Annotated in this window: 41 protein-coding genes and 1 pseudogene; 25 read left to right on the top strand and 17 right to left on the bottom strand. The window is 70.2% G+C overall.

Annotated elements, in window-relative coordinates; translation table 11 throughout:
• Positions 1 to 373 precede the first annotated feature (373 nt).
• Positions 374 to 3,079, bottom strand: a complete 2,706-nt coding sequence (gene aceE, locus AB0I18_RS33375; RefSeq protein WP_363109392.1) for a pyruvate dehydrogenase (acetyl-transferring), homodimeric type — start codon at positions 3,077 to 3,079, stop codon at positions 374 to 376.
• Positions 3,080 to 3,372: 293 nt separating this feature from the next.
• The gene (locus AB0I18_RS33370; RefSeq protein WP_363109391.1) at positions 3,373 to 4,011 is read right to left on the bottom strand and encodes a GntR family transcriptional regulator; all 639 of its coding nucleotides are present in this window, start codon (positions 4,009 to 4,011) and stop codon (positions 3,373 to 3,375) included.
• A gap of 281 nt (positions 4,012 to 4,292) precedes the next feature.
• Here AB0I18_RS33370 and AB0I18_RS33365 point away from each other — a divergent pair, with 281 nt between their 5' ends.
• Positions 4,293 to 4,970 (top strand): hypothetical protein, encoded by a 678-nt coding sequence (locus AB0I18_RS33365; RefSeq protein WP_363109390.1) that lies wholly within the window; start codon positions 4,293 to 4,295, stop codon positions 4,968 to 4,970.
• 96 nt (positions 4,971 to 5,066) lie between these two features.
• On the opposite strand, the gene sucB is transcribed toward AB0I18_RS33365, so the two are convergent.
• The 3 genes from sucB to AB0I18_RS33350 form a co-directional block, all read right to left on the bottom strand.
• Complete coding sequence (sucB, locus tag AB0I18_RS33360; RefSeq protein ID WP_363109389.1) at positions 5,067 to 6,839, bottom strand: 2-oxoglutarate dehydrogenase, E2 component, dihydrolipoamide succinyltransferase; 1,773 nt, start codon at positions 6,837 to 6,839, stop codon at positions 5,067 to 5,069.
• A 70-nt stretch (positions 6,840 to 6,909) separates the two neighbouring features.
• Complete coding sequence (lpdA, locus tag AB0I18_RS33355) at positions 6,910 to 8,298, bottom strand: dihydrolipoyl dehydrogenase (protein ID WP_363109388.1); 1,389 nt, start codon at positions 8,296 to 8,298, stop codon at positions 6,910 to 6,912.
• A gap of 281 nt (positions 8,299 to 8,579) precedes the next feature.
• Positions 8,580 to 10,121: a leucyl aminopeptidase gene (locus AB0I18_RS33350; protein ID WP_363109387.1), complete on the bottom strand. Its 1,542-nt coding sequence runs from the start codon at positions 10,119 to 10,121 to the stop codon at positions 8,580 to 8,582.
• A 231-nt stretch (positions 10,122 to 10,352) separates the two neighbouring features.
• On the opposite strand from AB0I18_RS33350, the gene AB0I18_RS33345 reads away from it, so the two are divergent.
• The 4 genes from AB0I18_RS33345 (at position 10,353) to AB0I18_RS33330 (ending at position 16,247) form a co-directional block, all read left to right on the top strand.
• Positions 10,353 to 12,386, top strand: coding sequence for a hypothetical protein (locus AB0I18_RS33345; RefSeq protein ID WP_363109386.1), 2,034 nt, complete (start codon positions 10,353 to 10,355; stop codon positions 12,384 to 12,386).
• A gap of 155 nt (positions 12,387 to 12,541) precedes the next feature.
• A complete protein-coding gene (gene pelF, locus AB0I18_RS33340) occupies positions 12,542 to 14,062 on the top strand; it encodes a GT4 family glycosyltransferase PelF (RefSeq protein WP_363109385.1) in 1,521 nt (506 codons plus the stop codon).
• A complete protein-coding gene (locus AB0I18_RS33335) occupies positions 14,059 to 15,612 on the top strand; it encodes a hypothetical protein (RefSeq protein WP_363109384.1) in 1,554 nt (517 codons plus the stop codon). Before pelF ends, AB0I18_RS33335 begins: the two co-directional genes overlap by 4 nt.
• Positions 15,609 to 16,247, top strand: a complete 639-nt coding sequence (locus AB0I18_RS33330) for a spherulation-specific family 4 protein (protein ID WP_363109383.1) — start codon at positions 15,609 to 15,611, stop codon at positions 16,245 to 16,247. Before AB0I18_RS33335 ends, AB0I18_RS33330 begins: the two co-directional genes overlap by 4 nt.
• A 68-nt stretch (positions 16,248 to 16,315) precedes the next feature.
• Here the strand turns inward: AB0I18_RS33330 and AB0I18_RS33325 are convergent, their stop codons facing one another.
• Positions 16,316 to 17,158, bottom strand: coding sequence for an adenosylcobinamide-GDP ribazoletransferase (locus AB0I18_RS33325; RefSeq protein WP_363109382.1), 843 nt, complete (start codon positions 17,156 to 17,158; stop codon positions 16,316 to 16,318).
• 70 nt (positions 17,159 to 17,228) lie between these two features.
• Between AB0I18_RS33325 and AB0I18_RS33320 the strand changes: the two genes are divergently transcribed.
• Positions 17,229 to 18,002: a hypothetical protein gene (locus AB0I18_RS33320; RefSeq protein WP_363109381.1), complete on the top strand. Its 774-nt coding sequence runs from the start codon at positions 17,229 to 17,231 to the stop codon at positions 18,000 to 18,002.
• On the opposite strand, the gene AB0I18_RS33315 is transcribed toward AB0I18_RS33320, so the two are convergent.
• From AB0I18_RS33315 to cobT, 3 genes and pseudogenes are all read right to left on the bottom strand, one after another.
• Positions 17,933 to 18,667, bottom strand: a complete 735-nt coding sequence (locus AB0I18_RS33315; RefSeq protein WP_363109380.1) for a hypothetical protein — start codon at positions 18,665 to 18,667, stop codon at positions 17,933 to 17,935. The two genes, AB0I18_RS33320 and AB0I18_RS33315, sit on opposite strands and share 70 nt — an antisense overlap.
• Before the next feature lie 28 nt (positions 18,668 to 18,695).
• Positions 18,696 to 20,462 carry a phosphatidylglycerol lysyltransferase domain-containing protein gene (locus tag AB0I18_RS33310; RefSeq protein WP_363109379.1) on the bottom strand — a complete coding sequence of 589 codons (1,767 nt, stop codon included), beginning with the start codon at positions 20,460 to 20,462 and terminating at the stop codon, positions 18,696 to 18,698.
• A gap of 517 nt (positions 20,463 to 20,979) precedes the next feature.
• Positions 20,980 to 22,017: pseudogene (gene cobT / locus AB0I18_RS33305) on the bottom strand (nicotinate-nucleotide--dimethylbenzimidazole phosphoribosyltransferase); the annotation flags it as partial.
• Between the two features lie 253 nt (positions 22,018 to 22,270).
• Between cobT and AB0I18_RS33300 the strand changes: the two are divergent.
• A complete protein-coding gene (locus tag AB0I18_RS33300; RefSeq protein ID WP_363109378.1) occupies positions 22,271 to 23,395 on the top strand; it encodes a class I SAM-dependent methyltransferase in 1,125 nt (374 codons plus the stop codon).
• On the opposite strand, the gene AB0I18_RS33295 is transcribed toward AB0I18_RS33300, so the two are convergent.
• Complete coding sequence (locus AB0I18_RS33295) at positions 23,392 to 24,591, bottom strand: bifunctional adenosylcobinamide kinase/adenosylcobinamide-phosphate guanylyltransferase (protein WP_363109377.1); 1,200 nt, start codon at positions 24,589 to 24,591, stop codon at positions 23,392 to 23,394. The two genes, AB0I18_RS33300 and AB0I18_RS33295, sit on opposite strands and share 4 nt — an antisense overlap.
• 392 nt (positions 24,592 to 24,983) lie before the next feature.
• On the opposite strand from AB0I18_RS33295, the gene AB0I18_RS33290 reads away from it, so the two are divergent.
• The gene (locus AB0I18_RS33290; RefSeq protein WP_363109376.1) at positions 24,984 to 25,196 is read left to right on the top strand and encodes a hypothetical protein; all 213 of its coding nucleotides are present in this window, start codon (positions 24,984 to 24,986) and stop codon (positions 25,194 to 25,196) included.
• Positions 25,197 to 25,317: 121 nt separating this feature from the next.
• On the opposite strand, the gene AB0I18_RS33285 is transcribed toward AB0I18_RS33290, so the two are convergent.
• Together AB0I18_RS33285 and AB0I18_RS33280 are read right to left on the bottom strand one after the other, a co-directional pair.
• Positions 25,318 to 26,019, bottom strand: a complete 702-nt coding sequence (locus tag AB0I18_RS33285) for a methyltransferase domain-containing protein (RefSeq protein WP_363109375.1) — start codon at positions 26,017 to 26,019, stop codon at positions 25,318 to 25,320.
• 83 nt (positions 26,020 to 26,102) lie between these two features.
• Positions 26,103 to 26,729 carry a DUF3043 domain-containing protein gene (locus tag AB0I18_RS33280; RefSeq protein ID WP_363109374.1) on the bottom strand — a complete coding sequence of 209 codons (627 nt, stop codon included), beginning with the start codon at positions 26,727 to 26,729 and terminating at the stop codon, positions 26,103 to 26,105.
• A gap of 278 nt (positions 26,730 to 27,007) precedes the next feature.
• Here AB0I18_RS33280 and AB0I18_RS33275 point away from each other — a divergent pair, with 278 nt between their 5' ends.
• From AB0I18_RS33275 to AB0I18_RS33250, 6 genes are all read left to right on the top strand, one after another.
• Entirely contained in the window at positions 27,008 to 27,802 is a 795-nt protein-coding gene (locus tag AB0I18_RS33275) for a PspA/IM30 family protein (protein WP_363109373.1), read from the top strand.
• 34 nt (positions 27,803 to 27,836) lie between these two features.
• Positions 27,837 to 28,115, top strand: coding sequence for a hypothetical protein (locus tag AB0I18_RS33270; protein ID WP_363109372.1), 279 nt, complete (start codon positions 27,837 to 27,839; stop codon positions 28,113 to 28,115).
• A 225-nt stretch (positions 28,116 to 28,340) separates the two neighbouring features.
• Complete coding sequence (locus AB0I18_RS33265) at positions 28,341 to 29,669, top strand: sensor histidine kinase (RefSeq protein WP_363109371.1); 1,329 nt, start codon at positions 28,341 to 28,343, stop codon at positions 29,667 to 29,669.
• A complete protein-coding gene (locus AB0I18_RS33260) occupies positions 29,666 to 30,346 on the top strand; it encodes a response regulator transcription factor (protein WP_363109370.1) in 681 nt (226 codons plus the stop codon). Before AB0I18_RS33265 ends, AB0I18_RS33260 begins: the two co-directional genes overlap by 4 nt.
• Positions 30,347 to 30,512: 166 nt before the next feature.
• Complete coding sequence (locus AB0I18_RS33255) at positions 30,513 to 33,635, top strand: efflux RND transporter permease subunit (RefSeq protein WP_363109369.1); 3,123 nt, start codon at positions 30,513 to 30,515, stop codon at positions 33,633 to 33,635.
• Between the two features lie 157 nt (positions 33,636 to 33,792).
• On the top strand, positions 33,793 to 35,982 hold the full coding sequence (locus AB0I18_RS33250) for a PQQ-binding-like beta-propeller repeat protein (protein ID WP_363109368.1): 2,190 nt from the start codon (positions 33,793 to 33,795) through the stop codon (positions 35,980 to 35,982).
• A 19-nt stretch (positions 35,983 to 36,001) separates the two neighbouring features.
• Here the strand turns inward: AB0I18_RS33250 and nadA are convergent, their stop codons facing one another.
• The gene (nadA, locus tag AB0I18_RS33245) at positions 36,002 to 37,186 is read right to left on the bottom strand and encodes a quinolinate synthase NadA (RefSeq protein ID WP_363109367.1); all 1,185 of its coding nucleotides are present in this window, start codon (positions 37,184 to 37,186) and stop codon (positions 36,002 to 36,004) included.
• Between the two features lie 310 nt (positions 37,187 to 37,496).
• Here nadA and AB0I18_RS33240 point away from each other — a divergent pair, with 310 nt between their 5' ends.
• On the top strand, positions 37,497 to 37,853 hold the full coding sequence (locus AB0I18_RS33240; RefSeq protein ID WP_033325602.1) for an iron-sulfur cluster assembly accessory protein: 357 nt from the start codon (positions 37,497 to 37,499) through the stop codon (positions 37,851 to 37,853).
• Positions 37,854 to 37,977: 124 nt separating this feature from the next.
• Here AB0I18_RS33240 and AB0I18_RS33235 read toward each other — a convergent pair whose 3' ends face one another.
• Positions 37,978 to 39,522 carry a hypothetical protein gene (locus tag AB0I18_RS33235; protein ID WP_363109366.1) on the bottom strand — a complete coding sequence of 515 codons (1,545 nt, stop codon included), beginning with the start codon at positions 39,520 to 39,522 and terminating at the stop codon, positions 37,978 to 37,980.
• Positions 39,523 to 39,781: 259 nt separating this feature from the next.
• Complete coding sequence (locus AB0I18_RS33230; protein WP_363109365.1) at positions 39,782 to 39,991, bottom strand: hypothetical protein; 210 nt, start codon at positions 39,989 to 39,991, stop codon at positions 39,782 to 39,784.
• 133 nt (positions 39,992 to 40,124) lie between these two features.
• Here AB0I18_RS33230 and AB0I18_RS33225 point away from each other — a divergent pair, with 133 nt between their 5' ends.
• Complete coding sequence (locus tag AB0I18_RS33225) at positions 40,125 to 41,099, top strand: carbohydrate kinase family protein (protein WP_363109364.1); 975 nt, start codon at positions 40,125 to 40,127, stop codon at positions 41,097 to 41,099.
• 89 nt (positions 41,100 to 41,188) lie between these two features.
• Here the strand turns inward: AB0I18_RS33225 and AB0I18_RS33220 are convergent, their stop codons facing one another.
• Entirely contained in the window at positions 41,189 to 42,577 is a 1,389-nt protein-coding gene (locus AB0I18_RS33220; RefSeq protein WP_363109363.1) for an aminotransferase class V-fold PLP-dependent enzyme, read from the bottom strand.
• A gap of 503 nt (positions 42,578 to 43,080) precedes the next feature.
• On the opposite strand from AB0I18_RS33220, the gene coxB reads away from it, so the two are divergent.
• The 4 genes from coxB (at position 43,081) to AB0I18_RS33200 (ending at position 47,537) form a co-directional block, all read left to right on the top strand.
• The gene (gene coxB, locus AB0I18_RS33215) at positions 43,081 to 44,001 is read left to right on the top strand and encodes a cytochrome c oxidase subunit II (RefSeq protein ID WP_363109393.1); all 921 of its coding nucleotides are present in this window, start codon (positions 43,081 to 43,083) and stop codon (positions 43,999 to 44,001) included.
• Positions 43,998 to 45,734: a cytochrome c oxidase subunit I gene (ctaD, locus tag AB0I18_RS33210; RefSeq protein WP_363109362.1), complete on the top strand. Its 1,737-nt coding sequence runs from the start codon at positions 43,998 to 44,000 to the stop codon at positions 45,732 to 45,734. Before coxB ends, ctaD begins: the two co-directional genes overlap by 4 nt.
• Complete coding sequence (locus AB0I18_RS33205) at positions 45,731 to 46,129, top strand: cytochrome c oxidase subunit 4 (protein ID WP_363109361.1); 399 nt, start codon at positions 45,731 to 45,733, stop codon at positions 46,127 to 46,129. Before ctaD ends, AB0I18_RS33205 begins: the two co-directional genes overlap by 4 nt.
• A gap of 130 nt (positions 46,130 to 46,259) precedes the next feature.
• Positions 46,260 to 47,537, top strand: a complete 1,278-nt coding sequence (locus tag AB0I18_RS33200; RefSeq protein ID WP_363109360.1) for an Ig-like domain-containing protein — start codon at positions 46,260 to 46,262, stop codon at positions 47,535 to 47,537.
• A gap of 91 nt (positions 47,538 to 47,628) precedes the next feature.
• Here the strand turns inward: AB0I18_RS33200 and AB0I18_RS33195 are convergent, their stop codons facing one another.
• Positions 47,629 to 48,030 (bottom strand): hypothetical protein, encoded by a 402-nt coding sequence (locus AB0I18_RS33195; protein ID WP_363109359.1) that lies wholly within the window; start codon positions 48,028 to 48,030, stop codon positions 47,629 to 47,631.
• Between the two features lie 188 nt (positions 48,031 to 48,218).
• Here AB0I18_RS33195 and AB0I18_RS33190 point away from each other — a divergent pair, with 188 nt between their 5' ends.
• The 5 genes from AB0I18_RS33190 (at position 48,219) to trpD (ending at position 53,662) form a co-directional block, all read left to right on the top strand.
• On the top strand, positions 48,219 to 48,839 hold the full coding sequence (locus AB0I18_RS33190) for a heme-copper oxidase subunit III (protein ID WP_363109358.1): 621 nt from the start codon (positions 48,219 to 48,221) through the stop codon (positions 48,837 to 48,839).
• A 66-nt stretch (positions 48,840 to 48,905) separates the two neighbouring features.
• Complete coding sequence (locus AB0I18_RS33185) at positions 48,906 to 49,715, top strand: c-type cytochrome (protein ID WP_363109356.1); 810 nt, start codon at positions 48,906 to 48,908, stop codon at positions 49,713 to 49,715.
• Positions 49,712 to 50,770: a Rieske 2Fe-2S domain-containing protein gene (locus AB0I18_RS33180; protein ID WP_363109355.1), complete on the top strand. Its 1,059-nt coding sequence runs from the start codon at positions 49,712 to 49,714 to the stop codon at positions 50,768 to 50,770. The genes AB0I18_RS33185 and AB0I18_RS33180 overlap by 4 nt, the downstream gene beginning before the upstream one ends.
• The gene (locus AB0I18_RS33175; RefSeq protein ID WP_363109354.1) at positions 50,767 to 52,428 is read left to right on the top strand and encodes a ubiquinol-cytochrome c reductase cytochrome b subunit; all 1,662 of its coding nucleotides are present in this window, start codon (positions 50,767 to 50,769) and stop codon (positions 52,426 to 52,428) included. Before AB0I18_RS33180 ends, AB0I18_RS33175 begins: the two co-directional genes overlap by 4 nt.
• A 169-nt stretch (positions 52,429 to 52,597) precedes the next feature.
• The gene (gene trpD, locus AB0I18_RS33170; protein ID WP_363109353.1) at positions 52,598 to 53,662 is read left to right on the top strand and encodes an anthranilate phosphoribosyltransferase; all 1,065 of its coding nucleotides are present in this window, start codon (positions 52,598 to 52,600) and stop codon (positions 53,660 to 53,662) included.
• Positions 53,663 to 53,744: the final 82 nt, after the last annotated feature.

Genomic DNA, 53,744 nt, shown 5'->3' with positions numbered 1-53,744 from the left:
TGCGGGTTCGGTGGGGGCTGGTCGCGCAGTTCCTCGCGCCCCTGGGGTGGTGGGTGGTGGGGTCGGTGCCGCGACGGGGTATCCGATCGCCGCTCTGGGATATCCAGCCTCAGGCATGTTGCCGCGGCGATCGGACACCCCGACACGACCCCTCACGCAGGAAGGCCGACTGCGAGCGAGTGGGGGCTGCGCCCCTTCAGGGGCGCGGGGAACTGCGCGACAAGCCCCCACCGGCCCGCGGTGCACGAACAACCGGACGGGGGGCCTGGGGGCGGAGCCGCCAGTTTCGGGAAGGGGTGGGGTGGGGGAAAGGGAAATGCCCGAAGGGACGCGTCGGCCGGAAGGCGACGGGTCCCTTCGGGGGGAGCGGGGGTCAGAGACCGTACCGTTCCCGGGCTTCCTTGACCGCCGAGGCCGGGACCTCACCGCGCCGGGCAAGCTGGGCGAGGGCGGCGACGACGATGGACTGCGCGTCCACACCGAAGTGACGGCGAGCCGCCTCACGGGTGTCGGAAAGACCGAACCCGTCCGCACCGAGCGAGGAGTAGTCCTGCTCGACCCACTGCGCGATCTGGTCCGGAACCTGCCGCATGTAGTCGGAGACGGCGAGGACCGGCCCCTCGGCCCCGTGCAGGGCCTGACGGATGTACGGGACACCGTCCTCGCCGCGCAGCAGCGCCGCGTCGGCCTCCAGCGCGTCACGACGCAGCTCGGTCCAGGACGTGGCGGACCAGATGTCGGCGGCCACACCCCACTCCTCGGCGAGCAGCTTCTGCGCGTCGAGGACCCAGTGGATCGCCGTGCCGGAGCCGAGCAGCTGGATGCGCGCGGCGTTGGCGGCGTTGACGTTGAGCCCCGCGGACTCCGCCGTGTTGAAGCGGTAGAGGCCCTTGACGATGCCCTCGTCGATGCCGGGCCCGGCCGGTTTGGCGGGCTGCGGGATCGGCTCGTTGTAGACGGTGAGGTAGTAGAAGACGTTCTGGTCCTCGCCGGGCGCCGCCTCGCCGTACATGCGGCGCAGGCCGTCCTTCACGATCGCCGCGACCTCGTACGCGAACGCCGGGTCGTAGCTGAGGGCCGCGGGGTTCGTCGCCGCGATGACCGGCGAGTGGCCGTCCGCGTGCTGGAGACCCTCGCCCGTCAGCGTCGTACGGCCCGCCGTGGCGCCGATCAGGAAGCCGCGGCCGAGCTGGTCGCCGAGCTGCCACATCTGGTCGGCCGTGCGCTGCCAGCCGAACATCGAGTAGAAGATGTAGAAGGGGATCATCGGTTCGCCGTGCGTGCTGTACGCGGTGGACGCGGCGATGAAGTCCGCCATGGAACCGGCCTCGGTGATCCCCTCGTTGAGGATCTGGCCGTCCTTGGCCTCCTTGTAGTACATCAGCTGGTCACGGTCGACCGGCTCGTACGTCTGGCCCTTGGGCGAGTAGATGCCGAGGGAGGGGAAGAGCGATTCCATGCCGAAGGTGCGTGCCTCGTCGGGCACGATCGGCACCCAGCGCCTGCCGGACGTCTTGTCGCGGACCAGGTCCTTGACCAGGCGTACGAAGGCCATGGTCGTGGCCACGTTCTGGGAGCCCGAGCCCTTGTCGAAGGCCGCGAACGTCTTGTCCGCCGCGGCCGGCAGGGGCGCCAGTGCGTGGGTGCGGCGGGCCGGGGCCGGGCCGCCCAGGGCCGCGCGGCGCTCCTGGAGGTAGCGGACCTCGGGGGCGTCGGCGCCCGGGTGGCCGTAAGGGGCCATGCCGTCCACGAACCGGCTGTCGGAGATGGGGAGTTCGAGCAGGTCACGCATCTGCTTGAACTCGTCCGTCGACAGCTTCTTCATCTGGTGGTTGGCGTTCTTGGACGCGAAGCCCTGGCCGAGCGTGAAGCCCTTGACCGTCTGGGCCAGGATCACCGTGGGCGCGCCCTTGTGCTCGACCGCCGCCTTGTAGGCCGCGTACACCTTGCGCGCCTCGTGGCCGCCGCGGGAGAGGTGGAAGCACTCCAGGATCTTGTCGTCGGACAGCAGCTTGGCCATCTCGACGAGCGCCGGGTCCGCGCCGAAGAAGTCCTGGCGGATGTAGGCGGCGTCGCGGGTCTGGTAGGTCTGCACCTGCGCGTCCGGTACCTCGCGCAGGCGGCGGACCAGGGCGCCGGTGGTGTCCAGCTGGAACAGCTCGTCCCAGGCCGAGCCCCAGAGGCTCTTGATGACGTTCCAGCCCGCGCCGCGGAACTGGGCCTCCAGCTCCTGCACGATCTTGAAGTTCGCGCGGACCGGGCCGTCGAGGCGCTGCAGGTTGCAGTTGATGACGAAGGTCAGGTTGTCGAGCTGCTCGCGCGAGGCCAGTGCGAGTGCCGCCGTCGACTCGGGCTCGTCCATCTCGCCGTCGCCGAGGAACGCCCACACGTGGGACTGCGAGACGTCCTTGATGCCGCGGCTGGTGAGGTAGCGGTTGAAGCGCGCCTGGTAGATGGCGGAGAGCGGGCCGAGGCCCATCGAGACGGTGGGGAACTCCCAGAGCCACGGGAGGCGGCGGGGGTGGGGGTAGGACGGGAGGCCGTTGCCGCCCGCCTCCTGGCGGAAGTTGTCCAGGTGCGCCTCGGTCAGGCGGCCGTCCAGGAAGGCGCGGGCGTAGATGCCGGGGGAGGCGTGGCCCTGGATGTAGAGCTGGTCGCCGGAACCGTCGGCTTCCTTGCCCTTGAAGAAGTGGTTGAAGCCCGTCTCGTAGAGCCAGGCCGCGGAGGCGAAGGTGGCGATGTGGCCGCCGACGCCGTGTTTGCTGCCCCGGCTCACCATCGCGGCCGCGTTCCAGCGGTTCCACGCGGTGATCCGCCGCTCCATCTCCTCGTCGCCGTCCACGGTGGGCTCGGCGGCGGTCGGGATGGTGTTGACGTAGTCGGTCTCAAGCAGCTTGGGCAGCGCGAGGCCGTTGCCCTCGGCGCGTTCCAGGGTGCGGCGCATCAGGTACGCGGCACGGTGCGGCCCGGCCGCCTTGGTGACGGCGTCCAGGGAGGCCTGCCATTCGGCGGTCTCCTCCGGGTCGCGGTCCGGGAGCTGGTCGAGCTCGCTCGGCTGGATTGCGGTGGGGTCGGTCATTGCGCCGCCTTCCGGATGCGGAGGGGGGTTCCCTCATCGGTAAGGGGTTCTCGGGGGTTGCCCTTGGTCTTTGGCAGGACAGGGCGGCGGGCTCTGGTGAAAGCCCGACGAGACTGTAACTCCCTGATCGATGATCGATCAAAGGGTTGAAGGGCAAAACCTCTTGATTACGAGAAAATAGGCACGCGGTGCCTTGGGGGTAGGCACCCGGTGCCTCGTTTTCGCAGGTCGGAGCGCGTCTGAGGGGGTACGTCTGAGCGGGGTACCGCTCCGGTGTCGAGCACCGGGCGGAGCTACTCCGGCTCGCTGCCGGTCCGCGGCGCGCACCCCAGGACATGCGCCTTCACCAGCTCCGCGATCAGCGGGTCCCGGCGCCGGAACGCCTCAACCAGCGCCTCGTGCTCCTCCGCGTACGACTGCTGGACCGTGCCCAGCCAGCGGATCGACAGCGCCGTGAAGACCTCGATGCCCAGGCCCTCCCAGGTGTGCAGCAGTACGGAGTTGCCCGCGGCGCGCACCAGCTCGCGGTGGAAGGCCACCGTGTGGCGGACCTGGCCGGTGCCGTCGGCCTTGCGGTCGGCCTCGTACAGGGCGGCGACGTGCGGCTCCAGGGACGAGCAGTCGGCGGCGAGCCGGTCGGCCGCCAGCTCGGCCGCGATGGCCTCCAGGCCGGCCCGTACGGGGTAGCTCTCCTCCAGGTCGGCCGCGGTCAGGTTCCGTACGCGTACGCCCTTGTTGGGGGCCGACTCGATCAGGCGCAGGGACTCCAGCTCGCGCAGGGCCTCCCGGACGGGCGTCTGGCTGACCTCCAGCTCGGTGGCGATCCGCCGCTCCACGATCCGCTCGCCCGGCTTCCAGCGCCCGCTGACGATCCCCTCCACGATGTGCTCGCGGATCTGCTCGCGCAGCGAGTGGACGACGGGCGCGGTCATGAAGGGCTCCTTAGGCGGGGGCACTCGCGCATCGAGGGCGTTGACGTTCTAGACAATAAGGCCGGGCCCGGCGCGGGGAGAGTCGGGCGGGGGCGCTTTCGCGCAGGTGAGACGAGACTTACACGCTGTCAGAGCACCTCTTTGTGTCAAGCCTCGTACCGGGAGCGGTCCGGCGCTGTCACAGGGATGTCACCCCGGGAACGCGGGAGCGTGCCCACGGTGTGCCCCGGGTGGCAGGGGCGGCCGAAACGAGGTCCCCCTCGGAACCACCAGGGGGAATCATGGCCGGCAGGGGATGGACCGGAGGTGTGCGGGCCGCGGTCGCGGCGGCCGCGACCGTGACGGTCGTCGGCATCGCGGGGTGCGAACCGACGGACACCGGGGCGGTCGGGCAGCCTTCGGCTCCGGCGACTGACGTCGGCCGGGCGGGGCCGGGCAGTGACGTGCCGGGCCCCGGCGGTGCCTGCGTCTTCGTCAAGCCGGACGGTGCGCAGAAGTTCGGCCACGTCGGCTGGGGCTTCCGCGTCACGGGCACCGACCGCTGGGTGTACGGCGCGGTGGAGAACCCGAGCGGCCGGATCTACACCCCGCCGGGCGGCGACATCGGCGCCTGGCACGCGGAGGGCACGTACGCGCGGATGCTCGGCGACATGTCCCGGGACGCCAACTATCCGGGGTCCTCGGAGGACCCGTACAGCCGCTACCGCTGCATCGGAGGGCGGACCGGTGACGTGACGGCCGCCCGCGCCATGATCGACAAGGTGGAGCGGCGGGGCTTCCTGGTGGGCATCGATCCGCGGACGGGTGAGTTCGGCTCGCGGGACTGCCTGGACGCGACGTACGACGTGCTCAAGGCGTACAAGGCGCGGCGCCTGACGCCCGCGTACCAGACGGAGATCCCGAACGTGTGGGTCGCCTCGCTGGTGCTGTGGACGGACAAGACGCTCAAGCCGCAGTGAGAGCCTGTTCCTGAGCGGGGCACGACGCACGGCGCCCCCGCCCGGAGCATTCCGGACGGGGGCGCCACACGCTTTACGTACGAGACCTCGCGGAGGTCAGAGGCCGAGCTCGACCTCGAACTCGCCCGCCTCCAGGATCGCCTTGACCGCCGTCAGGTAGCGGGCGGCGTCGGCGCCGTCCACCAGACGGTGGTCGTAGGAGAGCGTCAGGTACGTCATGTCGCGGACGCCGATGACGCTGCCCTCTTCCGTCTCGATGACGGCCGGACGCTTGACCGTGGCGCCGATGCCCAGGATCGCGACCTGGTTCGGCGGCACGATGATCGTGTCGAAGAGCGCGCCGCGCGAGCCGGTGTTGCTGATGGTGAAGGTCGCGCCGGACAGCTCGTCCGGAGTGATCTTGTTCGCCCGGACCTTGCCCGCGAGCTCGGCGGTGGCCTTGGCGATGCCGGCGATGTTCAGGTCGCCCGCGTGCTTGATGACCGGGGTCATCAGGCCCTTCTCGGAGTCCACCGCGATACCGATGTTCTCGGTGTCGAAGTAGGTGATCGTGCCCTCGTCCACGTTGATCCTGGCGTTGACGGGCGCGTGCGCCTTCAGCGCCTGGGCCGCCGCCTTCACGTAGAACGGCATGGGGGAGAGCTTGACGCCCTCGCGGGCGGCGAAGGAGTCCTTCGCCTTCGCGCGGAGCCTCATCAGGCGGGTGACGTCGACCTCGACGACCGAGGACAGCTGGGCCTGCTCGTGCAGGGCCTTCACCATGTTGTCGCCGATGACCTTGCGGATGCGAGGCATCTTGACGGTCTGGCCGCGGAGCGGAGAGGCCTCCAGGGTCGGAGCCTTCTTGGCGGCCGGGGCTGCGGCGGCGGCCGGCGCCGGAGCGGCGGCAGCGGCCTTCGCGGCCTCGGCGGCGGCGATGACGTCCTGCTTGCGGATACGGCCGCCGACGCCGGTGCCCTTGACGGTGGCCAGGTCGACGCCGTTCTCGGCGGCGAGCTTGCGCACCAGCGGGGTCACGTACGCGCCGTCGTCGGTGGGCTGAGCGGCGGCGGGAGCCGGAGCCGCCGGAGCCGGGGTGACCGGAGCAGGCGCGGCAGGCGCAGCCTGAGCGGCCGGGGCCGCGGGGGCCGGTGCCGGTGCGGCGGGAGCCGCGGGGGCGGCCGGAGCCGGAGCAGCGGCGGCGGGCGCCGGAGCCGGGGCGGCGGGCGCCGGAGCCGGGGCGGCGGGCGCCGGTGCGGCGGCCGGAGCCGCGCCCGGGGCGCCGATGACGGCCAGCCTGGCGCCGACCTCGGCCGTCTCGTCCTCGCCGACCACGATCTCCAGCAGCACACCGGCGGTGGGCGACGGGATCTCGGTGTCGACCTTGTCCGTGGAGACCTCGAGCAGCGGCTCGTCCTCCGCGACCTCCTCGCCGACCGCCTTGAGCCAGCGGGTGACGGTGCCCTCGGTGACCGACTCGCCCAGTGCGGGCAGCACGACGTCGGTACCGGAGGCGCCACCGGCCGGAGCGGCGGGGGCGGGAGCGGGCTCGGCGGCGGGCGCCGGAGCCGCGGGGGCCTCGGCGGCCGGGGCCGGAGTGGGCTCCGGGGCAGGCTCGGCGGCCGGAGCCGGGGCGGCAGCGGGCGCGCCCGAGCCGTCGTCGATGACGGCCAGCTCGGCGCCGACCTCAACGGTCTCGTCCTCGGCGACCTTGATGGACGCCAGGATGCCGGCGGCAGGGGAGGGGATCTCGGTGTCGACCTTGTCGGTCGACACCTCGAGCAGCGGCTCGTCGGCCTCGACGCGCTCGCCCTCGGCCTTCAGCCAGCGAGTGACAGTGCCCTCGGTGACGCTCTCGCCGAGCGCTGGAAGGGTTACGGAAACCGCCATGGTTTCGGTTGCTCCTTACGAATTGCGGAAGTCTGTGTCGTCGCGGCGATCTGTTTCGACCGAGGGTCGGTCAGTCGTGCGAGTGGAGCGGCTTGCCGGCCAGGGCCAGGTGGGCCTCGCCCATCGCCTCGTTCTGGGTCGGGTGGGCGTGGATGAGCTGTGCGACCTCGGCGGGCAGCGCCTCCCAGTTGTAGATCAACTGGGCCTCGCCGACCTGCTCACCCATGCGGTCGCCGACCATGTGGACGCCGACCACCGCACCGTCCTTGACCTGGACGAGCTTGATCTCGCCCGCGGTCTTGAGGATCTTGCTCTTGCCGTTGCCCGCGAGGTTGTACTTCAGAGCGACGACCTTGTCCGCGCCGTAGATCTCCTTGGCCTTGGCCTCGGTGATACCCACGGAGGCGACCTCGGGGTGGCAGTACGTCACCCGCGGCACGCCGTCGTAGTCGATCGGAACGGTCTTCAGACCGGCCAGACGCTCCGCCACCAGGATGCCCTCGGCGAAGCCGACGTGCGCGAGCTGGAGCGTCGGGACCAGGTCACCGACGGCCGAAATGGTCGGTACGTTCGTGCGCATGTACTCGTCGACGACGACGTAGCCGCGGTCCGTCGCGACGCCCTGCTCCTCGTAGCCGAGACCGGCGGAGACCGGGCCGCGGCCGATCGCGACCAGGAGGATCTCGGCCTCGAAGGTCTTGCCGTCGGCGAGGGTCACGCGGACCCCGTCCTGCGTGTACTCGGCCTTCTCGAAGAAGGTGCCGAGGTTGAACTTGATGCCGCGCTTGCGGAAAGCGCGCTCAAGAAGCTTGGAGCTGTTCTCGTCCTCGACCGGGACGAGGTGCTTGAGGCCCTCGATCACCGTCACGTCGGTGCCGAAGGACTTCCACGCGGAGGCGAACTCGACGCCGATGACACCGCCGCCCAGCACGATCGCGGACTGCGGGACACGGTCCAGCGTCAGCGCGTGGTCCGAGGAGATGATGCGGTTGCCGTCGATGTCCAGGCCCGGCAGCGACTTCGGCACGGAGCCGGTCGCGAGGAGCACGTGGCGGCCCTGGACGCGCTGGCCGTTGACGTCCACGGAGGTCGGGGACGACAGGCGGCCCGCACCCTCGATGTACGTCACCTTGCGCGAGGCGATCAGGCCCTGCAGGCCCTTGTAGAGGCCGCTGATCACGTCGTCCTTGTACTTGTGGACGGCGTTGATGTCGATGCCCTGGAACGTCGTCAGGACGCCGAACTGGTCGGCCTCGCGTGCCTGGTCGGCGATCTCGCCCGCGTGCAGCAGGGCCTTCGTCGGAATGCAGCCGTTGTGCAGGCAGGTGCCGCCCAGCTTGTTCTTCTCGATCAGGGCGACGTCCAGGCCAAGCTGCGCTCCGCGCAGGGCCGCGGCGTAGCCGCCGCTACCGCCGCCGAGGATCACTAGGTCGAAAACGGTGCTGGCGTCGTTCGCCACGTCACGTCCTCCATGCATGTGCGCCGTACGCCGGTCTTCGCTGACCGGGCGGCGGCTGGTGTCCGGCCGCTCTTCTTCGGCCCTGTGGTGGGGGCCCTGTCCTGCCGAGCCCCATCTTCGCACTTGTCGGCGAAAGGCGGGACGCCGGGCCAGGCTGTGAGACGTCTGATCGATCACAGGGCCAGCACCCGCGCCCCAAAGGGGCGCGGGGAACTGCGCGATCAGCCACTGACGGCCCGCACCCGCCGTACGACGGACGAGACCGTGCTATTAGGCGATCCTCAGCCCAAATCGCCCGCAGCCGTCAACTCCGCCAGCCGAACCAACGTACGCACCGCCGACCCCGTACCACCCTTCGGCGTGTAACCGAACGGCCCCTGCTCATTGAACGCGGGCCCCGCGATGTCCAGGTGCGCCCAGGTGATCCCCTCACCCACGAACTCCTTGAGGAACAACCCGGCGACCAGCCCGCCACCCATCCGCTCACCCATGTTGGCGATGTCGGCGGTCGGCGAGTCCATCCCCTTCTTCAGATGCTCCGGCAGCGGCATCGGCCAGGACGGCTCACCAACCTCCTCGGCCGCCTCGACGACCGCGGTACGGAACGCGTCGTCATTGGCCATCACACCGAACGTGCGGTTGCCGAGCGCCAGCACCATCGCCCCCGTCAGCGTCGCCACGTCCACGATCGCGTCCGGCTTGTCCTCGGAGGCCTTCCACAGCGCGTCGGCGAGGACGAGACGGCCCTCGGCGTCGGTGTTGAGGACCTCGACGGTCTTGCCGCTGTACATGCGCAGCACGTCGCCGGGGCGGGTGGCGGAGCCGGAGGGCATGTTCTCGGCGAGCGCCAGCCAGCCGGTCACGTTGACCTCCAGGCCCAGCCGCGCGGCGGCGACGACCGCGGCGAACACGGCGGCGGCGCCGCTCATGTCGCACTTCATCGTCTCGTTGTGCCCGGCGGGCTTGAGGGAGATGCCGCCCGAGTCGTAGGTGATGCCCTTGCCGACGAAGGCCAGGTGCTTCTTCGCCTTGGCGGACGTGTACGTCAGCTGCACCAGGCGGGGCGCGGCCGCGGAACCGGCGCCGACGCCGAGGATGCCGCCGTAGCCGCCCTTCGCCAGGGCCTTCTCGTCGAGCACCTGCACCTTGATGCCGTGCTCCTTGCCCGCGGCCTGCGCGACGGCCGCGAAGGACTCGGGGTTCAGGTCGTTCGGCGGGGTGTTGACGAGGTCGCGGGCGCGGTTGAGCTCCTCGGTCACGGCCGTGGCGCGCTCGATCGCCGCCTTGTACGCCTTGTCGCGGGGCTTGCCGCCGAGCAGCGCGACCTCGGCGAGCGGGGCCTTGCCGTTCTTGGCATCCTTGCCGTTCTTGCCGTTCTCCTTGTAGGCGTCGAAGGCGTACGCGCCGAGGAGCGCGCCCTCGGCGACGGCGCCCGCGTCGGCGGCGTCGGAGATGGGCAGGGCGAACGCGGCCTTCTTGGTACCCGCGAGGGCCCGGGCGGCGGCACCGGCCGCACGGCGCAGGGTCTCGGCGTCGAACGCGTCGTCCTTCTCCGGCAGCGCACCGAGACCGACCGCCAGCACGAGCGGGGCCTTGAAGCCGGACGGAGCCGGCAGCTTCGTCACCTCACCCTCGCCGCCCGAGGCGCCGAGGGTCTCCAGAACGCCGGCGAGCCTGCCGTCGTACGCCTTGTCCACGGCCTCGGCGCCCGGCGCGACGACCAGGGCCCCGGACTTGTCGGCAGCGCCCTTGGCAACACCGATGACGATCGCGTCGGCCCGCAGGCCGGACGCCGCGGCGGTGCTGAGAGTGAGAGCAGTCACGGTGGTGAAATCTCGCTTCCATTGAGTTGCTGTGGCCGAGAAGGGGTGAGGTCGGCCGGGGTGGTGGAGCACTGGGCACGAGCCTACGCGCGGTGGCGGGTTTCGCTCATTCCAGCGGCTGTTCATCCGTGAGTGGGGGCCTGATCGTTTATCACCCCGCACTGCTGTGACCTGAGCAACACTCCTCGTGTTTGCGATGAGTAATCCACTCGTCCAGGGGGAGGAGCCGACATGCGGCAGAGTGCGAGCAGGTGGAGAAACGCGGCAGCCGGTCTGGCGGCCGCCGGTCTGCTGACGCTGGGACCGGGAACACCCGGCGCGTCAGCGGCCCAGGCGCCGCGTATCGATCTGAAGGTGCTCGTCGTCGACAACGGCGACAGTCCCGTACGGGCCATCACGGAGGAGCTGAAGACCACCGGCATCCCGTACACCACCGTCGATCTCAACGACTCGGGCCGCCCGACGATCACCGAGGCCTTCCTGAGCGACACCGTGGGCGGTGCCCCGCGTGCCAGATACCAGGGCGTCGTGCTGCCCAACGAGGCGCCGTTCGGCTCGGGTTCGGCCGAGCAGACCGCCCTGGAGGCGTACGAGCGGACCTTCGGCATCCCGCAGGTCGACGCCTACACCTGGGCGCACCCGGAGGTCGGTCTCGACTACACCGGCGACGGCGGCTGGTCCGGTCCGCTCGACGGCCGCGAGGCGGCGGTCACCACGGCCGGGCGGGCGGGCTTCTTCGGCTATCTCGACGGGCAGGTGACGTTCGAGGACAACTCCCCCTCCATCCAGGAGAGTTACGGCTACGTGGCACGGCCGCGCGAGGGCTTCACCAGCTACGTCGACATCGCCGTCCCCGCCGGGACCGGCCGCGGCAGCCTGGTCGGCGAGTACGCGCACGACGGGCGCCGCGAACTCGTGGTGACGTTCGCGTACAACCACCATCAGCAGCAGTTCCGGGTCCTCGCCCGTGGCATCGTCGAATGGCTCACCCAGGGCGTCCACCTCGGGCAGAACAGGAACTACTTCGCCGTCCACGTCGACGACGTCTTCGCACCCGACAGCCGCTGGGACACCGAACGCAACTGCACACCCGGCGACTTCGACTGCCCGGGCGGTGACGGCGAGGGGACCACACCGATCCGGATGACCGCGGCCGACGCGGTGTACGCCGCCCAGTGGCAGCAGACCAGCGGCTTCACGCTCGACATGGTCTACAACGCGGGCGCCGGCGAGGAGTGGAAGAGCCAACACGGCGGCACCGACGCGCTGACCGGCCAACTGCTCGCCGACAAAGCCGAGTACCGCTGGGTCAACCACACCTACACGCATCCCTTCCTGGGCTGCGTCCAGGACACCGCGACCGTGCCGTGGAGCTGCGCGAAGAACGCCGACGGCACGACCCGGTACATGAGCCGCGCCGACATCTCGGCGCAGATCCGCGACAACCAGCAGTGGGCGGCCGGCCACGGACTCCCGGTCGACAGTACCGAGTTGGTGACGGGGGAGCACTCGGGCCTGAAGACGCTGCCGCAGCAGCCGGACGACAACCCGAACCTCGCGGGCGCCCTCGCCGACAACGGCGTCAAGTGGACCGCCTCCGACAACTCCCGTGAGCCGAAGCAGCGTTCGGTGGGCGCCGCCCTGACCGTGCCGCGCTACCCGATGAACGTGTACTACAACGTCGGTACGGCCCAGGAGATGACCGACGAGTACAACTGGGTCTACGCCTCGGCGGCCGACGGCGGCAGCGGCGTCTGCGAGAGCAACCCCACGTCGACCTGTCTCGACGACCCGCTGGACGCGGCGACCGGCTACGCGTCGTACATCGCCCCGCAGGAGGCGCGCATCGCCCTCGGACACGCCGTGAGCAACGACCCGCGCCCGCACTACGTGCACCAGTCCAACCTGGCCGAGGACCGGCTGCTCTACCCCGTCCTGGACAAGGTGCTCGCCGGCTACCGGGCGCTCTACGCCGCCAACACCCCGCTGGAGAACCCGCGGCAGAGCGCCATCGGCACCGAACTCCAGCGCCGCGCCGCCTGGCAGCGGGCCGTCACCGACGGCGGTGTCACCGCGTACCGCGTCGGCACGACCGTCACCGTCACCGCCCCGCCCGGCACCCGGATCCCGGTCACCGCCCCGGAAGGCACCCGCAAGCAACTCCTCCTCGGCACCACCGAGTTCGGCACGCCCTACGCGGGCCGACTCACGACCTGGACCACACCGGAACCTCTACAAACCGCACTCAAGCTGACCTTGCCGTAGAAGAGCGCCGTGCCGAGGAGCGCCCCAAAGGGGCGCGGGGCTGTATCCGATATGCGGCTCCGCCGCGGGGCGCGCCCAGCCACAACAAGCCCGCAGTCGGGGTCCGGCCCGCAGTTCCCGACACAACATCCGCATACTGGGGGAGCAGCGCAGCGATGGGCACAGGCAGTCACGTCACCATGCTCACCGAGGGCACGTACCCGCTGGTCCACGGAGGGGTCAGCACCTGGTGCGACCAGCTCGTGAAGGGCATGCCCGACGTCGCGTTCAACGTCGTCTCACTCTCCGGCAGCGGCCGCGAACCCGTGACCTGGCAGCTGCCGCCCAACGTCTACCGCCACACGTCCGTGCCACTGTGGGGCACCGCGCCGGGATCCCGGCGCCCGCCGCGCGCCCGCGCCCGCCGCCGTTTCCTCGACACCTACGAGCGGTTCCTGCTGTCGTTCCTCGACCCCGAGGCGCACTGCGACTTCGGCGAGGCGCTCTACGAACTGGCCCGGCTCGCCCGCGACGGAGGGCTGACGGCGGCCCTGCGCACCGAGGCCGCGCTGCGTGCGCTGATGTGGATCTGGACCATGCCGCACCTGCCGACCGCACCGGCCCGCCCCACCGTGCACGACGCGCTGACGGCGACCGACCTGCTGGAGCACGCGCTGCGCCCGCTGGGCGTGCGCCTGCCCGAGGACGCCGTCTCGCACGCCACCGGCAGCGGTCTTGCCACCCTGCCGGCCCTGGCCGCGAGGAAGTTGGACGGCACGCCGTTCCTGCTCACCGAGCACGGCATCTATCTGCGCGAGCGCTACCTCGGCTACCGCGGCGAGTCCCAGCGCTGGCCCGTGAAGGCCCTGATGCTCGGCTTCTACCGCGAACTCAACACCCTCGGCTACCGGGAGGCGGACCTGATCACCCCCTGCAACCAGTACAACCGCCGCTGGGAGGAGCGCGGCGGCGCCGATCCCGACAGGATCCGTACCGTCTACAACGGCGTCGACCCGCACGCCTTCCCGCACGCGGGCCCCGAGCCGGACGTGCCCACGCTCACCTGGTGCGGTCGCGTCGACCCCATCAAGGACCTGGAGACACTGCTGCGCGCGTACGCGATGGTGCGTGCCGAACTCCCCGACACCAGGCTGCGGTTGTTCGGCCCGGTGCCGCCCGGGGGAGAGGCGTACCGGACCCGGCTGGAGAAGCTCGCCGCCGAACTGGGCGTCACGGACGGGCTCACCTTCGAGGGCCGCATCAGCGAGGTGTGGCGCGCGTACGGGGCCGGCCACCTCGTGATGCTCTCCTCCATCTCCGAGGGCTTCCCCTTCTCGATCATCGAGGCCATGTCGTGCGGGCGGACCACCGTCTCCACCGACGTGGGCGGCGTGCGCGAGGCGGTCGGCGACACCGGCCTCGTCGTGCCGCCGCGCGAGCCCGAGAAGATGGCCGCGGCCGCGCTGACCCTGCTGCGCGATGACGAACGGCGGCTGAAACTGGGGGAGTTGTCCCGCCAGCGCGTCATCGACCGCTTCACGCTCCGCCGCTCCGTGGACGCCTTCCGGACGATCTACCACGAGCTGGCGGGCCTGCCCGAGGTGTACGAACCTGCCCTGGAGACGGTCGTCGACTGGACCGTCGAACTGCGCGACCCCTGGTACCAGGCCGTCGCCACGGACGGGACCGACTGGTGAGCGGCTCGACCCGGATGCCGCCCGGCACGCGGCCCGACACCCTCCCGCACATTCCGCGCCAGCGCCGCCCCCGCTGGGCCGCGCCCGACCCGGTGGACGAACTCGCCACGCGCCTTGAGCAGTTCATAGCCGCGGCGGTCCACCCCGACGAGATAGCCGCGGCCCTGGAGTCCGACGGCATGTCGGACGGCCAGATACGTGAGAAGTACGGCTGCCGGGACTCCTTCTCGCTCGCCGAGGAACTGTACGACCGCGTCGAGCGCGGCCACCCCGAACCGTCGGCCCCGGCCCACGATCCCTGGCGTACCGCCCTGCTTGGCTGCCTGCTGAGAGGCGTCGTCTTCGCGCTCCCCGGCCTCGGCTACGTGCTCGGCGCACCCCTGCTGGCAGGCCCGAGGGACGGCTTCGGCCTCCCCGCCGGTACGGTCCCGGTGCTGGCCGGCGCCCTGTGGGGCTGGGCCTGGAACCAGGGGCTCGCCCACCGGGCGTACTCCTGGCTGGGGCTGGGCGACAAACCCGCCGCCCGCCGCTCGCTGCTCCTCGGGGCCCCGGCCGGCGCCCTGCTCGGCTCCCTGGTCGCGCTGGCCACCGCCACCGACCACCTCGGCGCGGTCGCCTTCGCCGCCGGCCAGTCCTGCTACCTCGCGGCGGCCACCGTACTGCTGGTCATGGGCCGTGAACGGGCCCTGCTCGTCGCCCTGTTGCCGATGGCGGCCGGTTCCGTCCTGGTCCTCGCCCGACCGGTCCCGGAGACCGCGAGACTGGCCCTGCTGATCATCTCCCTGGCCGCCGTCGCGGCCCTCGCTGCACTCGAAGTCGCCCCGGCCGTACGGCAGTCGGGGAAGGAGAGGAAGGAGGGGAAGAAGGGGAAGGACGGGACGCGGACCAGCTGGGCGGCGGGGTTCGCGGCGCTGCTGCCGTTCGGCGGTACCCCGGCCGGCAGCCGGCCGCGCCCCGCCGCGCCCCGGCTCGCCGGATCACTGCCGTACGCCTTCTTCGGCCTCGGCAGCGGCGCCCTCGTCATGTACGTGGCGCTCGGCGACCTGCTGACCGACGCCGACTCGAACGCCGCGGTCGCCGCACCGGCCGCCGTGGCGCTCACCCTGAGCATGGGCCCCGCCGAGTGGCTGCTCCACCGGTTCCGCAGCGGAAGCCTCGCCGGACTGCGCTCCAGCAGTACGCCCCGCGACTTCTGGCGGACCACCGCCGTCACCCTCGTCCGGTGCCTCGGCGGCTACCTCGTCTCGCTCCTCCTGCTCAGCCTCGCCACGGCCGCACTGTGGCCGGCCGCCCCCGGCCTCGGCCCGGTCCGCCTCGCCGCGCTGCTGCTCCTCGGGGTGGTCCTCTGGACCGGCCTGCTGCTCCAGTCGTTCGGCGCGGTCCCGAGCGCCGCCGCCGTCTGCTGCGCCGCGGCACTCGCCCAGACCGCGGCCCTGCCGGCCGACACGGCCGACCCGCACCTGGTGGGCCTCGTCGTGTACGGCGCGGCGGCCGTGGCCCTGGTGTCGCTGGTCTGCCGCCAACTGGGAAGGGCGACGGCCCACCGATGAGCGAACTCCTCGTCCCGTACTACGAGCACCCGTCCGTCCGCCCCGCCGAATGGGACGCGATCATCGCGGCCGCGCCCCGCCTCTACGGAGTCGTACTGAACCCGGCCAGCGGCCCCGGCGACCACCCCGACCCGGCCTTCGCCGAGGTCGCCGAGCGGCTACGGGCAGCGGGCGTACGGGTGTTCGGGTACGCCGACACCGACTACGGCCGCAGACCCCGCCCCGACGTCGTCCGCGACCTGACCCGGTACCGCGACTGGTACGGCACCGACGGCGCCTTCCTCGACCAGACGGCCTCGGGACTCGGCGACTTCGGCTACTACCAGCGCCTCACCACGGCCGCCTGGACCACAGGCTGCACCACCCTCACCCTCAACCACGGAACACCCCCGCACCCCGCATACGCCCGCCTGGCCGACACCCTCGTCACCTTCGAGGGCACCTGGGACACATACCGCAGGCTGCGCCCGACCGCCCCCTTCGCGGCCGACCGCACCCGCCTGTGCCACCTGGTGCACGGGGCACCGCCCGGCGCCCGCGTAGCCGAACTGGCCCACGCACGGGGCGCCACGATCCACTGCGCGGTCCCGGGCGTGGGAGACCACCCTTGGGGCACGCTGCCCGCGCCCCTTTAGGGGGCGGGCAGCGTGCCCCCTAAAGGGGCGCGGGGAACTGCGCGACCAGCCACAAAGCACTCGCAGTCTCAATACAACGCAAAAACCACCAACGCAGCGGTAGCCGCAGTCTCAGCCAGCCCCCCGAACACATCCCCCGTAACCCCACCAAACCGCCGCACGCAATGCCGCAACAGCAACTCGGCCGCACCACACGCAACGAGCACACCGAACACACCGTAGACAAGCCCGTACGTGCCGAAAACGGCCCCCACGCCCGCCGCAAGCCCAGCAACGACCCCTGCCACAACCACCGCCCCCCTAAGGGAAACCACACCCGCCACCGCCGCCCCCAACCCCTCAGGCCGAGCCGCAGGCACCCCCACCCGGGCGGCCAACGTGAGCGCCAGCCGCGCCACCGTGGCCGACACCACGGCGGCCATCGCCCCCCGCCCCCAAGACTCCCCGTACGCCTGAGAGAGAGCCGCCACCTGAGCGAGCAGCACGAAAAGGAGAGTGACCACCCCGAACGGCCCGATGTCCGACTGCTTCATGATCCGCAGCGCACCCTCCGCCGGCTGCCCGCTGCCGAGACCGTCGGCGGTGTCGGCAAGGCCGTCGAGATGGAGGCCGCGCGTGAGCACGGCAGGTACCGCGGTGGTGGCCACGGCCGCGAGAAGCGGGCCCGCGCCGAGGACCAGCAGGACCAGTCCCGTCGCGGCGGCGAGAAGCCCCACGACCAGCCCGGCGACGGGCGCGCACAGCATCCCGGTGCGTGCGGCCTCGCGGTCCCAGCGGGTCACCTCGACGGGGAGCACGGTGAGCGTGCCGAAGGCGAAGCGGAGTCCGTCGGTCCAGGGGGTCTCGGCAGAGGCGTCGCGCGGGGTCCCGGACGGAGGTTCGGGCGGATGTTCGGGCGGGGTCTTGGACACCGGCGCAGGTTACCCGGCGGCCCGAGGAGCGCCCGCGACGGCTGTGGATAACTGCGGATAAAGTGCGCACATGGGTCATTGGTGGACGCGGAACATCATCGAGCCGGGAAAGCTGCCGCTGCTGCTGGCGCTCGCCTCCTTCGTGCTGACCTTCGTGATCACCCGGATCGTCGTCCGGCTCATCCGCGCGGGCAAGGGGCCGTTCGGCAACGTCGAGGCCGGCGGTCTGCACATCCACCACGTCGTCCCCGGTGTCGTGCTGACCGTGATCGGCGGTTTCGGTGCGGTGGCCAGTGACCGGCACGGCGTCGGCTCGGGAATCTTCGCCGTGGTGTTCGGGATGGGCGCGGGCCTGGTGCTCGACGAGTTCGCGCTGATCCTGCACCTCGACGACGTCTACTGGAGCGAGGAGGGCCGCAAGAGCGTCGAGGTCGTGGCGGTCACGGCGGCCCTGGTGGGTCTGGTGCTCGGCGGCTTCCTGCCGTTCGGCGTCAACGACCTCTCCCAGGAGGAGCTGCAGAACCGCGGCGGTGTCGTCGTGAGCGTCGGGGTGAACTTCCTCTTCGCGCTGCTGGCCCTGAGCAAGGGCAAGGCGCGTATGGCGATCTTCGGGGTGATCGTCCCGCTCGTCGCCCTGGTCGGCGCCCTCCGGCTGGCCCGGCCCGCCTCCCCGTGGGCCAAGCGCTTCTACGGCCGCCGCCCGCGCGCCCGGGCGAAGAGCCGGCTGCGCGCCTACCACCACGACCGCCGCTGGGCGGGGCCCCGGCGAAGATTTCAGGACTGGGTCGGCGGCAAACCGGATCCGGCCCCTGAGCCCGAGCGTTCACTGTCCGGACGCCGCTGACGCCGTCGGCGCTGCTGATACCGCCGGCGCAGCGCGGAGACTCCGCACACCACGAGCACCGCCGCGATCGCGGCCAGATGCTCCTTGCCCGCGAGGTTCTCCTTGACGAGCACCTCGACGACCATCGCCACGACCACCACGCCCGCCGTGCCGTACGCCCGGTAGCGCCAGCCGATGAAGACGGCGAGCCCGACCACGGCCGCCGACGGTCCGGTGTCCACGACCTGCCCGTCCGAGGCGGGCAGCCCCAGGAAGCCGTGCGGGCCGAGTTCGATGCCCACGCGCGCGTAGAGGGTGCCGACCAGCGTGGCGACGTACGCGATCCCGAGCGTCCGCCACCGGCCCAGACAGGCCTCGGCGATCCCGAACACCAGGAGCAGCTGGGCGAGCGCGCCCCAGACGGGCAGGTCCAGGGCCGGTACGAAGACGGAGAGCGGGGTGCGCAGGAGGGCGAGCCAGAGGGGGTCCTCGGCCCGGACGGCGCCGATGTTCTGGACGAACTGGTAACCCCAGGGCTGGTTCTGCACGAACTGGAGGAGGGCCGTGAGGCAGACGGTACCGATGGTCATGGGGATCGCCCACCGGCCCTTGCGGGCCAGGGTCCCGCGCACGGCGGTGTACAGCGGGCCCCATTCGGCGCGGGCCAGGCGGGTGAGCGTGCTCATCGGTGTGCGGCCATCGGTCCGTGCGTACTCATCTGTGCGACTCCAGGTGCTTGCGGTGCAGCCACTTCGGCAGGCCCGGCGCCTCCAGGAACCCCTCGGCCCGCGCCGCGGCGAGGCCGATGCGCGGCAGGTCACCGCTCTTCTCGAAGAGCAGGAACCGGGGTTCCCAGATGGGCCGGTACTTGGCGTTGGCGCGGTACAGCGACTCGATCTGCCACCAGCGCGAGAAGAAGCCGAGCAGCGAGCGCCACAGCCGCAGCACCGGTCCGGCGCCGAGACGTGCACCACGTTCGAAGACGGAACGGAACATCGCGAAGTTGAGTGACACCTGGGTGATCCCGATCTCGGCCGCCCGCTGGAGAAGCTGGATGACCATGAACTCCATCAGCCCGTTCTCGGCGTCCCGGTCCCGTCGCATGAGGTCGAGCGAGAGCCCGCCCGGCCCCCAGGGCACGAAGGAGAGCACCGCTCTCAGGTCGCCCTTCCCGTCCGTGCATTCGAGCATCACGCACTGCCCGTCCGCGGGATCCCCGAGCCGCCCCAGCGCCATGCTGAAGCCCCGCTCGGTGGCCCCGTCCCGCCAGTCGTCCGCGCGTTCGAGGAGGTACGCCATCTCGTCGGCCGGGATGTCCTCGTGCCGCCGGATACGGACCTGGTAGCCCGCGCGCTGTACGCGGTTGTAGGCCTGCCGCACGCTCCGCATGGCCCGCCCCTCAAGGGTGAACTCGGCGGTCTCCACGATCGCCTCGTCCCCGAGTTCCAGCGCGTCGAGACCGTGCCGGGTGAAGACGGTCCCCGCTTCCTCGCTCGCGCCCATCACCGCCGGGATCCAGCCGTGCACGCGCGCCTCGGCGAGCCAGGGCTCGATGGCGCCGGGCCACGCCTCGGGATCGCCGATCGGATCCCCGCTCGCCAGCGAGACCCCGCCGACCACGCGGTAGGTGACGGCCGCCTTGCCGGTCGGCGACCACACCACGCTCTTCTCGCGGCGCAGCGCGAAGTAGCCGAGGGAGTCGCGGTCGCCGTGCCTGTCCAGCAGCGCCCGGAGCCGCTCCTCGTCCTCCCCGGTGAGGGGATCGACGGCGCGGCGGGAACGGAAGGCCGCGTAGAAGACGGCGAGGACCAGCAGGGTGCTGAGCACGTTGATCGTGACGTCGACCCAGTTGGGAGCGGTGATCCCGGGGAAGTCGGAGTCGTCGGCGGCGACCGAGACCAGCCGCAGGGCGCCGTAGCGCCAGCGGTCGGGGAAGGTCGAGCGGGCCGCGTCGTGCGCGTTGTTCGTGACGGTCACCAGTAGTGCGGCAAGCAGCGAACAGACCAGCAGTCCGCCGACGCCCACGGCCGCGGCCAGCCTCGGGTTCGAGCGGTCGCCCTTCGCGTAGAACTCGCGCCGGCCGACGACGAGGGCCGCCACGAACGCTGCCGTGAGCGCCAGCGAGATCCAGTTCTGCGGGTACTGGCGGATCTCCGGGAACATCATCGCGAAGGTGAACAGCAGCAGGAACAGCCCGCTGAGTACGAGGTTGAGAATCCATGCGGCACGTTTGCGGCGGCGCATCGTGATCGCCAGGAACATCGTGAACACGCCCGAGGCGAATCCTGCCGTCAGCAGGTACGGGGTGAAGTAGTTCTCGGTGTTGTGTCGGCGTACGTCCTGGCCGAGTGAGACCCATGCGGCGGCGAGGAAGTTGATGAACGTGACGACGCGGAGGTACCAGACGGCGAAGCCGGCGGATTGCTGTGAGGCGGGGGTTCGCTTTTGATCCGGGGCTACGGCGATTCGGGCGGTTCCCATGAAAAGGGATCATATGGGGCGTGCTTGTGTGGGGGCGCGTTCCGGGAGGGGTGGTTCCGGTGGGGTGGCGGGTGCGGGTGGGTGGGGGCTGGGCGCGCAGTTCCCCGCGCCCCTTGCTGGGCCGCCCCTTGCGGGGCGCGGCCCAGCTCGGCGCCGTCGCGACGGGAAGTGCGGGGCGGCGGTGTTCGACGGTGCTCGCCGAACCCGCCGCACGCGGTTACTCCGCCGCCGGCTTCTTCGCCCCGAGTCCCTCCGAGGCCGCAGGGTCCTCCGAGCTCGGGTCCCTCTCCGGGCCCGGGTCCTTCTCCGAATCCGCGTGCTCCTCCGAGCTTGCCTTCTTCTCTGAGCCCGCGTCCTTCTCCGGGCCCGCGTCCTCCTCTGAGCCCACGTGCTCCTCCGGGCCCGCGTCCTCCTCTGAGCCCGCGTGCTCCTCCGGGCCCGCGTGCTCCTCCGGGCCCGCGTGCTCCTCCGGGCCCGCGTGCTCCTCCGGGCCCGCGTCCTCCTCCGGGGTCGGGGTCTCCGGAAGTTCCGCGGCCAGTGCTGCCGCGGCCTGTACCAGGGGTAGGGCGAGTAGTGCGCCCGCGCCCTCGCCGACCGTCACTCCGTGGTTGAGGAGCGGTTCCAGTGCCATCCGGTCGAAGGCCTTCGCCTGGGCGGGCTCGCCGCTGGTCTGGCCGGCCAGCCACCAGTCCGGGGCCCGGAAGGCGACCCGCTGCCCGACCAGGGCGCAGGCGGCCGAAACGACCCCGTCAAGAATTACTGGCGTCTTCCGTGCCGCACTCTGCAGCAGGAACCCGGTGATGGCGGCGAGGTCGGCCCCGCCGACAGTCGCCAGCAACTGCAACTGATCCCCGAGCACCGGCCGGGCCCGCCGCAGCGCGTCCCGTACGGCCGCGCACTTCCGCATCCAGGCGAGGTCGTCGATGGCGCGCCCGCCCCGCCCGGTGACGACCGACGCGTCGGTCCCGCACAGCGCCGCGATCAGCACGGCCGCGGCGGTCGTCCCGCCGACGCTCACGTCACCCAGTACGACGAGGTCGGTCCCGGAGTCCGCCTCCTCGTCCGCGACGGCGACCCCCGCGAGGAACGCGGCCTCCGCCTCCTCCAGGGTCAGCGCGTCCGCCACGTCGATCCGTCCGGAACCGCGCCGCACCCGATGCCGTACGACCTCGTCGGGCAGGCTCTCCGGATCGCAGTCGAGGGCCATGTCCACAACCCGTACGGGGACACCGAGCCGACGGGCCAGCACCGACACCGGGCTCGCGCCGTCGAGGACGGACCGCACCAGTTGGTCCGCGCTTCCGGCGGGCCGCGCCGAGACCCCCAGTTCGGCGACCCCGTGGTCACCCGCGAACAGCACCACACGCGGGCGCTCGATCGCCCGCACCGGCACGGCGGACTGCGCCGCCGCCAGCCACTCACCGAGTTCGTCGAGGCGCCCGAGCGAGCCGGGCGGCACGACCTGGCGCTCCCGGTACGCCTCGGCGTCACGGCGTACGCCACCGTCGGGGCGCTCGATCAGATCGGTGAAGTCGTCGAGATTAAGCGAGCTCATCCGGCGAGAGTACCGGCAGTGATCCGGCCTGCTTCCTGACGGGCGGTCAGCGTGCGGCACGCCTCTTCCTCCCCGCCCGCCTCACCCGTAACGCCACGTGACGCAGTGACTCCGCGACGTCATTGCATCCATGATCCCGATCCCATACGTTCCGGTTTGCAGTGGATTGTCATACCGGTTTGTATCAGCTGGTAACGGCTCATATCAGCCTGTACAGGTCGTACCGCGTCGGACCGGCAGGAGCAGACAGACCATGCCCCCCACACCTCCCACCCCACAGACCTTCGCCCGGCGCCGCGCCGCGTACCTCAGCGAATTCGCCCAGGGCACCGACCGCTTCCACGAACCGCGCAGACCCGACTGCCCCTGGTGCGGTTCACCGCGGCTGCGGACCCGGCTGCGCACCCCGGACCTGCTCCAGCACAAGCCCGGCACCTTCGTCGTCGACGAGTGCGAGGACTGCGCCCACGCCTTCCAGAACCCCCGCCTCACCGCCGAGGGCCTGGCCTTCTACCACCAGGACTTCCACGAGGGCCAGGACAGCCACGACAGCCACGACGGCGGCCAGGACGGCCACGAGGGCTTCGCCGAGCGGATCCTGCGCGCCCGCGCCGGCCGCAGACGCCACGAGGCCGCCGCCCGCGCGATGCTCCCGTACCCCGAGCCCGAGAGCTGGCTGGACGTCGGCACCGGCCACGGCCACTTCCCGGCGGCGGCCAAGGAGCTGTACACGTACACGGCCTTCGACGGGGCCGACCCCACCCCGCGCGTCGAGAAGGCGCGGGCGGCGGGCCGGATCGAGGAGGCGCACCGCGGCCGGCTGCCCGACCTGGTCGACCGGCTGCGCGCCCGCTACGACGTCGTCAGCATGTTCTACCACCTGGAGCACAGTCCCGACCCGCGCGAGGAACTGCGCGCCGCGCTCGCCGTGCTGCGCCCCGGCGGCTATCTGCTCGTCGAAGTCCCGGACCCGGACTGCGCGTTCGGCGCGCTGCTCGGCAAGTGGTGGGTGTCGTACTGCCAGCCGCGGCACCTCCACCTCATGCCGCTGCGCAACCTGCTCGACGAACTCGACGACCTCGGCTGCACGGTCGTCTCCACCGACCGCCGCGAGCCGCACATCCCGTACGACCTGACGGGAGCCCTGGCCCTCGCGATCGGCAACCGCCTCCCGGGCGGCGACGAGCCCTGGCGCCCCCTCCCTCCCACCGACCTCCAGCGCACCCTCCGCACGGCCCTCACCCGGGCCACCACCCCACTCCTGGCCTCCGCCTTCGCCCTGGACCACGCCCTGGCCCCGCTCCTGCGCCGCACCCGCTTCTCGAACGCGTACCGGATCATCGCCCGCAGAAACGCGACCGGCCCCTCACCCTTCTAGCCCTTCAGGTTGAGCGCCTGCCCCGCCACCACCAGCAGCACGTGTTCGCACTCGGTCGCGAACGCCGCGTTCAGGCGGCCCAGTTCGTCGCGGTAGCGGCGGCCGGACGGGGTGGCGGGGACGATGCCGGAGCCGACCTCGTTGGAGACGGCGACCACCGTGCGGCGGGTCTCGCGGACGGCGGCCGTCAACTCCTCGACACGGGCCCGCAGGGCGCGTTCACCCCCGCCGCCCCACTCGTCGTCGTCCCAGGCGTTCACCGAGTCCATCGCGTCGGTGAGCCACAGGGACAGACAGTCGATGAGCAGCGGCGCGCCGTCCTCCTTCAGCAGAGGCACGAGATCACAGGTCTCGGCGGTCCGCCACGAACCGGGCCGCCGCTCACGATGGGCGTGCACCCGGGCCGCCCACTCACCGTCCCCGTTCCGCGCCCCACCCGTCGCCACGTACAGCACGTCAGGGAAGGCCTCCAACCGCCGCTCCGCCTCCACCGACTTCCCGGAGCGCGCCCCACCCAGGACCAACGTCCGGCGCGGCACGTCGGGCACGTCCTCGTACACCCCCACCACCAGCGTCGTGCCGTCCCGAACGGCCCGCGCCCCCGCGGCCGCGAGCCGCCGCCGCAACTCCGCGCCCGGCGGCACGTCGTGGTCGAGATGCACCGCGATCACATCCGTGGCGGGCCCGACGGCCCCCGCCACCCGCAGCCGGGCCAGCGCGTCGGGCCGCCCGACGACATCGCCGACCACCATGTCGTACGTCCCGGTCGACTCATCGAGCCCCGCGGGGGCCGCGCCCGGCGGCAGATACAGCAGCCGCTGCCCGTCGGGGCCCGTGACCGCGTAACCCGTCCCCGGCGCGTCCATCGGCACCGCCCGCACCCGATGCCCCGTCAGCAGCGCCAGCTCCCGCCCGTCCGGCACCCGCCCGGGCTGCGGCAGCCCCGCGGGCACCTCGACCGCGGGCCCGTCGTGCGGATGCGACAACAGCACCTGCCGCACACCGCCCAACGAGTGTCCGGCCCGAGCCGCCGCGAACGCGGCCCCCGGCGTCAGATCGAGCAACAGCGTCCCGTCCACCAACAACGCGGCAGCCGCCCGAGCATCCACCCCCAACGCCACCGCACAGACCGCACACGGACAATCAGGACGAGGCAGCCCCGCAGGCCCCCCAGTACCAAGCAAAGTAACTTCCACAAACCCAACTTTCCCGCGTCCCCCCGACTCCCGCCCACCCAAGGGACGCGAGCCAAAGACAACCCGCAGCCGGCTCTCCGGCGCGAGGGGTCGTGTCGGGGCGTCCGATCGCCGCGGCAACGTGCCTCGTCCTGACTACTTCAGAGCGGCGATCGGACGCCCCGTCGCGGCACCGGCCCCACCACGCACGCACCCCAGGGGCGCGGGGCTGTGACATTGTGCGGCTCCGCCGCGTGGGCGCGACCAGCCCCCACCGAACCCGCAGACAAACAACAACCCCCACTCACCACACCACACTTGTCGACCTGCACCTTTGAACACCGCACAACCAGCGGAGCGCCTAGGCTTCGGACAAGTAGCCCGATCTTGCTCGGTACTTTTTGGGAGGCGACATGGCGGCATGGACGTGGCGGTTCGAGAAGGCCGACGGCACGGAGGTCCAACCCACGGTCCAGCCCGAGGAGTTCACCACCCAGGGCGACGCGGAGTCCTGGCTCGGCGAGCACTGGAAGGAACTGGCCGACGGAGGAGCGGACCAGGTCCGCCTCTTCGAGGACGCCACACAGATCTACGGCCCGATGAGCCTGCACGCCGAGGCCTCGTAAACCCCGTAGACCTCATAGCCCATACGTGTGAGGGCCGCGGCCGTAGAAACGACCGCGGCCCCTCGCCACCCAGCACCTGGACCCGGCACCCGCAACCACCCGGCCCCGCCCGCGCACGCGACTAGCCGCGAACCCCGCACAGATGCAGCAGCGCCGCCACCCGACGGTAGGGATCGGTCCGCCCGGCCCGCTCCTCGGCGGCCAGCAGGGCCTCCACGTCCGACGGAATCGGCGCATCGTCCTCGGCCGTGTCCGTGAAGACCCGCACCCCGTACCACGCGTAGAGCGGCGCACCGATGCCCGCGAGCGTCGCCGTCAGCCCGTCGAGCCGGTCCGCCCGTACGTCCAGGCCCAGCCGATTGGTGTACGTGGTGGTGTCGAACGCGGCCGGTGTCGCCGCCCAGTCGCCGGCCAGCCCCGGCCGCATGGCGAGCGCGTCGGCGTTCCGCACGAGTAGCGACAGCAGCCCGCCGGGGGCCAGCATCCGCGCCAGCCCGGCGAGCAGCGCGTCGGGATCCTCGATGTACATGAGCACGCCGTGGCACAGCACCACGTCGAAACTGCCCGGCAGGAAATGAACCCCGGTGTCCCGCCCGTCGCTCTCGACGAGCCGCACCCGCCCGCGAATGCCCTCCGGCTCCGAGGCGAGCGCCTCCCGGGCCACGGCAAGCATCTTCGCGTCCTGCTCGACCCCGGTCACCTGATGCCCGGCCCGGGCCAGCCGCAGCGCCTGAGTGCCCTGGCCCATGCCCACGTCGAGCACCCGCAGTCGCCGGCCCACGGGGAACCGCCCGGCTATCTGCTCGTCGAGCTGCCGGGCCACCAGCTCCTGCCGTACGACATCACGCAGTCCGCCCAGCCGGGTCAGCCAGGAGTCCGCCGCGCCTCCCGCGAAAGGCGCCGCGCTCAGGGCCGCTCTCCGCGCTTGACCTGCGGCTTCGGCAGCCGGAGGCGACGCATCTGGAGGCTGCGCATCAGCGCGTAGGCGACCGCGCCGCGCTTGGGCTCGTCCGGGAAGCGGGTGTTGATCTGCTTCTTCAGACGCATCGCGATGCCGATCGAGTCGACCACGATCAGCACGATCACGAAGAGCCACAGCAGCAGCGCGATGTTCTGCAGCTGCGGGATCCGGACCATGCTCAGTACGAGGATGACCACGGCCAGCGGCAGGAAGAACTCGGCGATGCAGAACCGCGAGTCGACGAAGTCGCGCGCGAGCTTTCGCACCGGGCCCTTGTCCCGGGTGGGCAGATAACGCTCGTCCCCACTGGCCAGCGCCTGGCGCTGCTTGTCCATCTGGGCACGGCGCGCTTCGCGCTGCCGCTTGGCGGCCTCCTTGCGGTTCGTGGGCGTATTGGCCACGCTGCGGCGCTGGGTCTGGGCCTCACTGCGCTTGGGCGTGGGCCGACCCTTGGGGGCCTGCGGGTCACGGGGCTGAGTGGAGTCGGTCACCGGCGCCTTGTCGGCGGGGGCCTTCTCATCCTTGGCACGGCTACGGAACACAAAACCCAAGGGTAATGGGTGCGGAGGCATGGACGGCAGCCGAGTGGGGAACGATCCGGCAACACCGGTCGTCTGTAGTGGGACAGAGGAGCCTTAAAAGGGTGGCGGCCCGGCGGTTCTCCGGGACTACCCCGGGACGAACCCCGGGGGACACCTACTCCTTACGCCGGAGCGGGGTGGTCAGTAGTCGTCCTTGGGGATGAGCGCATCCGTCCCCGAACAGTGCGGTAATGGATGCAGGGCCCGTACTGTGGGTTCTGTTGCAGTCGCTGGAGCTGGAGTCCGTCAGAAGGGGGCGCGCGAAGCCCATGAGCGGTGTCATGAAGCGTATGGGGATGATCTTCCGCGCGAAGGCGAACAAGGCCCTTGACCGGGCCGAGGACCCGCGCGAAACCCTCGACTACTCGTACCAGAAGCAGCTGGAGCTGCTGCAGAAAGTGCGCCGGGGTGTCGCCGATGTGGCGACCTCCCGCAAGCGTCTGGAACTGCAGCTGAACCAGCTCCAGAACCAGTCGTCCAAGCTGGAGGACCAGGGCCGCAAGGCGCTCGCGCTGGGCCGTGAGGACCTGGCCCGTGAGGCGCTGTCGCGCCGTGCCGCCCTCCAGCAGCAGGTGACCGACCTGGAGACGCAGCACCAGACCCTCCAGGGCGAGGAGGAGAAGCTGACGCTCGCGGCGCAGCGGCTCCAGGCCAAGGTCGACGCCTTCCGTACGAAGAAGGAAACGATCAAGGCGACGTACACGGCCGCCCAGGCGCAGACCCGGATCGGCGAGGCCTTCTCCGGCATCTCCGAGGAGATGGGCGACGTCGGCATGGCCATCCAGCGGGCCGAGGACAAGACCGCGCAGCTCCAGGCCCGTGCCGGGGCCATCGACGAGCTGCTCGCCTCCGGCGCCCTCGACGACTCGTCCGGTCTGGCCAAGGACGACATCCAGAGCGAGCTGGACCGGCTCTCCGGTGGCACGGACGTGGAGCTGGAGCTCCAGCGGATGAAGGCCGAGCTGGCCGGCGGTTCCTCCTCCCAGCAGGCGATCGAGGGCGGCAAGGACGAGACTCAGTCCCAGCAGCAGCCGCAGGACACTCCGCGCTTCGACAAGCAGTAGTCCTGCGCCGTAGTCCCACGCCTAGGAGGGCGTCATGATCGTACGGATCATGGGGGAGGGACAGGTGAGGCTGGCCGACAGCCACTTCACCGAACTGAACGAGCTGGACGACGAGCTCCTCGCGGAGATGCAGTCCGGCGACGAGGAGGGCTTCCGGCGCACGCTGGGGGCACTCCTCGACGCGGTACGCCGTCTCGGCACACCACTCCCCGACGACGCCTTGGAACCTTCCGAACTGATCCTCCCGTCGCCCGAAGCGACCCTGGAGGAGGTCCGGAAAATGCTGACCGACGACGGCTTGATCCCAGGCTGAGGGGGCAGGGGCGTAGCCCCGCCCCCTCAGGGGCGCGGGGAACTGCGCGACCAGCCACAGCCCACCCGCACCCGACGAAACACCCCACGGGGTCTGGGGCGGAGCCCCAGGGGACGGGACGGGTAGGGGCGGCGGGGGCGAAAAAGGCCCACCCGCACCCGACCGGCACCGATTACCGCCAGCACCCGTTCCGCCCCCCGCCAGGGCCCCGTACCGTAAACAGACGTGAGCACACTAGAGCGCGCCCGGTGCCGAATGCGGGCACACCCACTGGTGGTGGACGGAGCCCTGGCGGCAGCCGTCCTGGCGTGCATGGTGGTCGCCTCGTTCGCGGAGCCCAACGGCCCGCACGGCCCGATGTGGGGCGCCCGCACCCCGGACGCCCTCAGCCTCACCCTGATGGCACTGGCCGCGACCGGCCTGGTCTTCCGCCGCCGCCACCCCATGCGGGTCCTCGCCGTGACCGGCGTCCTGTCCGCCGTCGAGCTGCTGACCGGCGACCCCAGGGCCCCCGTGGCGATGTCCGCCGTGGTCGCCCTCTACACCGTGGCGGCGACGACCGACCGCCCCACGACCTGGCGGGTCGGCCTGCTCACCATGACGGTCCTGACGGGCATCGCCATGCTCGCGGGCCCGCTGCCCTGGTACGCACAGGAGAACCTCGGCATCTTCGCCTGGACCGGCATGGCCGCCGCCGGCGGTGACGCGGTCCGCAGCCGCCGTGCCTTCGTGCACGCCATAAGCGAGCGCGCCGACCGGGCGGAACGCACCCGTGAGGAAGAGGCCCGCCGCCGCGTCGCCGAGGAACGCCTGCGCATCGCCCGCGACCTGCACGACGTCGTCGCGCACCACATCGCCCTCGTCAACGTGCAGGCCGGAGTCGCCGCGCACGTCATGGACAAACGCCCCGACCAGGCCAAGGAAGCGCTCGCCCACGTCCGCGAGGCCAGCCGCTCCGCGCTCAACGAACTCCGCGCCACGGTCGGCCTGTTGAGACAGTCCGGCGACCCGGAGGCGCCCACCGAGCCGGCCCCGGGACTGCACCGCCTCGACGAACTCGTCGGCACCTTCCGCAACGCGGGCCTCCCCGTCGAGGTGGCCCGCACCGACCAGGGCACCACCCTGCCCGCCGCCGTGGACCTGGCCGCGTACCGCATCATCCAGGAAGCCCTCACCAACGTGCAGAAGCACGCGGGTCCGGAGGCGAAGGCCGAGGTCAGCGTCGTACGCGTGGGGCCGAACGTGGAGATCACCGTGCTGGACAACGGGCCGGGCGACGACGCGGCGGCCCGGCTGGAGGAGAACGGCGGGCACGGCCTCCTCGGCATGCGCGAGCGGGTCACCGCGCTCAGCGGCAGCTGCACCGCAGGACCCCGATACGGAGGCGGCTTCCGGGTCCATGCGATCCTGCCGGTCAAGAGCCGCACCGGAACCACGACATCCACGACGTCCACCAATTCGACGTCCACCACCTCGGCGTCGGCGACAGCCACGACCCGCGCATCTACAACCACAGCATCCACGACCACCGCATCTCCGGGGGACCCCGCATGACCATCCGCGTCCTGCTCGCCGACGACCAGGCACTGCTGCGGAGCGCGTTCCGCGTCCTGGTCGACTCCGAGCCCGACATGGAGGTCGTCGGCGAGGCCTCGGACGGTGCGGAGGCGGTGCGGCTGGCCCGCGACGAACGGGCCGACGTCGTCCTGATGGACATCCGTATGCCCGGCACCGACGGTCTCGCCGCGACGCGGCTGATCAGCGCCGATCCCGGCCTCACCCACGTACGCGTGGTCATGCTGACGACGTTCGAGGTCGACGAGTACGTGGTGCAGTCGCTGCGGGCCGGAGCCTCCGGGTTCCTCGGGAAGGGCTCCGAGCCCGACGAGCTGCTCAACGCCATCCGGGTCGCGGCGGGCGGCGAGGCGCTGCTGTCACCGGCGGCCACCAAGGGACTGATCGCCAAGTTCCTCGCCCAGGGCGACGGCGACGACGACCGGGACCCCGCCCGCGCGGAACGCCTCCAGGCGCTGACGGTCCGGGAACGCGAGGTCCTGGTCCAGGTCGCGGGCGGGCACTCCAACGACGAGATCGCCGAGCGGCTCGAAGTCAGCCCGCTCACGGTGAAGACGCACGTCAACCGGGCCATGGCCAAGCTGGGAGCGCGCGACCGGGCCCAGCTCGTGGTAATCGCGTACGAGTCAGGACTGGTACGCCCAAGGGTGGAGTGAGCGCCCCCGGGACGTACTGCGGTCGCGGTATGCGCCGTATAAGGAAACGGGACCTGGGGGCGAGGGTTCGGGTCTCGGCGATGGCTCAGGGTGTAGAGGCGGGCGCTCACATGTGCCCCATCCGTCCCCGCTGTCGTCCGAGCCACAGAAGAGAGATCCGCTACCCATGTCCTGGCTGTCCAGGTTCAGCCTCGCACAACGGGCCCTCATAGGGCTGATGTCGATCATCGCGCTCGCTTTCGGGGCGATAGCGATCCCACAGCTCAAGCAGCAGCTGCTGCCCACCATCGAACTGCCCATGGTGTCGGTCCTGGCGCCGTACCAGGGCGCGTCGCCCGACGTGGTCGAGAAGCAGGTCGTCGAGCCCATCGAGGACACCCTCGAAGCGGTCGACGGCATCTCCGGCGTCACCTCCACGGCCAGCGAGGGCAACGCCCTGATCATGGCGTCCTTCGACTACGGCAACGACTCCGACCGGATCGTCGCCGATGTCCAGCAGGCCGTGAACCGGGCCCGCGTCCAGCTCCCGGACGACGTGGACCCGCAGGTCGTCGCCGGTTCCACGGACGACATCCCGACCGTGGTGCTCGCCGTCACCTCCGACAAGGACCAGCAGGCCCTCTCGGACCAGCTCGACCGCACGGTCGTCCCGGACCTGAAGGCCATCGACGGCGTCGCCCAGGTCACGGTCGACGGCGTCCAGGACCTCGAAGTCGCGGTCACGCCCGAAGACGCGAAGCTGGCGAAGGCGGGACTGAACTCCGCCGCGCTCGGCCAGGCCCTCCAGGCCGGCGGCGCGACCGTCCCGGCCGGCTCCTTCGACGAGGGCGGCAGCAACCGCACCGTCCAGGTCGGCGGCGGCTTCACCTCGCTGAAGCAGATCCAGGACCTGATGGTCACCGGCGAGGGCGCGAGCGCCAAGAAGCCGGTACGCCTGGGTGACGTCGCCACGGTCGAGGAGGAGCCCGCCAAGGCGGAGTCCATCACCCGCACGGACGGCAAGCCCAGCCTCGCCGTCTCGGTCACCATGGACCAGGACGGCAGCGCTGTCGCGGTCTCCGACGCGGTGGACGACAAGCTCGCGGACATGCGCAAGGACCTCGGCTCCGGCGCCACGCTGACCGTCGTCAGCGACCAGGGCCCGGCCGTCTCCAAGTCCATCAAGGGCCTGACCACCGAAGGCGGCCTCGGTCTGCTCTTCGCGGTCCTGGTCATCCTGGTCTTCCTGGCGTCGGTTCGCTCGACGCTGGTCACCGCGGTCTCCATCCCGCTGTCGGTCGTCCTCGCGCTGATCGTGCTGTGGACCCGCGGCGAGTCGCTCAACATTCTCACCCTGGGCGCCCTGACCATCGCCATCGGCCGCGTGGTCGACGACTCGATCGTGGTCCTGGAGAACATCAAGCGGCACCTCGGCTACGGCGAGGAGCGCCAGGAGGCGATCCTCAACGCCGTGAAGGAGGTGTCCGGCGCGGTCACGTCCTCGACGCTCACCACGGTCGCGGTCTTCCTGCCCATCGGCCTGACCGGCGGCATGGTCGGCGCGCTGTTCGGCTCGTTCTCGCTGACGGTGACGGCGGCCCTGCTGGCCTCGCTGGTCGTCTCGCTGACGGTCGTACCGGTCCTCTCGTACTGGTTCCTGCGCGCCCCCAAGGACGTGCGCGGCGCCGACCCGGAGGAGGCGCGCCGCAAGGCCGAGGAGAAGGAGGCGCGCAGCCGCCTCCAGCGTTTCTACGTTCCCGTCCTGCGCTTCGCCACCCGGCGCCGGCTCACCAGTGTGGCGATCGCCGTGGCGGTCTTCATCGGTACGTTCGGCATGGCGCCCCTGCTGAAGACGAACTTCTTCGACCAGGGCGAGCAGGAAGTCATCACCGTCAAGCAGGAGTTGAAGCCCGGCACCAGCCTGGCGGCGACCGACGCCTCGGCCAAGCAGGTCGAGAAGATGCTCGACGGCGTCGAGGGCGTCGAGGACTACCAGGTCACGATCGGCTCCTCCGGCTTCATGGCCGCGTTCGGCGGGGGCACGGACACCAACCAGGCCTCGTACACGGTCAAGGTCGCCGACTCGGCCTCCTTCGACGACGTCCAGGACCGCATCGACGAGGGTCTCGGCAAGCTCTCCGGGGTCGGTACGACGACGGTGGCGGCCGGCGACGGCTTCGGCAGCCAGGACCTGAGCGTGGTGGTCAAGTCCGCCGACGCCGACGTGCTGCGCGAGGCGGCGCAGGAGGTCCGGGACGCGGTCGCAGGCCTCGACGACGTCACGGACGTCACGAGCGACCTTGCCCAGTCCGTGCCGCGCATCTCGGTCAAGGCCAACTCCGAAGCGGCGGCGGCCGGTTTCAACGACACGACCCTCGGCGCGGCCGTCACCCAGGCGGTGCGCGGCACCACCAGCGGCAAGGCCATCCTGGACGACACCGAGCGTGATGTGGTCGTCAAGTCCGCGCAGCCCGCGCAGACACTGGACGAGCTGAAGGACCTGAACCTCGGGGCCGTGAAGCTCGGCGACATCGCGACGGTGGAACTGGTCGACGGCCCGGTGTCGATGACCCGTATCGACGGCCAGCGCGCGGCCACCATCACGGCGAAGCCGACGGGCGACAACACGGGTGCGGTCAGCGCCGACCTGACGTCGAAGCTCGACGCGCTGAAGCTGCCGGACGGGGCCACGGCCAGCATCGGCGGTGTCTCCGAGGACCAGGACGAGGCGTTCGCGAACCTGGGCCTGGCGATGCTCGCGGCGATCGCGATCGTCTTCATGCTGCTGGTCGCGACCTTCCGGTCGCTCATCCAGCCGCTGATCCTGCTCGTCTCGATCCCGTTCGCGGCGACGGGCGCGATCGGCCTGCTGGTGCTGACGGGCACCCCGATGGGCGTCCCGTCGATGATCGGCATGCTGATGCTCATCGGCATCGTCGTCACGAACGCGATCGTGCTGATCGACCTGATCAACCAGTACCGCAAGCAGGGCTACGGCGTCGTCGAAGCCGTGGTGGAAGGCGGTCGCCACCGCCTCCGCCCGATCCTCATGACAGCCCTGGCGACGATCTTCGCCCTGCTGCCCATGGCACTGGGCATCACCGGCGAGGGCGGCTTCATCGCCAAGCCGCTGGCGGTGGTCGTCATCGGCGGCCTGATCACGTCGACGCTGCTGACCCTGCTCCTCGTCCCGACGCTCTACGCGATGGTCGAACTCCGCAAGGAGCGCCGGGCGAAGAAGAAGGCGGCGAAGCGGGAGAAGAAGGCCCAGGCGCCCGCGCAGTCGGAGCAGGAGCCCGCGGGCGTGTGACGGCCTGACCCGCACACCCGCACACCCGCACACCCGCACAGCCCGACCCATGACGGCCGGGCACCGAGCCCCCAACGGCTCGGTGCCCGGCCGCAGTCGTGTGCCGTTACGTATCCTGTGGGCTCGAACTGCTTTACGGGGGAAGGGGATTCGGGCGGTGCCACTGCACAGGGACGACCCGAAGTCGGTCGGCGGGTACAAGCTGGTCGACCGGCTCGGAGCCGGGGGCATGGGCGTCGTCTACCGGGGCAGAGCGCGTTCGGGGCGTGAGGTCGCGGTCAAGGTGGTGCACGCCCAGTACGCCGCGGACAGCGTCTTCCGGGCCCGGTTCCGACAGGAGATCGAGGCGGTCCGCAAGGTGAGCGGCGCCTTCACCGCGCCGGTCGTGGACGCCGACCCGGAGGCGGCGCGGCCGTGGATGGCGACCCAGTACGTGGCCGGTCGTTCGCTCGCGCAGCGGATTCGCGACGGGGGCCCGCTCCGGCCCGCCGAGCTGCGGCAGCTGGCGCTCGGTCTGGTGGAGGCGCTGCGCGACATCCACCGGGCCGGGGTCGTGCACCGCGACCTGAAGCCGGCGAACGTCATGATGGCCGAGGACGGCCCCCGGGTCATCGACTTCGGCATCTCCCGCGCGGCGGAGAACCAGACCCTGACCGAGACCGGTCAGATGATCGGCACCCCGCCGTTCATGTCCCCGGAGCAGTTCACCGACGCCCGCACGGTCGGTCCGGCCTCGGACGTCTTCTCGCTGGGCGCGCTGCTGGTGTACGCGGTGACCGGGCGGGGTCCGTTCGACACGGACAGCCCCTATCTGACGGCCTACCGGGTGGTTCACGACGAGCCCGTGCTGGACGGGGTGGGCGGGCCGCTGCGCACGGTCCTGGAGCGCTGCCTGGCCAAGGACGAGGCGCAGCGGCCCGGACTCGACGAGCTGGCACGGGAGTTCGCGGCGGTCCTGCCGGAGTGGGACGCCGACGGCGACCCGGCGACGGTGACACTGCGCCGGGACATGTCGGGGCCGGCCGGCCCCGGGAGGACCGCCGCGCGGGACGCCGGCCCCGCGGACCGCCGCAGCCGTATCCGTCCGCTGTGGGCCGCGACCGGCACGGTCGGCGCGCTGGCCCTGGGCCTGACGGCCTATCTGCTGACCGGGCCGGGACAGGCGGAGAGCCAGGGAACGCTGCCCGACGGCTGGCGGCCCTGGCAGACGACGGTGTTCGAGACCGCCGCGCGCGGTGCCGGGAAACCGCTGGCAGAGGACGGCAACGGGGTCGACAGCGGGCCCGACTGCCAGGTGGACGAGGGCGCCGTCTACTGCGTGGGCGACGGGGTCCTTCCGGTACGGCTGGACGGCGTGACCGGCGAGACCGTCTGGCGGGCCGACCTCGCACGGCCCGGCACCGAGAGGGGGGCGTATTCCACCACCCTCCTGGGGGTCCGGGACGGGACGATGGTCGTCCAGCAGATCCTCAGCAGTGGTGACGGCGACAATGACGCGGTCAGCGTCGTGGCCCTCGACACCGAGCACGGCGAGCGGCTCTGGACCCGTCCGGTTCCCGAGACGAGCGCCGACACGTTCTACTCGGGCGACCTGGTCGTCATCCCGGACGGCGGTGGCCGCACGGTGACCGCCCGTTCCGCCCGCACCGGCGCCGAGCGCTGGACCGGCCGGCTGCCCGCCGACTACTGCGGGTTCGTCGAGGTCGACGGGACCCTGTACACGCAGTGCATCCCCGAGGAGGAGGGACCGAAGGACTCCGTGGTCCTCGCGTTCGACGCGGCCGACGGCTCGACGACGCGGCTGACGGCCCCGTACAACGCGGGCCTGGCCGGGACCCTCGACGGCCGGCTGCTGTTCCTGGAGTGGGGTGGCTCGGACGACGAGCTCGCGTCGGACCTGCCGTACGTCCGGATCGTGCTGGTGGACCCCGACAGCGGCGCCCGCAGCACGACGAAGCTGGCGAAGAAGTACTTCGGGCACGCGACGCTGGCCGGCGACACGCTGTGGTTCGTCGCGTCCAGCGGCGAGGTCACCGCGGTGTCGGCCCGCACCGGCAAGCAGCTGTGGCGGACGCCGACCAGCCTGGAGCAGCCGGGCGAGGCGCGGTACGACCGGCGCACCGAAACCCTGTACATGACCACCCCCACCGGCCGGGTGGCCGCTGTCGATGCCCGCGGGGGCAAGGTGCGGTGGGAGACGCTGCCGCGTGCCGGGGCGACGACCTCCAGCGGCTGGAACGACCCGAAGGTGGTGCTGGCCGAGGGAGCGCTGGTGGTCGCGGTCCCGGACGGCACCGTCTTCGCCCTCGACCCCGCCGACCCCGAGCGGAAACCCGTCCCGGGGTGAGCGAGGCCTCCGTACGGACCTACGGCAGCGCCAGCATCCGCTCCAGCGCCAGCTTCGCGAACTGCTCGGTCTCCCGGTCCACCTCGATGCGGTTCACCAGGTTGCCCTCGGCCAGCGACTCCAGAGTCCACACCAGGTGCGGCAGGTCGATGCGGTTCATGGTCGAGCAGAAGCAGACCGTCTTGTCGAGGAAGACGACCTCCTTGCCCTCGGGAGCGAAACGGTTCGCCAGCCGCCGGACCAGGTTCAGCTCCGTGCCGATGGCCCACTTCGAGCCGGCCGGAGCCGCCTCCAGGGCCTTGATGATGTACTCCGTGGAGCCCACGTAGTCGGCGGCGGCCACGACCTCGTTCTTGCACTCGGGGTGGACGAGGACGTTCACACCCGGGATGCGCTCGCGCACGTCGTTGACCGAGTCGACCGAGAAGCGGCCGTGCACCGAGCAGTGGCCCCGCCACAGGATCATCTTGGCGTTCCGCAGCTGCTCGACGGTCAGCCCGCCGTTCGGCTTGTGCGGGTTGTAGAGGACGCAGTCCTCCAGGGACATGCCCAGGTCGCGGACGGCGGTGTTGCGACCGAGGTGCTGGTCGGGCAGGAAGAGCACCTTCTCCCCCTGCTCGAAGGCCCACTCCAGGGCCCGCTGGGCATTGGACGAGGTGCAGATCGTGCCGCCGTGCTTGCCCGTGAACGCCTTGATGTCCGCGGACGAGTTCATGTACGAGACGGGCACGACCTGCTCGGCTATCCCGGCCTCGGCCAGTACGTCCCAGCACTCGGCGACCTGCTCGGCGGTGGCCATGTCGGCCATCGAGCAGCCGGCAGCCAGGTCGGGCAGGACCACCTTCTGGTCGTCGGAGGTCAGGATGTCCGCCGACTCGGCCATGAAGTGCACACCGCAGAACACGATGTACTCGGCCTCGGGGCGCGCGGCGGCGTCCTTGGCCAGCTTGAAGGAGTCACCCGTGACGTCCGCGAACTGGATGACCTCGTCGCGCTGATAGTGGTGGCCGAGGACGAAGACCTTGTCCCCGAGCTTCTCCTTGGCCGCGCGGGCGCGCTCCACCAGGTTCGGGTCGGAGGGCGAGGGCAGGTCTCCGGGACACTCGACGCCGCGCTCGCTCTTCGGGTCGGCCTCGCGGCCGAGGAGCAGCAGGGCGAGGGGCGTCGGCTGTACGTCGAGCTCCTGGGTCTGGGCGGTGGTCACGACACGCACCCTTTCTGTTCTGCGGCTCGCTGGGAGGCGCGGGGAGGCGCTCCAGCGGGACATGCGGGACGAACCTTTTCGTCGAAATGACGTTATCTATCATAACCGCTTCACGTCACTTTGACGACGGCCATAGCGTCGATGTGACGTGAATCCCGGAGGGGTTGTCCACAGGCCGCTGTCCGTGTTCCGGCGGGTGTGCGAGCATGAAGAGAGAACGCAAGACACACGCTCGGCCCGGAATGAATCCGCGGCCCCGGCGGTTGCAATCGTCGGCAAGCAGTCTCCGTACAACCCGGGAGAGAAGCAGATGTCCGTATCGGACGAGACCACCACCGTGAGCGACGGCATCCTCCTGTCGGACGCCGCCGCGGCCAAGGTCAAGGGCCTGCTCGAGCAGGAAGGCCGCGACGATCTGGCACTGCGCGTCGCCGTTCAGCCCGGCGGCTGCTCCGGCCTGCGGTACCAGCTCTTCTTCGACGAGCGCTCCCTCGACGGCGATGTCGTCAAGGAGTTCGGCGGTGTGAAGGTCGTCACCGACCGCATGAGCGCTCCGTACCTGGGCGGCGCCTCCATCGACTTCGTGGACACCATCGAGAAGCAGGGCTTCACGATCGACAACCCGAACGCGTCGGGTTCCTGCGCCTGCGGCGACTCCTTCAGCTAAGCCTGCCCCGGCCGAGTCCGGCCTCGTACGTGAAAAGGCGGCGCCCCCTCCAACGGGGCGCCGCCTTTCATGTACTGCTACTGCGAGCCGCAGGCTACTTGTTCGGCTGCTACTTGCTTGACGGCTACTTGTTCGGCGACGGCAGATCCTTCTCCAGCGGCACGGCCTTACCGTCCACGCCGACCACCTTCCGGTCGCCGAGCGGCTCCTTGAGCTCGACCTTCTCGTGGAAGACCTTGGCGATCATGATGCAGACCTTGTCCTTCCACGGCTTGTCGGTCACCCGGACCGTCACCTTGTCGCCGCTCTCGTCGGCCGAGGCCGAGTAGTCGCTGCACACGCCGCCGGTGAAGCGCACGGTCAGCTCCCTGCCGTCCGCGCTGTAGCCCTCGACCTTGACGCTCTGCGTCTCCGGCGCCTCGGTCTTCCCGTCGCCGGGCTCGCTCGGCCGCGGGGTGGGCGGCAGGGCCGGGGTCTCGCTCGGCGGCTGCGCGGCGGCCAGGTACCGCGGGTCGACCGCGGGATACGTGACCGTGAAGCTGTCCTTGCCTCCCGCCGGCCGCACCTCGAAGAGCCAGGACGGCACCAGTGCCGGCCGCCCGTTCACGAAGTGCGAGGCCAGACCGAACACGGCGTCCTCGACGGCGACCGGATCGGGCTTCGGCGGCACGGGCGAGGTGTCGCAGGGCGCCTCTTTCCTGTTCTTGAGCTCGCCCTTGAGCTCGCCTTCGAGGGGTACGGGGCTGGCGCACCCGCCGATCCCCACGCGCCCGTTGTCCGTCCCGGACCCGTTCAGCAGGTCGAGCGTCTTCCGGGCGCCGAGGACGGGATACGTGTCGCTCTTCACCGGCGCCTTCAACTGGCCGCTGCCGCCCACCACTTGGCCGTCGGCGTTGACCTGCACGCCGGTCGTCCAGCCGTACGTGGGCAGCCCGCCGACCTCCGGCTCCGCGTTCACCACGCGGACGGCGCCCATGAGCTGGCTCGCGTCGAGCTTCGCGTCGTCCTGGCCGACGGCCTTGAGAACGGGCGCGGCGGCCTTCTTCGCGGCGTCCGCGCTCACCGGGTCGGTCTCGGGGTCCTGAGTGGACCCGGCGGACCCGCTCTCGCACACCGTGGTGCTCTTGCAGTTGTCGGTGCGGGGTGCGAAGCGGTTGAACGTCCACGTGCCGGGCGCCTTCTTGTTCACCCGCAGGCCCGGTCCGAATCCGTCCTTCGTGGCCCCGACCTTCCAGGCGTCGCCCTCCGCCGTCGGCGTGCCCTCCACGTCCAGGGCCTTCGCCAGCCCGGCCACCTCGGCCGCCGTGACCTCGCCCTTCGCAAGGTGGACGGCGGCGGAGGAGGGGCCGTCGGGGAGTTCGCCCTCGGCGCGGTAGGTCGCGCCGTTCGGGTCGGGCTCGCCGGGCGCGATGCCGTTCGGGTCGCCCGTACCGCCCTTTGTGTAGCCGTCCAGGGCCAGCGGCGGCGGTGTGCCGTCGCCGGCGGGCGTACCGGAGCTGTCCTTGTCCTCACCGCCGCCGGACGCGGTCGCGGCGAAGTAGGCTCCGCCGCCGCCGACGAGCAGCACCGCGGCCGCGACCGAGGCGACGACCACCGGCGAACGCCGTCGGCGCGGCTTGTCCTCGTCGGCGGCTCCGGCCGCGTCGTTGTCGGGTCGCTCGGTGTTCACCGCATCGCTCCTTCTACCGCACCACTGTCCGACCTGGAGAGGGACCGGATCAGGGCACAACAGGGTCGTATCCCGTATCCCCTTTACGGGGGACAGCAATGGGACGCACCGGGGGAGCGCACGGTTCCCTCCCGGGCGCCGAGGCGCCCGAAGGGGCGCGGGGCTGTGACATTGTGCGGCTCCGCCGCGTGGGCGCGACCAGCCACAGAAAACCCGCAGCTACAGACGACCCGCAGTTTCCCGCCCTTTCCGCGGAGCCCTAGTCGCCATAGTCCGACATGGCATCCAGCAGCCGGGCGGAGCCCACCGGCACAGTGACGCCGTGGATGAGTGACGGCGACACGGGCAGGGCGGCGATCCGAGCGGGAGCGACCCAGTGCGGAGCCATACGCGCGCAGTCACCGCGCAACTCCACGAGACCGCCTTCGGTATCGAGCGGAACGGAGCCCTGGATCTTGAGGTTCGTCATAGCGGAACCGTAGGCACCGCAAGGCCTACGAAAAAAGCCCTACTATTGGGTAGTTTTGCCTGCTTCGAAGTCCTGGCGTCAACCCGATAGCGTTAGCTGTCAATCCCCCTCCTCCCAGGAGTGTGTCCTAGCCGTGCGTATCGCAGTCTCGGGCTCCATCGCCACCGACCACCTCATGACCTTCCCCGGCCGTTTCGCCGACCAGCTGGTCGCGGATCAGCTGCACACGGTCTCCCTTTCCTTCCTGGTCGACAATCTGGACGTACGCCGGGGCGGCGTGGGCGCGAACATCGCCTTCGGTATGGGCCAGCTCGGCTCCTCGCCGATCCTGGTCGGAGCCGCGGGCTCCGACTTCGACGAGTACCGGGCCTGGCTGGACCGGCACGGCGTCGACACCGCGTCCGTCCGCATCTCCGAGGTGCTGCACACCGCGCGCTTCGTCTGCACCACGGACTCCGACCACAACCAGATCGGCTCCTTCTACACCGGCGCCATGAGCGAGGCCCGCCTCATCGAGCTCAAGGCGGTCGCCGACCGCGTGGGCGGGCTCGACCTCGTCCTCATCGGCGCGGACGACCCCGAGGCGATGATGCGGCACACCGAGGAGTGCCGGACCCGCTCGATCCCCTTCGCCGCCGACTTCTCCCAGCAGATCGCGCGCATGAACGGCGAGGAGATCCGTCTTCTCCTCGACGGTGCGACGTACCTCTTCTCGAACGAGTACGAGAAGGGGCTCATCGAGTCCAAGACCGGCTGGAGCGACGCGGAGATCCTCGCCAAGGTCGGCCACCGTGTGACGACCCTCGGCGCGCGCGGCGTCCGGATCGAGAGCGTCGGTGGGGACACGGTCGAGGTCGGTGTCCCCGAGGAGACGGCGAAGGTGGATCCGACGGGTGTCGGCGACGCCTTCCGGGCCGGGTTCCTCTCGGGGCTGGCCTGGGGGGTTTCGCACGAGCGGGCGGCGCAGGTGGGCTGCATGCTCGCGACGCTGGTCATCGAGACGTCGGGCACGCAGGAGTATCAGCTGCGGCGGTCCCACTTCATGGACCGGTTCACGAAGGCGTACGGGCATGACGCCGCCAGTGAGGTGCAGGAGCACCTGGTTTAGGTCTCGGTTCCTTTGGTCGGGGTGATTCGTTGCCTGCGGGCGCGTGGGGGCTGGTCGCGCAGTTCCCCGCGCCCCTGAAGGGGCGCCGCTCAGGTCAGGCGCCTTACCAGGTACGCCGTCCCCCGCTCCGCGGGTTCCTCCCCTGCGTACTCCTGGCCCCGCATCTCGCACCACGCGGGGATGTCGAGTCGGGCCGCCTCGTCGTCCGACAGGACGCGGATCGTGCCGCCGACCGGTACGTCGCCGATCACCTTGGCGAGTTCGATCACCGGGATCGGGCAGCGCCTGCCGAGGGCGTCGACGACGAGGGAGTCGCCCCCCTGTACGGCGGACACCGCGGGGGCGGTCACCGGAGCGCCCAGCTTTTCGCGGACCGCCGCGACCGTGCCCGGGAGCACCTCAAGGAAGCGGTCCACGTCCTGCTCGGGCGTGCCCGGAGGCAGCGACACCCGGACGTTGCCCTCGCTCAGTACACCCATGGCCTTCAGTACGTGGCTGGGAGTCAGCGTGCTGCTCGTGCAGGACGATCCGGACGACACGGAGAAACCCTCGCGGTCCAGCTCGTGCAGCAGAGTCTCCCCGTCGACATAGAGACAGGAGAAGGTGAGGAGATGGGGGAGCCGGCGCACCGGGTCGCCCACCACCTCCACATCCGGGACGAGTTCCGGCACCCGCGCCCGGATCCGGTCCGTCAGTTCCCGCAGCCGGGCCGACTCCGCGGCCGCCTCCGCCCGTACGGCACGCAGCGAGGCCGCCGCGGCGACGATCCCGGGGATGTTCTCGAAGCCGGGGGCGCGCCCCGACTCCCGTTCGTCGACGGGACCTTGAGAGGCGTACCGCACCCCCTTGCGTACGACGAGGAGCCCGACGCCCGAGGGCCCGCCCCATTTGTGGGCGCTGCCCGTCAGCAGTGACCAGCCGCCCTCGACCGGCCCCCAGGCCAGTGACTGCGCCGCGTCCACCAGCAGCGGCACACCGGCCTCGCGGCACGCGGCGGCGACCTCGGCCACCGGCTGTTCCGTGCCCACCTCGTGGTTGGCGGACTGGAGGCAGGCCAGCGCGGTGTCGGGGCGCAGGGCCGCGGCGTACGTGTCGGGGGAGACCGCACCCGTCCGCGAAACGGGCACTTCGGTCACCGTCCCGCCCTCGCCGCGGTGTGCCTCCGCCGAATGGAGCACCGAAGAATGTTCGACGGCGGACACGATCAGGTGACGCCCGACGCGGCGGCGTCCCGCCAGGGCGCCGGTGATCCCGGTGTGCACCGCTCGTGTGCCGGAGGTGGTGAAGACCAGTTCGTCGGGGCGGCAGCCGACCGACTCCGCGGCGGCCTCGCGGGCGGCGTCCAGGAGCAGGCGGGCCCGCCTGCCCTCCCGGTAGAGCCGGGCCGGGTCGGCCCAGCCCTCGTCCAGTGAGGCCTGCAGGGCCTGGCGGGCCACGGGGTGGAGGGGAGCGGAGGATGCGGCGTCGAAGTAGGACACACCGTCACGCTATGCGCTGCGCGCGGCTGGGGGTACACGGGTCGGTTCGTTGGCTGCGGGTGAGTGGGGGCCGGTCGCGCAGTTCCCCGCGCCCCTGAAAGACGGGGCTGCGCCCCATGTCTTTCTTCTTTAGAGGTGCGGGGAACTGCGCGACCAGCCACTGACGGCCCGCAGCCGCCGTATTCGCCACGCCCCCCGAGCTACTAGGCGTCCCAAACCCCCGTCAGAAGCCCTCCGGAGTCACTCATTCCACCCCTTCGGGGTGCCCGGCGGCGCGTTGGGGACCCTCCCCGCGCGACCCCAAAAAGCGTCCAGTAGGGTTTGGTCCGCATAAACATCCAAACCCCTGCCCGACGCAGGGCGGCGACCGACCACCGAGAAGGCCAGGCCGCAGCCGTACAGCGCGGGCGAGACTCTCGGGAAGGCGCTACGTGAGTCCCAACGGCTCCGACCTCCCCCGCAGCCTGAAAGGCGCGGGCGGTACCCCCACGCCCCGGCGCCCGATGCGGCGGAAGCTGCTGCAGGCACTGACTGCGGGCCTGGTCCTGGTGACCGCCACCGGTTGCACATACGAAGACTTTCCCCGTCTTGGTATGCCCACCCCGGTCACGGAGGAGGCCCCACGGATCCTCTCCCTCTGGCAGGGCTCGTGGGCGGCAGCGCTCGCCACGGGCGTGCTGGTCTGGGGCTTGATCATGTGGAGTGTCATCTTCCACCGGCGCAGCCGCACCAAGGTCGAAGTTCCCCCGCAGACCCGGTACAACATGCCCATCGAGGCGCTGTACACGGTGGTCCCCCTCCTCATTGTCTCGGTGCTGTTCTACTTCACAGCCCGTGACGAGTCGAAGCTCCTCAGCCTCGAGAAGAAGCCCGACGTGACGGTCAACGTCGTCGGCTTCCAGTGGAGCTGGTGCTTCAACTACATCGAGAACGTCGACGGTTCCACCGGGGACGCGAGCACCGACAAGAACCTGGCCGCCATTCCGGACCGGTTCAAGAAGGACTACCCGGCCGACGCGGGTGGCGTCTACACCTGCGGCACACCGGGTGAGCGCAACCCCCAGACGAACAACCCCGGGCCGACCCTCTGGCTCCCCGAGGGCAAGACGGTCCGCTTCATCCTCACTTCGCGTGACGTCATCCACTCCTTCTGGGTGGTGCCGTTCCTCATGAAGCAGGACGTCATCCCGGGCCACACCAACTCCTTCCAGGTGACGCCCAACAAGGAGGGCACCTTCCTGGGCAAGTGCGCCGAGCTCTGCGGCGTCGACCACTCCCGGATGCTCTTCAACGTGAAGGTCGTCTCTCCCGAGCGTTACGAGGCCCACCTCAAGGAGCTCGCGGAGAAGGGCCAGACCGGTTACGTCCCGGCCGGCATCGAGCAGACGGACCCTGAGAAGAACCGGGAGACGAACAACCTGTGAGCATCCTCAACGAACCCCAGGGTGCCGCCGCGGCTGAAGACTCGTACGAGAACGAGCTGCCGGTACGGCGCAAGCAGCCCGGCACTGTGCTGATCAAGTGGCTGACGACCACGGATCACAAGACGATCGGCACGTTGTATCTGGTCACGTCGTTCGCGTTCTTCTGCATCGGCGGCGTGATGGCGCTGTTCATGCGCGCCGAACTGGCCCGTCCCGGCACCCAGATCATGTCGAACGAGCAGTTCAACCAGGCGTTCACGATGCACGGCACGATCATGCTGCTGATGTTCGCGACACCGCTGTTCGCCGGCTTCGCCAACTGGATCATGCCGCTGCAGATCGGCGCCCCGGACGTCGCCTTCCCCCGGCTGAACATGTTCGCCTACTGGCTGTACCTGTTCGGCTCGCTGATCGCGGTGGCCGGCTTCCTCACCCCGCAGGGCGCCGCCGACTTCGGCTGGTTCGCCTACAGCCCGCTCTCGGACGCGGTCCGCAGCCCGGGCATCGGCGCCGACATGTGGATCATGGGCCTGGCATTCTCCGGCTTCGGCACCATCCTCGGCTCGGTCAACTTCATCACCACCATCATCTGCATGCGCGCCCCCGGCATGACCATGTTCCGCATGCCGATCTTCGTATGGAACGTACTGCTCACCGCGGTCCTGGTGCTGCTGGCCTTCCCGGTGCTCGCGGCCGCGTTGTTCGCACTGGAGGCGGACCGCAAGTTCGGCGCGCACATCTTCGACGCCGCCAACGGCGGAGCGCTGCTGTGGCAACACCTTTTCTGGTTCTTCGGCCATCCAGAGGTGTACATCATCGCCCTGCCGTTCTTCGGCATCATCAGTGAGGTCATCCCGGTCTTCTCCCGCAAGCCGATGTTCGGCTACATGGGCCTGATCGGCGCGACCATCTCGATCGCCGGCCTGTCGGTGACGGTGTGGGCGCACCACATGTACGTCACCGGCGGCGTGCTCTTGCCGTTCTTCTCCTTCATGACGTTCCTCATCGCGGTACCCACCGGGGTGAAGTTCTTCAACTGGATCGGCACCATGTGGAAGGGGTCCCTGAGTTTCGAGACCCCGATGCTGTGGGCCACCGGCTTTCTGATCACCTTCACCTTCGGTGGTCTGACCGGGGTCATCCTGGCCTCGCCGCCGATGGACTTCCACGTGTCGGACTCGTACTTCGTGGTGGCGCACTTCCATTACGTGGTGTTCGGCACGGTGGTGTTCGCGATGTTCTCCGGCTTCCACTTCTGGTGGCCGAAGATGACCGGCAAGATGCTCGACGAACGCCTCGGCAAGATCACCTTCTGGACGCTGTTCATCGGCTTCCACGGCACCTTCCTCGTCCAGCACTGGCTGGGCGCCGAGGGCATGCCGCGCCGGTACGCGGACTACCTCGCGGCCGACGGGTTCACCGCGCTGAACACGATCTCGACGATCAGTTCGTTCCTGCTCGGTCTGTCGATCCTGCCGTTCTTCTACAACGTGTGGAAGACCGCCAAGTACGGCAAGAAGATCGAGGTCGACGACCCGTGGGGTTACGGCCGCTCGCTGGAGTGGGCGACTTCCTGCCCGCCGCCGCGGCACAACTTCCTCACGCTGCCGCGGATCCGTTCCGAATCCCCTGCCTTCGATCTGCATCACCCCGAAATCGCCGCTCTCGATCAGCTCGAGAACGCCGGTCACGGTGAGAAGGCCCTCGCTGGTGGCAAGGAGGCCGGCAAGTGAAGGTCCAAGGCAAGATGTTCATCTGGCTGGCGTTCTTCGTGCTGGCCGTCGCGGTCCTCTACGGCGTGTGGTCGAAGGAGCCGGCCGGCACCACGGCGCTCTTCCTGGCCTTCGGCCTGTGCATCATGGTCGGCTTCTACCTGGCCTTCACGGCCCGGCGGGTCGACACGGGTGCTCAGGACAACAAGGAGGCCGACGTCGCGGACGACGCCGGTGAGGTCGGGTTCTTCAGCCCGCACAGCTGGCAGCCGCTGTCCCTGGCCATCGGTGGCGCGCTCGCCTTCATGGGCGTCGTCTTCGGCTGGTGGCTGATGTACTTCTCGGCCCCGATCATCCTGATCGGTCTGTGGGGCTGGGTCTTCGAGTACTACCGCGGAGAGAACCAGAACCAGTAACACGCGCTCGACACCAGGAAGCCCGGACACTCCGTCAGGAGGGTCCGGGCTCCCTCTTTTGCCACGCTTTTCGTCCCTCGGACGGCCCACTCGCCGCGCCGGAGCCGACCGGCGTTCCTAGCGTGAGGTCATGAGCCACACAGTTACCTTCCGGGGCCCGCGAAACCGCACGGTCGTCAGCTGCACGGCGCTGGTGGTCGCCCTCGGCGCGGGCGTCACGGCCTGCGGCTCCGGCGGCCACCCGCTCTCGGCGAAGCCGTACGACGCGGCGGCACAGATCTCCTTCAACGCCCCGGCGGGCGACGGCAGGCGGGCCGACCCGGACAAGCCCCTGGAGATCACCGCGGAGGACTCCGACGGCCGGATCACCGACGTGACGGCCAAGGACGCGGCCGGGCGGTACGTGGCGGGCGAACTGTCCGCCGACGGCGGCCGCTGGCACAGCACCTCGCCGCTCGCCGCGGGCGCCCGCTACACGGTGCGGGTGAGCACCGAGGACGAGGACGGCGCCCCGGGCCGCAAGGTCCTCTCCTTCGACACCAGCACGCCCACCACGAAGAAGCGGCTGAACGTGAAGTTCGGGCCCGACACGGGCAAGTACGGCGTCGGCCAGCCCGTCACCGCCGAGCTCAGCACCCCCGTCAAGGACAAGGCCGCCCGAGCCGTTGTCGAGCGTGCCCTCAAGGTCGACTCACAGCCCGCGGCGGAGGGCGCCTGGCACTGGGTGGACGACAGGACGCTGCACTACCGCCCCAAGGAGTACTGGCCCGCCCACGCCACCATCAGGGCCTACAGCAACCTCTCCGGCATCAAGGTCGCCGAACGGCTCTGGGGCGGCAGGGCGAAGCCCCTGAAGCTCACCACGGGCGACCGCGTCGAGGCCGTGACGGACGCCGCCGCGCACTCGATGACCGTCTACAAGAACGGCGAGGTCATCAACGAGATCCCGGTGACCACCGGCAAGCCCGGCTTCGACACCCGCAACGGCGTCAAGGTGGTGCTGGGCAAGGAGTACTTCGTACGCATGCGCGGCACCAGCATCGGCATCGCCGAGGGCAGCGCGGACTCGTACGACCTGCCCGTGTACTACGCGACCCGGGTCACCTGGAGCGGCGAGTACGTGCACGCCGCGCCCTGGTCCGCCGGCTCCCAGGGGTCCGCCAACGTCAGCCACGGCTGCACCGGGATGAGCATGGGCAACGCGGAGTGGTTCTTCGACACCGTGCGCCCCGGCGACATCGTCAAGGTCGTCAACTCGTACGGCGACACGATGGACCCGTTCGGCAACGGCTTCGGCGACTGGAACCTCACCTGGAAAAAATGGCGCAACGGAAGCGCCCTGGTGGGAGGCACGCCGGAGGGCCCACCGCCCGAGGCCCGCGCAAAACTACGCCCAGAGTCCGTGTGACAGCACCCCTGGCCCCGTTAGGGGCGCGGGGAACTGCGCGACCAGCCACAAACGGCCCGCAGCCGCCAGGCAGCATCAGGTTCTACGGTGATCAGGCGCTCAGAGCGGAAGGGCGCCGCAGCAGATCCGCCAGAGCAGCGGCAAACTCCACCGGCTCCACAGGCAAGGTCACCGCCGCCTCCGCCCGGCTCCACGTGGCCAGCCAGGCATCCTGCGGACGCCCGATCAGCAACAGCACCGGCGGACAGTTGAAGATCTCGTCCTTGATCTGCCGGCAGATGCCCATGCCACCCGCCGGCACCGCCTCACCGTCCAGCACGCAGACATCGATCCCACCGCGGTCCAGCTCCTTGATGACCGCGGCCGGCGTCGCACACTCGATGAACTCGACCTGAGGAACGTCCGTCGCGGGCCTGCGCCCCGTGGCGAGCCGCACCTGTTCGCGGGTGTTGGAGTCGTCGCTGTAGACCAGCACCGTTGCGGTCGGCTGCATTCTTCCTCCGGGACATCAGCGTCGTAGAGACAGAGACGGACAGGGTCCGATGCGCGGATGCTACTCCCTCGAACGCCTCGTCAGCACTGGTTCGGACAGGGCTTCGATGGGCCATACGGGCTGGACACACCCCACAGACACCCCGAACGGCACCCCCGGGAGTGAGGGCGGGATAAGCGACCGACATAATGTCGGTCGTGGCGACAGCAACGACAGTAGATACCGGGCACGCGCACCCGTCGGTCAACCGACCGAACCTCACCAGCGTCGGAACCATCATCTGGCTGAGTTCCGAGCTGATGTTCTTCGCGGCCCTTTTCGCGATGTACTTCACCCTGCGATCAGTGACGGGACCCGATCACTGGAAGGAGATGGCGCACAGCCTGAACCTTCCGTTCTCGGCGACCAACACCACGATCCTGGTGCTCTCCTCCCTCACCTGCCAGCTCGGTGTGTTCGCCGCCGAGCGCGGTGACGTGAAGAAGCTCCGGATGTGGTTCATCGTCACCTTCGTCATGGGGGCGGTCTTCATCGGCGGCCAGGTGTACGAGTACACCGAGCTGGTCAAGAAGGACGGGCTCTCGCTCTCCTCCGACCCGTACGGCTCGGTGTTCTACCTGACCACCGGCTTCCACGGCCTGCACGTGACGGGTGGTCTCATCGCCTTCCTGCTGGTCCTCGGGCGTACCTACGCCGCCCGCAGGTTCACGCACGAGCAGGCGACCGCTGCCATCGTCGTGTCCTACTACTGGCACTTCGTCGATGTGGTCTGGATCGGCCTCTTCGCCACGATCTACCTGATCAAGTAGCCCGGGCCCGCTCCCGCGCACATTCCAGAAGCATCGACGCTGAAGATCCTGACACCGGGGTAATCCGTGAAAAAGCTCTCCGCACGACGACGCCATCCGATGGCGGCGCTCGTCGTCCTACTCCTCGCGTTGGCGTGCACCGGTTGGCTGTACACCGCGTTCGCGCCCGCGGACGAGGCGCAGGCCGGTACAACCGCCCAGTCCCTCGCCATCGACGAGGGCAAGAAGCTCTACGCCGTCGGCTGCGCCAGCTGCCACGGCACCGGCGGGCAGGGCACCACCGACGGTCCGAGCCTGGCGGGCGTGGGCGCCGCGGCCGTGGACTTCCAGGTCGGCACCGGCCGTATGCCGGCCCAGCAGCCGGGCGCACAGGTTCCGAAGAAGAAGGTCATCTACTCGCAGGCCGAGATCGACCAGCTCGCGGCGTTCGTCGCCTCGCTGGGCGCCGGCCCGTCCGTACCGACGGAGGCCCAGTACGGCCCCGAGGGCGCGGACATCGCCAAGGGCGGCGAGCTCTTCCGTACCAACTGCGCGCAGTGCCACAACTTCACCGGTGAGGGCGGCGCGCTGACAAACGGCAAGTACGCCCCGACGCTGGAGGATGTCGACCCGAAGCACATCTACGAGGCCATGCAGACCGGCCCGCAGAACATGCCGTCCTTCCCCGACACCACGCTGACGGAGAAGAACAAGAAGGACATCATCGCGTACCTCGACGAGGTCAACAGCGACGATTCGGAGAGCCCCGGTGGTCTCAAGCTGGGCGGCCTCGGGCCGGTCAGTGAGGGCCTCTTCGGCTGGATCTTCGGTCTCGGCGGTCTGATCGCCGTCGCTGTGTGGGTCGCCGCCCGGACCGCAAAGGCCAAGAAGTCATGAGTAGCCAAGAAGACACTCCAGAAGAGAACCTGCCCGCTGAGCAGGACGAGCACGGCGCCCTGGCGGAAGCGGACGAGAAGGACCCGTTCGCGGATCCCGGTCTGCCGCCCCACGAGCACCGCATCCAGGACATCGACGAGGAGGCCGCCAGGCGCTCCGAGCGCGCTGTCGCCTTCATGTTCACGCTGTCGATGCTGGCCACGGTCGGCTTCATCGCCTCGTTCGTGACGATCCCGGCAGACAAGATCGTCTACATCTTCCCGCTCGGGCACATCAGCGGACTGAACTTCGCGCTGGGCATGACGCTCGGTATCGCGCTGTTCGCCATCGGCGCGGGCGCCGTCCACTGGGCCCGCACGCTGATGTCCGACGTGGAGATCGCCGACGAGCGTCACCCGATCGAGGCGGAGCCCGAGGTTCGCGCGAAGGTGCACGCGGACTTCAAGCAGGGCGCCAAGGAGTCCGCGCTCGGCCGCCGCAAGCTGATCCGCAACACGATGTTCGGCGCGCTGACCCTGTTCCCGCTGTCCGCCGTCGTCCTGCTGCGCGATCTCGGTCCGCTGCCGGAGGACAAGCTGCGGCACACGATGTGGAAGCCGGGCCTGAAGCTCGTCAACATGAACACGAACGAGCCGCTGCGTCCCTCCGACGTCGTGGTGGGCTCGCTCACCTTCGCCAAGCCCGAGGGCCTGGAGGAGCACGACCACGAGTTCCAGACCGAGATCGCCAAGGCGGCCCTGATGATCGTCCGGCTGCAGCCGGCGAACATCAAGGACAAGCGCGAGCTCGAGTGGTCCCACGAGGGCATCGTGGCGTACTCGAAGATCTGCACCCACGTCGGTTGCCCGATCTCCCTGTACGAGCAGCAGACGCACCACGTTCTCTGCCCCTGCCACCAGTCCACCTTCGACCTCTCCGACGGTGCCCGAGTGATCTTCGGCCCGGCCGGTCACGCCCTGCCGCAGCTGCGCATCGGTGTGAGCGACGAGGGCTACCTCGAGGCGCTCAGCGACTTCGAAGAGCCCGTCGGTCCTTCGTTCTGGGAGCGCGGATGAGCACTACGACCACCAACACGAACGCATCAGGCCCTGACGGGCCGGGGCGCTCGCGGGAGAAGGCACCCGCCGGTGAGCGGGTAGCCGACTGGGCCGACGGTCGGCTGGGGATCTACTCCCTGGCCAAGGCCAACATGCGCAAGATCTTCCCGGACCACTGGTCCTTCATGCTGGGCGAGATCTGCCTCTACACCTTCATCATCATCATCCTCACGGGTGTGTACCTGACGCTGTTCTTCCACCCGTCGATGAACGAGGTGGAGTACCACGGCAGTTACGTCCCGTTGCAGGGGCAGCTGATGTCGGAGGCGTTCGCCTCCACGGTGAACATCAGCTTCGACGTGCGCGGCGGTCTGCTGATCCGGCAGATCCACCACTGGGCGGCGCTGATCTTCCTCGCCGCCATGTTCGTGCACATGATGCGCGTCTTCTTCACCGGCGCGTTCCGCAAGCCGCGTGAGGTCAACTGGCTGTTCGGCTTCCTGCTGTTCGTCCTGGGCATGTTCACCGGCTTCACCGGCTACTCGCTCCCGGACGACCTGCTCTCCGGAACCGGTGTCCGATTCATGCAGGGCGCGGTCCTGTCCGTGCCGGTCGTGGGCACGTATCTCTCGATGTTCCTCTTCGGCGGCGAGTTCCCGGGTGGCGACTTCGTCGCACGGTTCTACTCGGTCCACATCCTGCTGCTGCCGGGCATCATGCTTGGACTGGTGGTGGCGCACCTGATCCTGGTCTTCTACCACAAGCACACGCAGTTCGCGGGTCCAGGAAAGACCAACAAGAACGTCGTCGGTATGCCGTTCATGCCGGTTTACATGGCCAAGGCCGGAGGCTTCTTCTTCCTGGTCTTCGGTTTCGTCGCGGTCATCTCGGCGATCGCCACGATCAACCCGATCTGGGCGCTCGGCCCATATCGCCCGGATCAAGTGTCCACCGGCGCTCAGCCCGACTGGTATATGGGCTTCTCCGAGGGCCTGATCCGAGTGATGCCGGGTTGGGAGATCAACTTCTGGGGCCACACGCTCGCCCTGGGCGTGTTCATTCCGCTGATGGTCTTCCCGCTGGTGCTGGTCGCGATCGCGGTCTACCCGTTCATCGAGTCCTGGGTCACCGGCGACAAGCGCGAGCACCACATTCTGGACCGGCCACGCAATGCCCCGACCAGGACCGGGTTCGGCGTCGCCTGGATCACGTGGTACATGATCCTGCTGATCGGTGGTGGAAACGACCTCTGGGCCACGCATTTCCACCTGTCGATCAACTCGATCACCTGGTTCGTACGGATCGCGTTCTTCGTCGGCCCGGTCATCGCGTTCGTCGTCACCAAGCGGATCTGCCTCGGCCTCCAGCGCCGCGACAGGGACAAGGTGCTGCACGGCCGCGAGTCGGGCATCATCAAGCGCCTGCCGCACGGTGAGTTCATCGAGATCCACGAGCCGCTCAGCCAGGAGCAGCTGCACACTCTCACGTCGCACGAGCAGTACGAGCCGGCCGCGATCGGCCCGGCGGTCGACGAGAACGGTGTCGAGCGCAAGGTGAAGGGCACGCAGAAGCTGCGGTCCAAGCTCAGCAACGCGTACTACGGGGACGACAACCAGATCCCCAAGCCGACCGTTGAGGAGTACAAGGAGATCACGAGCGGCCACGGTCACCACTGATCGCCTGCCTGATCCGTACCGATGCCTGATCTGTACTGATCGCCACGGTAAGAGCCCCGTCCATTGCCCGGACGGGGCTCTTTGCCGTCCCCGGGGCTGGATAGGGTGGTGCCATTCCTATACGAGTCCCGGTATGAACCGCCGGGACCGGACGATCCAGGAGCGGCTGATGAACGCTGTGACCCCCGCTGGAGGCGACATCGCGGCGGGCCGTTCCTGGCCCGGGGTGCTGAACGGCCTGCTCGACGGCCGTGACCTGAGCGCGGACGACACCGCCTGGGCGATGGATCTGATCATGCGCGGCGAGGCGACCGACGCGCAGATCGCCGGGTTCGCGGTGGCACTGCGGGCCAAGGGCGAGACCGTCGAGGAGATCAGCGGACTCGTACGGATGATGTACGAGCACGCCAACGTGATCGAGGTGCCGGGGGAGACGGTCGACATCGTCGGCACGGGCGGCGACGGTGCGAAGACCGTCAACATCTCCACGATGTCGGCGATCGTGATCGCCGGTACCGGCGCGAAGGTCGTCAAGCACGGCAACCGGGCGGCCTCCTCGGCCTCCGGAGCGTCCGATGTGCTGGAGAAGCTCGGGGTCAATCTGGAGCTGACGCCGAAGCGGGTGGCCGAGGTGGCGGAGGTGGCCGGGATCACCTTCTGCTTCGCGACGAAGTTCCATCCGGCGATGCGTCATGTGGGCGCCGCACGTGGGCAGTTGGGGATCCGGACGGTCTTCAACTTCCTCGGCCCGCTGACCAACCCGGCCAAGGTGAAGGCGCAGGCGGTCGGTGTGGCCGACCTGCGGATGGCGCCCATCGTGGCCGGCGTCTTCGCGGAGCGCGGCAACTCGTCGCTCGTCTTCCGCGGCGACGACGGGCTCGACGAGCTGACCACCACGTCCACGTCCCATGTGTGGGTCGTACGGGACGGGAAGGTGACCGGGGAGACCTTCGATCCCCGGGACGTCGGTATCGAGCTGGTGCCCGTGGAGGCCCTGCGGGGTGCTGACGCGTCGTACAACGCGGATGTCGCTCGGCGGTTGCTGAACGGGGAGACCGGGCCTGTGCGGGATGCTGTGCTGTTGAACTCGGCGGCGGCGTTGGTGGCTCTGAAGCCGGGGACCGGGTCTCTTGCGGAGCAGCTTCGTGAAGGGATGGCGAAGGCGGCGGAGGCTGTTGACTCCGGGGCCGCGAAGTTGACGTTGGACCGGTGGGTGGCGGCCACTCAGGCGTAGGGTTTTCGCCCCCGCCGCCCCTACCCGTCCCGTCCCCTGGGGCTCTGCCCCAGACCCCGTGTCGTGTGTTGTTGGGTGCGGG

Origin of the sequence: Streptomyces sp. NPDC050704, from assembly GCF_040654355.1 — a bacterium.
In the GTDB taxonomy this organism is placed as follows: domain Bacteria; phylum Actinomycetota; class Actinomycetes; order Streptomycetales; family Streptomycetaceae; genus Streptomyces.
The sequence above is the reverse complement of the archived record's forward strand: the minus strand, read 5'-3'. Positions and strand labels throughout refer to the sequence as shown.

Bases quoted from the DNA above. Each gene is read 5' to 3' on its own strand.
- AB0I18_RS33270 (WP_363109372.1), top strand. From the start codon at position 27,837: ATGATCGTACGGATCATGGGGGAGGGACAGGTGAGGCTGGCCGACAGC.
- AB0I18_RS33230 (WP_363109365.1), bottom strand. From the start codon at position 39,991: ATGACGAACCTCAAGATCCAGGGCTCCGTTCCGCTCGATACCGAAGGC.
- pelF (WP_363109385.1), top strand. From the start codon at position 12,542: ATGGGCACAGGCAGTCACGTCACCATGCTCACCGAGGGCACGTACCCG.
- AB0I18_RS33275 (WP_363109373.1), top strand. From the start codon at position 27,008: ATGAGCGGTGTCATGAAGCGTATGGGGATGATCTTCCGCGCGAAGGCG.
- aceE (WP_363109392.1), bottom strand. From the start codon at position 3,079: ATGACCGACCCCACCGCAATCCAGCCGAGCGAGCTCGACCAGCTCCCG.
- AB0I18_RS33320 (WP_363109381.1), top strand. From the start codon at position 17,229: ATGGGTCATTGGTGGACGCGGAACATCATCGAGCCGGGAAAGCTGCCG.
- AB0I18_RS33260 (WP_363109370.1), top strand. From the start codon at position 29,666: ATGACCATCCGCGTCCTGCTCGCCGACGACCAGGCACTGCTGCGGAGC.
- AB0I18_RS33365 (WP_363109390.1), top strand. From the start codon at position 4,293: ATGGCCGGCAGGGGATGGACCGGAGGTGTGCGGGCCGCGGTCGCGGCG.
- coxB (WP_363109393.1), top strand. From the start codon at position 43,081: ATGCGGCGGAAGCTGCTGCAGGCACTGACTGCGGGCCTGGTCCTGGTG.
- AB0I18_RS33330 (WP_363109383.1), top strand. From the start codon at position 15,609: ATGAGCGAACTCCTCGTCCCGTACTACGAGCACCCGTCCGTCCGCCCC.
- AB0I18_RS33370 (WP_363109391.1), bottom strand. From the start codon at position 4,011: ATGACCGCGCCCGTCGTCCACTCGCTGCGCGAGCAGATCCGCGAGCAC.
- AB0I18_RS33200 (WP_363109360.1), top strand. From the start codon at position 46,260: ATGAGCCACACAGTTACCTTCCGGGGCCCGCGAAACCGCACGGTCGTC.
- AB0I18_RS33255 (WP_363109369.1), top strand. From the start codon at position 30,513: ATGTCCTGGCTGTCCAGGTTCAGCCTCGCACAACGGGCCCTCATAGGG.
- trpD (WP_363109353.1), top strand. From the start codon at position 52,598: ATGAACGCTGTGACCCCCGCTGGAGGCGACATCGCGGCGGGCCGTTCC.
- AB0I18_RS33315 (WP_363109380.1), bottom strand. From the start codon at position 18,667: ATGAGCACGCTCACCCGCCTGGCCCGCGCCGAATGGGGCCCGCTGTAC.
- AB0I18_RS33175 (WP_363109354.1), top strand. From the start codon at position 50,767: ATGAGCACTACGACCACCAACACGAACGCATCAGGCCCTGACGGGCCG.
- AB0I18_RS33180 (WP_363109355.1), top strand. From the start codon at position 49,712: ATGAGTAGCCAAGAAGACACTCCAGAAGAGAACCTGCCCGCTGAGCAG.
- AB0I18_RS33195 (WP_363109359.1), bottom strand. From the start codon at position 48,030: ATGCAGCCGACCGCAACGGTGCTGGTCTACAGCGACGACTCCAACACC.
- AB0I18_RS33190 (WP_363109358.1), top strand. From the start codon at position 48,219: ATGTCGGTCGTGGCGACAGCAACGACAGTAGATACCGGGCACGCGCAC.
- sucB (WP_363109389.1), bottom strand. From the start codon at position 6,839: ATGGCGGTTTCCGTAACCCTTCCAGCGCTCGGCGAGAGCGTCACCGAG.
- AB0I18_RS33310 (WP_363109379.1), bottom strand. From the start codon at position 20,462: ATGGGAACCGCCCGAATCGCCGTAGCCCCGGATCAAAAGCGAACCCCC.
- AB0I18_RS33290 (WP_363109376.1), top strand. From the start codon at position 24,984: ATGGCGGCATGGACGTGGCGGTTCGAGAAGGCCGACGGCACGGAGGTC.
- AB0I18_RS33240 (WP_033325602.1), top strand. From the start codon at position 37,497: ATGTCCGTATCGGACGAGACCACCACCGTGAGCGACGGCATCCTCCTG.
- AB0I18_RS33300 (WP_363109378.1), top strand. From the start codon at position 22,271: ATGCCCCCCACACCTCCCACCCCACAGACCTTCGCCCGGCGCCGCGCC.
- AB0I18_RS33345 (WP_363109386.1), top strand. From the start codon at position 10,353: ATGCGGCAGAGTGCGAGCAGGTGGAGAAACGCGGCAGCCGGTCTGGCG.
- AB0I18_RS33280 (WP_363109374.1), bottom strand. From the start codon at position 26,729: ATGCCTCCGCACCCATTACCCTTGGGTTTTGTGTTCCGTAGCCGTGCC.